Origin of the sequence: Variovorax ginsengisoli (assembly GCF_030486595.1) — a bacterium.
GTDB classification, from domain to species: Bacteria; Pseudomonadota; Gammaproteobacteria; order Burkholderiales; family Burkholderiaceae_C; genus Variovorax; species Variovorax ginsengisoli_B.
The window spans coordinates 1-46205 of record NZ_JAUJZH010000044.1 but is presented as its reverse complement, the minus strand read 5'-3'; the positions used below and the strand labels follow the sequence as shown (position 1 = coordinate 46205).

44 protein-coding genes are annotated in these 46205 nt (G+C 65.3%); 18 read left to right on the top strand and 26 right to left on the bottom strand.

Features of this window, described 5'->3' with window-relative positions:
• Window positions 1–235 precede the first annotated feature (235 nt).
• The 15 genes from QZH52_RS35795 to QZH52_RS35725 all read right to left on the bottom strand — a co-directional run bounded on the left by QZH52_RS35795 (window position 236) and on the right by QZH52_RS35725 (window position 14998).
• Window positions 236–1417: an aminotransferase class V-fold PLP-dependent enzyme gene (locus QZH52_RS35795; protein WP_301816058.1), complete on the bottom strand. Its 1182-nt coding sequence runs from the start codon at window positions 1415–1417 to the stop codon at window positions 236–238.
• A 48-nt stretch (window positions 1418–1465) separates the two neighbouring features.
• Entirely contained in the window at window positions 1466–2818 is a 1353-nt protein-coding gene (locus tag QZH52_RS35790; RefSeq protein ID WP_301816057.1) for an NAD(P)/FAD-dependent oxidoreductase, read from the bottom strand.
• 216 nt (window positions 2819–3034) lie between these two features.
• Window positions 3035–3697 (bottom strand): amino acid ABC transporter permease, encoded by a 663-nt coding sequence (locus QZH52_RS35785; RefSeq protein WP_301816056.1) that lies wholly within the window; start codon window positions 3695–3697, stop codon window positions 3035–3037.
• On the bottom strand, window positions 3694–4356 hold the full coding sequence (locus QZH52_RS35780; RefSeq protein WP_301816055.1) for an amino acid ABC transporter permease: 663 nt from the start codon (window positions 4354–4356) through the stop codon (window positions 3694–3696). The genes QZH52_RS35785 and QZH52_RS35780 overlap by 4 nt, the downstream gene beginning before the upstream one ends.
• 54 nt (window positions 4357–4410) lie before the next feature.
• A complete protein-coding gene (locus QZH52_RS35775) occupies window positions 4411–5286 on the bottom strand; it encodes a transporter substrate-binding domain-containing protein (RefSeq protein WP_301816054.1) in 876 nt (291 codons plus the stop codon).
• A gap of 50 nt (window positions 5287–5336) precedes the next feature.
• Window positions 5337–6101: an amino acid ABC transporter ATP-binding protein gene (locus QZH52_RS35770; protein ID WP_301816061.1), complete on the bottom strand. Its 765-nt coding sequence runs from the start codon at window positions 6099–6101 to the stop codon at window positions 5337–5339.
• A gap of 41 nt (window positions 6102–6142) precedes the next feature.
• Window positions 6143–6919: an amino acid ABC transporter ATP-binding protein gene (locus tag QZH52_RS35765; RefSeq protein WP_301816053.1), complete on the bottom strand. Its 777-nt coding sequence runs from the start codon at window positions 6917–6919 to the stop codon at window positions 6143–6145.
• Between the two features lie 45 nt (window positions 6920–6964).
• Complete coding sequence (locus QZH52_RS35760) at window positions 6965–7606, bottom strand: amino acid ABC transporter permease (RefSeq protein WP_286572169.1); 642 nt, start codon at window positions 7604–7606, stop codon at window positions 6965–6967.
• 7 nt (window positions 7607–7613) lie between these two features.
• On the bottom strand, window positions 7614–8267 hold the full coding sequence (locus QZH52_RS35755) for an amino acid ABC transporter permease (protein ID WP_286572170.1): 654 nt from the start codon (window positions 8265–8267) through the stop codon (window positions 7614–7616).
• Window positions 8268–8298: 31 nt separating this feature from the next.
• On the bottom strand, window positions 8299–9132 hold the full coding sequence (locus QZH52_RS35750) for a transporter substrate-binding domain-containing protein (protein ID WP_301816052.1): 834 nt from the start codon (window positions 9130–9132) through the stop codon (window positions 8299–8301).
• 57 nt (window positions 9133–9189) lie between these two features.
• Window positions 9190–10185 carry a glutamate cyclase domain-containing protein gene (locus tag QZH52_RS35745; protein WP_301816051.1) on the bottom strand — a complete coding sequence of 332 codons (996 nt, stop codon included), beginning with the start codon at window positions 10183–10185 and terminating at the stop codon, window positions 9190–9192.
• Window positions 10182–11465 carry an aminotransferase class I/II-fold pyridoxal phosphate-dependent enzyme gene (locus tag QZH52_RS35740; RefSeq protein ID WP_301816050.1) on the bottom strand — a complete coding sequence of 428 codons (1284 nt, stop codon included), beginning with the start codon at window positions 11463–11465 and terminating at the stop codon, window positions 10182–10184. The genes QZH52_RS35745 and QZH52_RS35740 overlap by 4 nt, the downstream gene beginning before the upstream one ends.
• Window positions 11466–11477: 12 nt before the next feature.
• A complete protein-coding gene (locus QZH52_RS35735; protein ID WP_301816060.1) occupies window positions 11478–12566 on the bottom strand; it encodes a glutamate cyclase domain-containing protein in 1089 nt (362 codons plus the stop codon).
• Between the two features lie 10 nt (window positions 12567–12576).
• Window positions 12577–14076 carry an aldehyde dehydrogenase family protein gene (locus QZH52_RS35730; RefSeq protein ID WP_301816049.1) on the bottom strand — a complete coding sequence of 500 codons (1500 nt, stop codon included), beginning with the start codon at window positions 14074–14076 and terminating at the stop codon, window positions 12577–12579.
• 34 nt (window positions 14077–14110) lie between these two features.
• Window positions 14111–14998: an NAD(P)-dependent oxidoreductase gene (locus QZH52_RS35725; RefSeq protein ID WP_286614776.1), complete on the bottom strand. Its 888-nt coding sequence runs from the start codon at window positions 14996–14998 to the stop codon at window positions 14111–14113.
• 252 nt (window positions 14999–15250) lie between these two features.
• Between QZH52_RS35725 and QZH52_RS35720 the strand changes: the two genes are divergently transcribed.
• The gene (locus QZH52_RS35720; protein ID WP_301816048.1) at window positions 15251–16219 is read left to right on the top strand and encodes a LysR family transcriptional regulator; all 969 of its coding nucleotides are present in this window, start codon (window positions 15251–15253) and stop codon (window positions 16217–16219) included.
• Window positions 16220–17250: 1031 nt separating this feature from the next.
• Window positions 17251–17823, top strand: a complete 573-nt coding sequence (locus QZH52_RS35715; protein ID WP_301816047.1) for a hypothetical protein — start codon at window positions 17251–17253, stop codon at window positions 17821–17823.
• Window positions 17824–17989: 166 nt separating this feature from the next.
• On the opposite strand, the gene QZH52_RS35710 is transcribed toward QZH52_RS35715, so the two are convergent.
• On the bottom strand, window positions 17990–19000 hold the full coding sequence (locus tag QZH52_RS35710; RefSeq protein ID WP_301816046.1) for a ParB/RepB/Spo0J family partition protein: 1011 nt from the start codon (window positions 18998–19000) through the stop codon (window positions 17990–17992).
• Between the two features lie 46 nt (window positions 19001–19046).
• Window positions 19047–20243 carry a ParA family protein gene (locus QZH52_RS35705; RefSeq protein WP_286507121.1) on the bottom strand — a complete coding sequence of 399 codons (1197 nt, stop codon included), beginning with the start codon at window positions 20241–20243 and terminating at the stop codon, window positions 19047–19049.
• A gap of 667 nt (window positions 20244–20910) precedes the next feature.
• On the opposite strand from QZH52_RS35705, the gene QZH52_RS35700 reads away from it, so the two are divergent.
• The 7 genes from QZH52_RS35700 to QZH52_RS35670 all read left to right on the top strand — a co-directional run bounded on the left by QZH52_RS35700 (window position 20911) and on the right by QZH52_RS35670 (window position 27359).
• Entirely contained in the window at window positions 20911–22233 is a 1323-nt protein-coding gene (locus tag QZH52_RS35700) for a replication initiation protein (RefSeq protein ID WP_301816045.1), read from the top strand.
• 142 nt (window positions 22234–22375) lie between these two features.
• A complete protein-coding gene (locus QZH52_RS35695; protein WP_301816044.1) occupies window positions 22376–23254 on the top strand; it encodes a methionine ABC transporter ATP-binding protein in 879 nt (292 codons plus the stop codon).
• Window positions 23247–23909, top strand: coding sequence for a methionine ABC transporter permease (locus tag QZH52_RS35690; RefSeq protein ID WP_286520809.1), 663 nt, complete (start codon window positions 23247–23249; stop codon window positions 23907–23909). The genes QZH52_RS35695 and QZH52_RS35690 overlap by 8 nt, the downstream gene beginning before the upstream one ends.
• 42 nt (window positions 23910–23951) lie before the next feature.
• The gene (locus QZH52_RS35685; protein WP_301816043.1) at window positions 23952–24779 is read left to right on the top strand and encodes a MetQ/NlpA family ABC transporter substrate-binding protein; all 828 of its coding nucleotides are present in this window, start codon (window positions 23952–23954) and stop codon (window positions 24777–24779) included.
• 108 nt (window positions 24780–24887) lie between these two features.
• A complete protein-coding gene (locus tag QZH52_RS35680; protein ID WP_301816042.1) occupies window positions 24888–26051 on the top strand; it encodes an AAA family ATPase in 1164 nt (387 codons plus the stop codon).
• Between the two features lie 18 nt (window positions 26052–26069).
• Window positions 26070–26768 carry an aspartate/glutamate racemase family protein gene (locus tag QZH52_RS35675; RefSeq protein WP_301816041.1) on the top strand — a complete coding sequence of 233 codons (699 nt, stop codon included), beginning with the start codon at window positions 26070–26072 and terminating at the stop codon, window positions 26766–26768.
• 183 nt (window positions 26769–26951) lie between these two features.
• Window positions 26952–27359, top strand: a complete 408-nt coding sequence (locus QZH52_RS35670; protein ID WP_301816040.1) for a YXWGXW repeat-containing protein — start codon at window positions 26952–26954, stop codon at window positions 27357–27359.
• Between the two features lie 9 nt (window positions 27360–27368).
• Here QZH52_RS35670 and QZH52_RS35665 read toward each other — a convergent pair whose 3' ends face one another.
• Together QZH52_RS35665 and QZH52_RS35660 are read right to left on the bottom strand one after the other, a co-directional pair.
• Window positions 27369–28562 carry a M20 family metallopeptidase gene (locus QZH52_RS35665; protein WP_301816039.1) on the bottom strand — a complete coding sequence of 398 codons (1194 nt, stop codon included), beginning with the start codon at window positions 28560–28562 and terminating at the stop codon, window positions 27369–27371.
• 6 nt (window positions 28563–28568) lie between these two features.
• The gene (locus QZH52_RS35660; protein WP_301816038.1) at window positions 28569–29462 is read right to left on the bottom strand and encodes a LysR family transcriptional regulator; all 894 of its coding nucleotides are present in this window, start codon (window positions 29460–29462) and stop codon (window positions 28569–28571) included.
• A 96-nt stretch (window positions 29463–29558) separates the two neighbouring features.
• Here QZH52_RS35660 and QZH52_RS35655 point away from each other — a divergent pair, with 96 nt between their 5' ends.
• Both QZH52_RS35655 and QZH52_RS35650 read left to right on the top strand, forming a co-directional pair.
• Complete coding sequence (locus tag QZH52_RS35655) at window positions 29559–30311, top strand: sulfite exporter TauE/SafE family protein (protein ID WP_301816037.1); 753 nt, start codon at window positions 29559–29561, stop codon at window positions 30309–30311.
• A gap of 76 nt (window positions 30312–30387) precedes the next feature.
• On the top strand, window positions 30388–31092 hold the full coding sequence (locus tag QZH52_RS35650) for a Crp/Fnr family transcriptional regulator (RefSeq protein WP_301816036.1): 705 nt from the start codon (window positions 30388–30390) through the stop codon (window positions 31090–31092).
• 118 nt (window positions 31093–31210) lie between these two features.
• On the opposite strand, the gene QZH52_RS35645 is transcribed toward QZH52_RS35650, so the two are convergent.
• Both QZH52_RS35645 and QZH52_RS35640 read right to left on the bottom strand, forming a co-directional pair.
• Window positions 31211–31864 (bottom strand): peroxiredoxin family protein, encoded by a 654-nt coding sequence (locus QZH52_RS35645; RefSeq protein ID WP_301816035.1) that lies wholly within the window; start codon window positions 31862–31864, stop codon window positions 31211–31213.
• A 22-nt stretch (window positions 31865–31886) separates the two neighbouring features.
• Window positions 31887–35048: an ATP-binding protein gene (locus tag QZH52_RS35640; RefSeq protein ID WP_301816034.1), complete on the bottom strand. Its 3162-nt coding sequence runs from the start codon at window positions 35046–35048 to the stop codon at window positions 31887–31889.
• A 79-nt stretch (window positions 35049–35127) separates the two neighbouring features.
• Here QZH52_RS35640 and QZH52_RS35635 point away from each other — a divergent pair, with 79 nt between their 5' ends.
• Window positions 35128–35799 carry a hypothetical protein gene (locus QZH52_RS35635; RefSeq protein WP_301816033.1) on the top strand — a complete coding sequence of 224 codons (672 nt, stop codon included), beginning with the start codon at window positions 35128–35130 and terminating at the stop codon, window positions 35797–35799.
• Window positions 35800–35823: 24 nt separating this feature from the next.
• On the opposite strand, the gene QZH52_RS35630 is transcribed toward QZH52_RS35635, so the two are convergent.
• Window positions 35824–36597 (bottom strand): SDR family NAD(P)-dependent oxidoreductase, encoded by a 774-nt coding sequence (locus QZH52_RS35630; protein WP_301816032.1) that lies wholly within the window; start codon window positions 36595–36597, stop codon window positions 35824–35826.
• A gap of 114 nt (window positions 36598–36711) precedes the next feature.
• On the opposite strand from QZH52_RS35630, the gene QZH52_RS35625 reads away from it, so the two are divergent.
• Together QZH52_RS35625 and QZH52_RS35620 are read left to right on the top strand one after the other, a co-directional pair.
• Window positions 36712–37647: a LysR family transcriptional regulator gene (locus tag QZH52_RS35625; protein ID WP_301816031.1), complete on the top strand. Its 936-nt coding sequence runs from the start codon at window positions 36712–36714 to the stop codon at window positions 37645–37647.
• Between the two features lie 60 nt (window positions 37648–37707).
• A complete protein-coding gene (locus QZH52_RS35620) occupies window positions 37708–38739 on the top strand; it encodes an AraC family transcriptional regulator ligand-binding domain-containing protein (protein WP_301816030.1) in 1032 nt (343 codons plus the stop codon).
• Between the two features lie 12 nt (window positions 38740–38751).
• On the opposite strand, the gene QZH52_RS35615 is transcribed toward QZH52_RS35620, so the two are convergent.
• From QZH52_RS35615 to QZH52_RS35600, 4 genes are all read right to left on the bottom strand, one after another.
• The gene (locus QZH52_RS35615; protein ID WP_301816029.1) at window positions 38752–39822 is read right to left on the bottom strand and encodes a beta-keto acid cleavage family enzyme; all 1071 of its coding nucleotides are present in this window, start codon (window positions 39820–39822) and stop codon (window positions 38752–38754) included.
• A gap of 68 nt (window positions 39823–39890) precedes the next feature.
• The gene (locus QZH52_RS35610) at window positions 39891–40733 is read right to left on the bottom strand and encodes a TauD/TfdA dioxygenase family protein (RefSeq protein WP_301816028.1); all 843 of its coding nucleotides are present in this window, start codon (window positions 40731–40733) and stop codon (window positions 39891–39893) included.
• A gap of 31 nt (window positions 40734–40764) precedes the next feature.
• On the bottom strand, window positions 40765–41733 hold the full coding sequence (locus QZH52_RS35605) for a Bug family tripartite tricarboxylate transporter substrate binding protein (protein ID WP_301816027.1): 969 nt from the start codon (window positions 41731–41733) through the stop codon (window positions 40765–40767).
• A gap of 217 nt (window positions 41734–41950) precedes the next feature.
• Complete coding sequence (locus QZH52_RS35600) at window positions 41951–43126, bottom strand: Bug family tripartite tricarboxylate transporter substrate binding protein (RefSeq protein ID WP_301816026.1); 1176 nt, start codon at window positions 43124–43126, stop codon at window positions 41951–41953.
• Here QZH52_RS35600 and QZH52_RS35595 point away from each other — a divergent pair.
• The 4 genes from QZH52_RS35595 to QZH52_RS35580 all read left to right on the top strand — a co-directional run.
• Entirely contained in the window at window positions 43113–44081 is a 969-nt protein-coding gene (locus QZH52_RS35595) for a quinone oxidoreductase family protein (RefSeq protein ID WP_301816025.1), read from the top strand. The genes QZH52_RS35600 and QZH52_RS35595 overlap by 14 nt on opposite strands.
• Window positions 44082–44272: 191 nt before the next feature.
• Window positions 44273–45208, top strand: coding sequence for a 3,5-dioxohexanoate:acetyl-CoA acetone transferase (gene kce, locus QZH52_RS35590; protein ID WP_301816024.1), 936 nt, complete (start codon window positions 44273–44275; stop codon window positions 45206–45208).
• Between the two features lie 40 nt (window positions 45209–45248).
• On the top strand, window positions 45249–45995 hold the full coding sequence (locus QZH52_RS35585; protein WP_301816023.1) for an SDR family NAD(P)-dependent oxidoreductase: 747 nt from the start codon (window positions 45249–45251) through the stop codon (window positions 45993–45995).
• 77 nt (window positions 45996–46072) lie between these two features.
• The coding region (locus QZH52_RS35580) for a porin (protein ID WP_301816059.1) at window positions 46073–46205 on the top strand (133 nt) is incomplete at its 3' end.

Genomic DNA, 46205 nt, shown 5'->3' with positions numbered 1-46205 from the left:
GAGAGCGCCGTGATAAGCGGACTCGTCGCCCTCGAATCCAATACAACGCGAACCCGTTCAATGACTGGGTTCAAATGGATAACTTCTATATCTTTGAACGCAAGTTAGTATAAGGCGCCAGTCCGCGTCGGGGCCCTAAGTGGCATCCTCAGCTTGCGGCAAACCGGTATGTTCAGTTCTGATGCCCCTACAGCGGCGGAGCGCCCGCTGGCAGCTTCCAACTCGCACCAGGGTCTCAGTCCATCCCGCCGGACGGGTCGTCGCTGTCGACCCCCTTGCGCATACGCGACGCTATGAGGCCGATGAGCCGGTCTACGTCCTCTGGGGTATTGAAGGCACCAAACGAGATGCGGACCCCACCTCGTTCAGGCGACACCCGGACCAGGTTCTGCGTGAAGTAGCTAACCCACTTTGCAACAGGAAGAGCCAGAACGTAGATGTGGGCCCGTTGGCCTCGCTGCCGCGGCCCGACCAAGCCGATGCCCAGTTCGTCCAACCCCTCAATGAGTCGGTCCCCGAGCATTTGCACGTGCTCTTCAATATTTGCAACGCCGATGCTCTGAATGAACTCAATTGACCTCGTTAGCGCATGCAAGTCTGGGAGATTGAAGTTCCCGAACTCGAATCGGCCGGCATCCCGGCGGGTCGTCATCTCGTCCGGTCTTGCCACATAGTCCTCAGGCGGATTGGCCAGGCTACTCATGGCAAGGTAGACAGGTTGGAGTTCCTGGAGGCTCTGCTTCACGTACAGAATCCCTGTGCCCTGGGGCACCAGAAGCCCCTTATGGCATCCGGCGGCCAAGACGGAAACGCCCAGCCTCTTCACATCAACGGGCAGGACGCCGACGGATTGCATGGCGTCGACTACGAGGTAGATGCTCTTCCTTGCGCAGAGCCGTCCGATGTCCTCGATGTCGTGACGCTGGCCGGCGTGGAACGTCACGTGCGAAAGTGAGATGACACGGGTCGACTCGTCAATATGGTCGGCAAACGTACTTGCGTTCGCCACTTGGTCGTCCGGAAGGCTCACGAATTTGACCTTCACGCCTTTGCGCTTGAGGTGGAGCCAGGCGTAGGCGTTGTTCGGATGGTCCCCTTCGAGCATCAGCACCGTGCTCCCAGGCTGCAATGGCACTGCGTTCGCAGCTATGTTGAGCCCCTCGGACGTGTTCTTTGTGAACGCAATCTCGTCGGACGAGGCATGCAGAAGCTCCGCCACCTTTTCGCGAGCAAGCTCGACCCGGCGCATCCAAACCGGCTTGGGTCCCGCCATCTCGTTGCCCTCAACCAAGAACTCGCTCAACGCGCTTCGAACACAGTTCGGCATGGGCGTCTGATGAGCCGAATCCAGGTAAAGCATCCGTTTCGTCACAGGGAACTCCTGCCGAACGGTGTTGATGTCAAGGGAAGCGCTCATTTCGTCCTTCGTGATTGCTGGAAGTGCCGCCAAAGCCACGGCGTGAAATCAATGCAGCTTGACTCGCGAGCCGCTCGAGGGCTCGAGGCAGCGGGCCAGCGTCTCGAGCGTCACACGCCGCCAGCCGTGCAGTGCGGCTTCGTGCATCTTGTACATAGAGAGGTACATCAACTTCGCGAAGACACCCTCCACGAACATGCTCTTCCCTACCACCCCACCCATCAGGTTTCCGACGGTGCTGTAGGAGCCCAGGGAGACCAGCGAGCCGAAGTCTCGGTACATGTAGTTAGGAAGCGGTCGGCCCTCGACGTGCGTGGGCAGATGTCGCGCCAAGAAGGCCGCCTGCTGGTGCGCCGCCTGGGCACGCGGGGGCACGAAGCCTTGTCCGTCAGGCTTTGCACAGGCCGCGCAATCCCCAATAGCAAACACTCTCGGGTCGTTCGTCGTTTGCAGGGTCGGGCGAACGGCCAGCTGATTGATTCGGTTGGTCTCCAAGCCGGGAAGGCTCCGCAAGAAGTCTGGAGCTCGGACCCCGGCAGCCCAGACCGTGATTTCCGCGGGGAGCAATTCACCGTGGCTCAACTCGACGCCATTTTGGTGAACTCTCGCCACTTTGGCTCCGGCGTGAACCGAGATGCCCTGCTTCGTGAGAAGTTTGTGTGCGGCCGCTGAAAGTCTGGGAGGAAGCGCGGGCAGTATCCGGTCCGCCGCCTCGACAAGATGAATCTCGAGCCCCTTGTTGGTGGTCGAAACTGAAGCGCCGTACGCAAGCACTTCACGCCCGGTCCGAAGCAGTTCGGCCGCCAACTCGACGCCAGTGGCGCCCGCACCGATGATGCAAACCCTCAACTGCGCCGCTGCCAGAACGCTCTCTTGGGCCTGTGCACGAAAGCAAGCATTCATCAATTTCCGATTGAACCGCGCCGCGTCGCTAAGACACTCCAGCTTCAGCGCATGCTCCTTGACGCCTGGAGTGCCGAAGTCATTGCTTTGGCTTCCAACCGCAAGGACCAGCGTGTCGTAGGGAAACGTGCGAGCCGGCGTAATCTGCTCGCCCTCCCCGTCAATGAAGGGCGCAATTGCTACCTCGCGAGACTTTCGGTCAAGGCCAGTCATCTCGCCCATCCGATACACGAAGCCGTGGTCACGTGCATGCGCCAAGTAGCCTACTTCGTGCCGCCCCATGTTCATGCTGCCCGCTGCAATCTCATGCAGCTTCGGCTTCCAGATGTGGGAGCGCGCCTTGTCGACGAGCGTCACCGAGAAGCGCTCGTGCTTGCCGAGTTGAGTAGCGAGTTCGAGCCCGGCTGCGCCGCCCCCAATTATCACGACGCGATGACGCCCGGCGGATTCCGTGGTCTGGTCTCGCTCAGGCAAAGTGGCTGCCGTATGCGTGGTCATGGCAAACCTCAGTTGTAGCCAAGGACCGCTACGTTGCGGAGGTCCACTTCCCGCTCATCATTAGCTGCGGGAATCGACCCACGAGTCCCGATTGCGAGGTGACCGAGGCCCGCGCCGGTCGTTTCATCCCTCCACTCGAGCAAGTGACTCTTCAACGGGTAAAGCGAGCCGGTCTCGGCAACGAGGCGAATTTGCGATTGCATGTTCATGATGGGGTTAGCTGCGCAGCCTGCCTTCGAGGTAGCTAGCAAGCAAGGTAAGGGGATAACAAATCACAAAGAACACCAGCAAGACGCCGCAGTAGATAGGCACTGCATGAGCGTCGGGACTCATGTACGCGAGTCGCTCAATCATTTGGCGCGCGGAGCCGAGCAGGTCCGTCACACCGACCACCGACGTCAAGGCGCTGGCCTGAATGAGGACGGTCAACTGACCGACGTACGGCGGAAGAAACCGACGGATGGCTTGCGGCATGACGGCGAACACCAGTGCCTGAACCTTTCCTAGCCCAAGAGCCCTTGCTGCTTCCGTCTGGCGAGACGAGATGGATTTCATTGCGCCCCTAGCGGTTTCGGCAATATTTGCCCCGCCCCACACCGCCAGTCCCAAAACGGAGGCGGTGATGGGGCCAGTTGAAACGCCGATGTGCGGGAGCGCGAAGAAGACGAAGAGCAGCGTGATAAGAGATGGCACGCCTCGGAAGATGTCGATGTAAAGACGGACGGCAACCTGCACCCACTTCGTCGTACTGGCAGAAAGCGACCCGATGAACAGACCAATCGCTGTCGCCAGCAACGTCGTGAGCAAGGAAACCCACAACGTCACATAGAGGCCACTCAGCATGTGGGACGCAACGGGTCCAATCCAATCTTGGTTCATTTCACAGCTCCCAGACCCGGAACTGCGACTGCACGTTCAAGCCGGCGCGACGCAATGGCGATGATGTTGGAAACAACCAGGTACGCGAGAGCGGCAATGCCGAAAATCTCGAACACCTTGAAGGTATCGGCGACCATTCGGTTCGCCACGTAAGTGAGCTCCTGGTAGCCCACGGCAATCATGAACGACGAGGAGCGGAACTGGGTAATTGCCATCGTCGTAGCCGCCGGAATCGATGCTCGGACACCAAGCGGAAGCGTGACGTCGAGGAACGCTCTCGGCGCAGACATGCCGAGCGCGCGAGCTGCGACTACCTCGTTCGGGTTCACCGAGCCGTATCCGGCTCGAAAAATCTCCGTGTGATACGCAGCGCCCCACAGGCCGAGTGCCAACCACGAGGTATCGAACGGCGTCAGCTTAATTCCAAGGTCTGGCAGCGCGAAATAGAGCATCACCACCTGCACCAGAAGCGGAGTACAGCGAAACAGGTTCGCGTAGCAGGCGATGAGTTGGCTCAACACGGGAACTCGAGCGTGGCGAGCCGCGCCCATCAGCATCCCGAGGACGAGTCCCATCGAGATTCCGATGACGCTTATGAGCAGCGTTCGGCCAAGTCCGCCGAGCAAGACCTGCAGCTCGTTCAGGGTTGATGTAAGCATGCTTTCCTCTTCATCGACGGTACGCACTCAGCAGCAGTGCCTCCGAACTCTTGCTCAGGAGGCTTTCAGACAGTCAAGGGCGCCGCTCTTGGAGTAGTCCACCTTCATGTTCGGGCCCGGGACCAACTGGCGATACTTGGCCGCAAAGGTTGGGTCCTTCACCTCCTGGGAGAACGACTTGTAGAAAGCGTCCTCGGCCCGCATCTCTTCCAGCACAGCATTCACCCAGTCGAGCATCGGCTTGTTGCCCTTCTTCACGCCCACGCCTTGGACGGCGGTAGCTGCGAGGGTCCCGACAACCTTGTAGTTCTTTTGCATCTGGGCGAAGTTGAACCCGTACACGTCGATGTACGCGAAGGCATCCGCCCGGCCTTGAGTCAGCATCGTCGAGCCTTCTGCCGCCGTCTGCGACGTGACCAGGTTCGCCTGGGGATAGCACTTCTGCAGCCACGTTTGATAGGTGCTGCCGGTTGGCGTCACGACGGTCTTGCCGGTCAGGTCGCCATAGTCGGCCACCTTCGATTCCTTCGGAACGATGAGTTGCAGATTGCTCACCCAAATCGGGTTCGAGTAGTCCAGCTGCTCCGCTCGCGCCGGCGTGTATGCAAGCGACGCCAAAATCATGTCAATCTTGCCCGACTGCAGGAACGGGATGCGGTTGCTGTCGTTCACGCACTGTGTCTTCAGGCCGTCGCCGGTACCGAGTGCGAACTCAGCGATGCGCTTCACCATCGCGTACTCATAGCCGGCCGGCTTCCCGTCAAGGCCGACGTAGCCCGCGGGTGGGTACGTGCAATTGATGCCAACGGTGAGAAAGCCCGCGCTCTTCACCTCTGGGGGAAGAGGAACGTTCACCTTCGACGCGGCAGCACTGGCAAACGACATCGATACGATGGCGACGGAAATCGAGGCAAAGAGAATGCGATTCATGGCTTACTTTCAGTGTGATTGAGAAGGGATGGGGAGCCGCTGCTGCGTGCTCAATGCTTTGTCATGCGCGAAAGGAACTGCTTCGTTCGTTCCTGCTTCGGATGGTCGAGAACCTCCGACGGCGGACCTTGCTCAACAATGTTTCCGCCGGCCATCAACACCACACGGTCACCGACCTCGCGAGCGAAGCCCATCTCGTGCGTGACGACAAGCATCGTCATCCCGGATTTGGCAAGGTCCTTCATGACCGCCAGAACCTCGCCGACCAGTTCAGGGTCGAGAGCTGAGGTCGCCTCATCGAAAAGCATCACATGCGGCTGCATCATGAGTGCTCTAGCGATTGCGACGCGCTGCTGCTGTCCGCCGGAGAGTTGGTCTGGGTAGTGGTCGGCCTTTTCGGCCAAGCCAACCTTTCGGAGGTACTCCCGGCCCCTCACCTCTGCGTCGGCGGGCGATTCCTTAAGAACACGGCGCGGGGCCAGCGTCAGGTTCTTCAGCACATTGAGGTGCGGAAAGAGGTAGTAGTGCTGGAAAACCATCCCGACTCGCTGCCGAATCTGGTTCTCGTTCAGCGAACCGGACGACAGGTCTACGCCCTCTAGGAGAATCTGCCCAGAGTCGATGCGCTGCAGAAGATTCGCGCACCGAAGCAGAGAGCTCTTGCCACCACCGCTCGGGCCGACGATGACAACTACCTCACCACGCTGGACCGCGAGGTCAACGCCTTTCAGGACCACGTTGTTCCCGAATGCGAGGTGAATGTCCCTCAACTCGAGAATGGGCTGTTCGGCGGCCCTCGTTGCAGACGAGCTCATCATGGTGGCACCTTCTAGTAGTTTCACGACAGTTCTCCTGTTCAACCCCGGTGGCTGTTTGCCTGGAAGCGCTTCACGAAGGTCTGGAAGCGCTCCGTTTTCGGATTGGCAAAGACCTCAGCGGGGGGACCGTCTTCGATGATTACTCCTTGATAGAAGAACAGAAGCCGGTCGGCGACGTCGCGTGCGAACTGCATCTCGTGCGTTACGATAATCATCGTCATGCCTTCGTTGCTGAGGTCTCGCAGCGTCTTCAAGACCTCGTCAACCAGCTCTGGGTCCAGTGCCGACGTCACCTCGTCGAAGAGCATCACCTTGGGGCGCATGGCGAGCGCCCGGGCGATTGCCACGCGTTGCTGCTGGCCGCCGGACAACTGAGACGGAAAGTGGTCTGCCCGGTCCTTGAGGCCTACCTTGGCCAAGAGCTCCAGACCATGCGCGCGGGCATCCGCCTTCGAGTCTTTGTTCACAAGGACCGGTCCCATCATCACGTTCTCGATGGCCGTCTTGTGCGGAAAGAGGTTGTAGTTCTGGAAGACCATGCCAGCCTTCGTCCTAAGGTTGGCTACGTCTGCTTCAGACTGGCGGCGCCGCGAGGGGCCGCTTGTGCCGCCGCTGTAGCCAACAGCGGCGCCGTCAACCAGAATCTCGCCCGCCTGAAATTCCTCAAGGAAGTTGATGCAGCGAAGCAGGGTCGACTTGCCGGAACCGCTGGGGCCCACCAAGACGACAACTTCTCCCTCTTTCACGTCAAAGGAGATGTCCTTCAGGACCTGGTTGCTTCCAAAGCTCTTGGATACGCCCTTGACCTCAATCATGGTCCGCCGAGATGTTGGGGTGTGCGCTAAGTTCATCGTTTGCCTTCAGGAGGTCTTGAGACGGCGCTGCAGGTACGTTGCGCCGAGCGAGATGGGGTAGCAGATGCAGAAGTAGATGAGCATCACAGCGAAGAAGATTTGGAACGCTGCGAGCGTGCGTTCCACGACTTCACGCGAGGCGTAGGTCAGCTCCCAAACACCCACGATGGATGCGTACGACGTGCTCTTGACAGCAATCGACGCCGTCGTCACGAGGGGTGGCAGCGCCAGACGCATGCCAAGAGGCAGTTGAATTTGCGTCAGGATTTGCGCCTTGCGCAGCCCGATGGACATGCCCGCTTCTACGGTCGTCTTGGGGACGGCGAGAATCGAGCCGCGCACGATGTCGGCCACGAAGGCAGCAAAGTAGATGACCAGGGCGATAGTCGCCGCCACATAGTTCGGGGCATCCAGGCCCATGCGGGGCAAGCCGAAGTAAGCAATGAAGATGAGCACGAGAACGGGCACCCCGCGAACGATGTACACGTACACCGTCAGCACCGAGCGCACCGCCGTGCCACCGAGAGCGGCGAACACGCCCAGTGCCGTCCCCAGCAGGAAGCTGAAGACCACTGTCGCTGCGGCCATCTCAAGCGTCACAATCGCCGCCTTGAGGAGATAACCGAGGTTGAGAATTGCAACGTCCATGTGAACCTCAGCGGCGCTTGCCAGCAGGAATCTCGAGCCAACGGAACAGGGCGCTGGCGATGGTGGTCAGGATGAGGTAGAAGGCGGCGATGACCACGAACACCTCGTAAGAAGAGGCGGTGCGCTCCATAACGAGCTTGCCGCTCAAGGTCAGGTCCACGACGCCGATACCAGCCACAAGTGACGTGTCCTTGATGAGCACCACGACCTGATTGCCAATCGCCGGCACTACCTTGAGCACCGCTTGGGGCAGCACGACGCGGAAGAACACGCCCGCCGGCTTTAGCCCGATTGCACGTCCGGCATCCCACTGGGTCCGGGGCACCGCGGATACGCCCCCTCGGAAGACTTCCGCCAAATACGCTGTGTGCTGCACAGCGATTGCAATGGCGCCGCAGTAAATACCGTCTAGCCTGGAGCCTAGAAGAGGAGCGCCGTAATAGACGACAAGAATGAGAAGGAACGTCGGAACGTTCCGAAGGAACTCAATCACGGCGTAGGTCGGAACCCAGACCACCGCCCTCTCTGAGACGCGCAGAAGGACCAGCAGCACGCCCAGCACCACCGCAACTGGCAGACACATCGCGACGAGCGCGAGCGTCACCAGGAAGCCGTCGAAGAACTCCGGCAGCCATCCTGCGGCTAGATTGAGCCAGTTCATGATTGCTGTCCCTCTGTGCAGCGCCCAACGCTCACTTGGCGTTCACGTAGTACTTGGTGTTCAGCGCGTCTTTGCCGAACCACTTTTTGTAGCTGGCGGAGTAGTCGTTGAACATGGAGCCCGCCCGCATCTCATTGACGTACGTATCCAGGGCCAGCCACCACTTGAAGTCACCTTGCTTCATGTAGATGGCGTTGTTGGTGACCGCAGTCATCCGCTCATCGAGGATTCGTACGTCCTTGTTCTGCGCGGCGTACCAGAGGGCCACCGGCTCGTCCAGCTGGGCCGCATCGACCCGTCCGCCCTTGACCGCAGTGAACTGGGCGCCGATGGAGTCCAGCGTCGTAGTCTTGGCCTTCGGGAAGAACTGCTTGGCACGGTCAGCCTGCACAGGAGTCGACAGGATGGCCGTCGACACCTTGTCGTTGTTGAGGTCCGCGAAGGTCTTGAACTTCGAGTCGGCCTTCACGATGACAACAATCGAAGAGTCGATGTAGCCGCGGGTGAATGCGACACGCGCGATGCGGTCTGGAAGAACCGTTGCCACGTGAATCCCGAAGTCCACCTTGCCGCTGTTGACGTTCTCCCAACGAGCAGCCGAGCTCTGCTTGACGAACTCGATGTGCTTCGGGTCGTCGCTTCCGAACAGCCCCTTCGCGATGAGCTTGGCCACGTCGATGTCGAAGCCAGACAGGTCACCCTTCTCATTCACGAAGCCGAAGGGCGGAGATTCGCTGCTGACGCCCACGATGACTTTGCCGCGGGCGAGCACTTCGTCGAGCCTGGACTTCTCCTGGGCAGCAGAAGTTTGCGAGACGAGCAGACCTGCAAATAGCATGCAGACAGCACCAATAAGTTTGCGCATGGAGAACTCCTCTTGTGGTGGGGGATGGGTTGATAGGAAGGATTGGTGGGCAACCGGTCAGTTGAGCGCCGGCTTGACGACAGCGCGCAGCATTTCGGTGAAGGCGATGTGTGTGTCCAAGTGCATGCCATCGACATTGGCGTCCACGACGTTCTGCACGGAGTTGATGAGGCCGATATCCACGCCGCGCATCAGCAATTGACGCTCCAACTCCGGGGTGTTGAGCAGGCGCGCATCCTTTCGGCGCGCAGCGATTGCCGCGGCGATTGCGTTGCAGCCCCAGTTCGAGCATGCAGCGGTGACCAGCACATCTGCCGGCGTCACTGCGGCGATGGTTGCGCCGAACTTCACGTGGTCGGCGACTGCCTGGGTGATAGCTCCCATACCGATTTCGTTTCCGCCATCGCCGACAGCCACCGTGGGAATGCCTTGAGCAAGCGCTTCGTCGAACAGAACGTCGATGCGCGCCCGGCCCATGCCGTAGTCGATGGCACGCATGCTGTAGTACACGCCATCTCTCGCGCGTCCGACCCGCTCCGTCGAGAAGAAGAGGCTGGGCTTGTAGCTGGCGAGCAAGGCTTTCGCCTCGGCCTTGGCGTCCTCGTCCTTGGTCGTGAACGGCAAGAGCGAGCAAACTGCGAGGCTTCCATCCTTGCATGCGATTTGCGCTTGCTTGAACGGCAGCACTGTCACGCCTGCGCTGGTCAGGATGGCTTTCATGCCCGGAAGCAGCGTCTCTTCTGCGAGCAGCACGCAATGGACGCGCTTTCCGATGGACAGGGCGCGAATCACGATAGCGGCGCCGGCAGGTCCATCGTTTTCGCCGATTTCGGTCGAAATCCAGGCACGCGAGACCGAGCCTGTGGTCACAAAGACGGTTGCGCCGTCCGGCACGCCCAGCAGAGCATCTGCTGCCGTACCGACCAGGGAGCCGCCTTGGCGTGCGCGAGCAGCCACGTAGAGGTGTTCGACGCCGCGGCCGCCGATGTCCAAGCTCACCAACTTGTCGAGCCGCTCGTCGATGGATTCAAGCACCTTGCGGTCGACCGTCATTTCGTGTCCCCCAGGATGAGTTGGGCCAGGCCCTCGGGCTTCGCGACGTAACGGGCAACCTCGCTGAATGAAGTGTCCATCGCCTCGATGACGCGAGCCATGCCGCCGACGCGCTCGATGGCGCCATGAGTCGGCTTGAGCCGCACAGAGACACGGGCGCCTGGTTGACCGTGCGTGTTGACCGTCAAGATGCCGTGGTCACGCAGAAGAACCATGCCCAGGGCAGAAGTCACTTCGGCGGGCGTGACGCCGGCGTTGTCGGTGCTCCTGCCTGCACGGCGGAAGACCTCCTTGAGCGCCAGGTCCTCTTCAATCATCGGTCCGAGGTCGCTGACGGCGACGAGTTCTGCTCCGAGACGCTCCCGCATTGCATGAGCCAGTTTTTGCCCGGCTTGCGCCTCATCGATGAGGTCTTGCGGGGAGAAGCGTTGAATCGAGCGAAGGGCACTTGCCGCAATAGGGGCTCGGGCTTCCATCCCGAACTCCGAGGCCTTGGCAGAGACTCGCGTCACCAACTCAGGACGCCCCACCAGAAGCCCGGAACGTGGACCAGACAGGCCGGCCTTGTCGCAGTTGGTGATTGCCAAGTCGCCGCCAAGCTTGAGGCTGAGAACGCCAGACCGCAGCACGGGCCTCATGCGAGCACCGTAGGCTTCATCGAGAAGCACCTTGGCTCCGCTCGCCTTCGCGACGCCTGCGGCATCCATTGCAACTGCGTCGTCCAGGAACTCGAGGCTGCTGGTCACGGTGGTGATGACGACCAGCGCAGGCTTGTGCTGCTCGATGGCTGCAGCCCAGTCCTTGTCACCTTGCACTTCGTGGAGTTCGACTCGTGCGATGCCGCAACCACGAATGACCGATGCGTGCGAACGACCGCCAGGTGGCACCACGGAAACGACGCTCTGTCCCTCGGCCAGCGCGACGATGGTCGCGATGATGCCGGCGCTCGTGCGGTTCACAGTGGCGACTCCGTCGGTCGGAAGCCCGCCCATGTGAGCGATAGCGGCCTGCCGAAGCTCCTCGGCGAAGAGTCCTGGCCCGACCCATTCTTCACAGTGAGTGTTTAGGTCTTCGACCTTGAGTGGGAACTCACGCTGGTTGCCGGTGAAGACGCCAATCGACTGGGGGCCAAGCTTTCGAACGCGTTCGGCCGCGACCTTTTGGCCCTGGCGAAGACGTCGAGCTTCGTCGACGCTGGATTGAATGATGCGGCCCCTTGCGAATCCAACGATGGGGTCGAGCGGATTTCCGAAGGAGTCGGTGAATTTTTTCTGTTGCATGCGAGTTCCTACTCACGCGGCGGACGAGGTGCGGATGGAGATTCCGGCCACGACCCTCAGAAGGGAGACGAAGGCGAGATGGCCCGAAAAGTCGATGCCATCGACGACCATGCTCTGTTTCGAAGTGGCGCCATCTCGTGCACCTGCGGCGACGGTGACGGCTATGAGCTCGTGCTCGGTGTCGGCGTCATGCAGCAGTTCGGTGTCCGAGAGCAAGACTGCCAAGGCTGCAGCGACCGCACACGCGCCCCAGTTGGAAACAGCGGCGCTCACGGTCACGTCCGTCGGGACGACGGTCACAACGCCGGACGCGTGGCCGGCGAGCGAACGACCGCGCATGGGAAGTACGTCGCGAATTGCCTCGCGGACCGCCCCGAAGCCAACTTCATTGCCGCCATCACCGATACCGATGGTGAGGATTCCGGCTTCGGCGGCGTGGTACGCGAGAAGGTAGACATAGCCAACGGTGAGCGGGTCGCGGCAGTCGCCCCGAACACCATGGAACTGACCTTCGACGTTTGGTCCATCCCGTTCGACGAACACGACGGCGCTGGGACTGAGCCTTTCGATGAGTTCGCGAGAGCGGGTCTGCCCTGCGTTCATTCCGATGGGGAACGACTCGACGGTAATAGGTTCGTAGGTCCGCCCAGGTTGGGATTCGGCCCAAGCGGCGAGCTTGGTGTTGACCAATTCGACAGCGGCGACGACTGGTGGAAGATGCGCATCTTCGGTCACAAAGACGACCTTGGCCTGCAGACCTTTGACGATAGCTGCGGCCAGCGCCGCGGCGCCGACGGGCCCGTCGGTCTCGCCCAAGGGCAGCTTGGGAGCGACGCCGGCGCCAGTCGCGATGACGACGGTGCTGCCAGGGCGGACCTTGGCCTTCAGGGCAGCGGCTGCCGCCATGGAGAGTGGTGCTCCCTGATGGGCGCGACAGACCTCGTACATGGGCACAACGATGCCTGGGGGAAGTCCGCCGCTAAGCGGACGGATTTCCAGGGTCATCAGACGGTCGATTCGGTTGCCCGATTCAACTTGCTCCGATGTCAGGGCGACGCCGGTCGCGGCGCTCGCTGTGGTCGACGAGGTTGTCACGTCCATTTTGGTCACCTCAGATGCCGTACGTCACGCTCTTGCGGCTGGTGTAGCTCTCGAGTGCGCCTTCAATCGAGTACTCAGCGCCGATGCCACTCTGCTTGGCACCGCCGTAGGACATGCCCGGAATCTGACCGCCTGCACGGTTGACCTGAATCCAGCCGGCGTCCAACGTTTCGGTGGCGCGCATTGCGGCGTTGATGTCGTTGGTGAAGACGTACGCAGCCAAGCCGTAGTGGGTGTCATTGGCCATAGCCAGCACTTCGGCTTCGTCCTTCCATGGGATTGCGACCAGGACGGGGCCGAAGACCTCTTCCTTCGCAATGCGCCAGGTGTTGTCCACGCCACTGAAGATGACAGGCGTCGGGAAATAGCCCTTGGCATCCTGAATTGCGGGCGGCAGCTTGCCGGTTTCCACCTTGGCGCCTGCGTCGATGGCTTCCTTGATGAAGCCGCAGACGGCGGTGTACCTTTCCGCGTTGATGACCGCACCGATATCGGAAGATTCGTCAAGAGCGTCTCCGACCTTCAGCGCGTTGACCTTCTCGACGAGGCGCGGCATGACCTTGCCCCAGGCGGATTCGTGGATGAACAAGCGGGAGCCGGCCGTGCACGATTGGCCTTGGCGCGCGAAGCGCATCGCCGCAATGATGTTGTTCACGGTCGTGTCGAGCTGGGAGTCGCCCACCACGTCCGGATAGACAATGCAGGGGCTCTTGCCGCCGAGCTCAAGCGTCAGGTGACCGATGCGGTCGGCGACGGCGTGAGCCACCTTCTGGCCCACTTCATGGGAGCCGGTGAATGAGACCTTCGCGACGTCGGCGTGCTGGCTCAAGGGAGCGCCTGCCTCCAGGCCTTCACCGGTCACGACGTTGAACACGCCAGCCGGGAAGATGTCGGCGGCCAGCTCGGCGATTCGGATGACGGCCAGCGGCGCGTCTTCGGCGGGCTTCAGGACCAACGTGTTGCCCGTACCCAGCGACATGCCAATCTTCACGGCGGCAAGCACCAGCGGCGAGTTCCAGGGAATGATGGCGCCGACCACGCCGAAGGGTTCGCGAGTGGTGTAGCTGAAGAGGCCCGGGCCTAGTGGCAGGGTTTCACCCTTCTGCTCGGCGATGACGCCGCCGTAGTAGCGCAGGACCTCGGCAGTGCTTGCAACTTCTGGGCGGCTTTGGGTGCGCAGGGCATTGCCCGTTTCGGCGGCCAGAATCTTGGCAATTTCCTCGGCGTTGGCCGTGATGCGGTTGCCGAACTCGATGAGCATCGCGCCGCGCTCACGAGCGGCCCTGCGACGCCACTTAGGAAACGCCGCCTTGGCTGCGGCCACTGCAGCGTCCACATCCCGCGCATCAGCCGCTCCGACGTTGGCGATGGTGTCCAGACGGCAGGGATTGATGACCGCCAAGGTCTTTCCACCAATCGGCTTGGACCATTCACCGTTGATGAAGTTGCCAGCCAAACCGACGCTCGGCAGCTTGACGTCGCCGTATTTGGATTGAGTAGAGTTGCTCACGTGAATCTCTCGCAAAAGGGGATGGGTTGAAGACTTAGGCGGCTGCTTGCAGGCGCACGCCCAGCAACTCTTCGTAGATTTCGCAAATGCTGGTGGAGTCCTTGCCGCCGAGGCCCTTGGCGCGTGCGGCGTTGTAGGTCTGCTTGACCAGCTGGCCCAGAGGCATCGGGTAGTTCGAGAACTCGTCGAGGCACAGGCCGATGTCCTTGTGCATCAGGTCGATGGCGAAGAACGCGGGCCGCTCCGCAGTGAACAGCGTCTTGTGGAACCAGTCGAGCATCTTGCTGCCCGCCATGCCAGCGGTCAGAACGTCACACAGCACTTCGAGATTCCCGCCAGCCTTGACACTTGCGGCAAGGACTTCACCGAGTGCAACGGTGTTGATGGCAACGATGAGGTTGTGGCTCAGCTTGGTCAGTTGGCCAGCGCCGATGGGGCCGCAATGAACGATGCGACCGGCCAGGTTGTTCAGCATCGGAGTTGCGCGCTCGAGCACGGCAGCATCGCCGCCGACCATCAGGACGAGCTTGCCGTTTGCCGCACCGGCCACACCGCCGCTGACCGGCGAGTCCAGGAACTCGACGCCCTTCGAGGCAGCAGCCTTGGCAAGTTCCTTCGTGGTTTCAGGGTCAACCGTGCTGAAGTCAACCAGGACAGCGCCCTTGCTAACGGAATTGAGCACGCCTTCGGGGCCGGTCACCGCGGCGCGAAGGATGGCCGGCGTGGGAAGGCTGAACATGACGGCGTCGGCGCCCTCCGCAGCAGCCTTCGGGTTCGAGGCGGCAGCGGCACCCTTCGAAACCAGCGCCTTGACTGCAGCGTCGTTTGGGTCAAATACGGTGACCTTGAAGCCTGCGGCGACCAGGCGGGAAGCCATCTCCGCGCCCATCTTGCCCACGCCAATGAATGCAACGTTCTTCATAACTTTCAATCGCTCCTGTTTGGAATGGAGTGAACTTTATGGAGAAGGGTCTCGAAAGATAAGACCACAGATGCTTACCTAGAGCGTAAGCTTTTCTTTCCTATTGAATCATCACGAGCAAGCAGCCTGAAGACCTGGCGCGCTCCTTGCATGCAATGAATCTTCGCCTATTTTTCCTTGGGGAAAACCCTAGGTAGAGGGTGTCATGCTCTCTTGAGAGGCGTAAAACAACGTTAGTTTTTCTGTCGCCTTATGCTGAATCTCTCCCGGCTTCACCTTCTAAGCGAGCTCGCCGTCCTGGGCACCATCGCCAAGGTCGCTGAAGCCGTAAACCTGACCCGCCCGGCTGTTTCGCAGCAGCTCGCCATCCTCGAACAAGAGACAGGAGCGGTGCTTTTCGAACGGTCGGGCCGCGGCGTCCGGCTAACTCTGGCCGGGGAGAGCCTCGTCGCTCGGTCAGCTAAGGTTTTGGACCTGGTCAACGAAATCGAAGCCGACTTGGCCTCCGCCAAGGGCGCGGTGGCTGGGGAGGTTCGAATTTCCGCGTTCGGGTCCGTTGCGACCACCTTCATCCCCGCGGTATTCGAAGACCTACTGCGTGAGTTCCCGCAACTGGACTTGCGATTCGAAGAGTTAGAGCCTGGCGAAAGCCTGAAAGCAGCGGCAGCAAAACAGGTCGATTTGGCGTTGGTCGACGACTCGATTAGCGCTGAAGCGCTCTCGAGCATGCTGTACTTCCGACCTGTCTATGAAGACCACTTTTCAGTGGTGATGGCCGCAAATCACAGGTTGGCCAAGGAAGCATCGATTCAGGTCTCGGAGTTGTCGTCTGAGAACTGGGCCATCAACAGGAACGCGCAGACCTACAAGGCGCAAATCGTCAATGCATGCCATGAGGCTGGCTACACGCCACGCGTCGTGGCCAGCTGCCGCAACATGGCTGCAACCCTCGAGATGGTTCGCACTGGCTATGTGGTCACTGTTCTCCCTGCCTTGGCGCTCCGGGCAGCGGCAGCCGACCCAGCCTTCGCGGTAGTGCCGGTTGCGCCGCTGATGGTGCGCCGAATCTTTGTGGCGATGGTCCAAGGGACGTTCAGGCGACCAGCAATTGCCGCCGTACTGCGCGCGCTTGACGGCGTTGTTCCTAGGTTCGCGGGGACGACGCAATCGCTCAACTCCGACGCGAGGGCCAAGCGCACCGAAGGCGTGCTCTCAGACTAGCTCGGCACGCTTCAGCGGCGGCGGCTGGCTCGCTACGGCTTCGCACAGGAGACTGATGACCGCCTTCACGTTAGGGCGCTTGTAAGTCCGCTTGGGCGTCGCTATGAGAATGTTTCGCGAGACGGGTGGGTCGAGCGGCGCGACGCACAGGCCGGGAATTCGGCCCATCTCGCGAAATCCGATGGCTGGCACACCCGACACGAGCCCTGCGTTCCGGGTGAGCTCAGCGTCGCGAGCATGTCCGACAGCTGCTGATTTCTCGGGGTGTGAAACCTGCGGAATAACACGCTCGTACCCATTCGGGAGGATAAGGTGGAGCGACGCAACGAACTTCCGCTCCTGGCCGGGTGCGGAAGTCTAGATCGATCGTCCGCCTCGGCGTGGCCGGGTCTTCACGCCCATGGCTCGGTGCCCCACGCCCCAGCCAGCAGCGCCTGGCGCATCGTTCTCTTCCCTGCTCGCCTTCAAGATGCGCCGCTCCGGCTGCTAGCCTGGCCCTGAGAGTTCAGAGTTAGGTGAGAAAAGTTCAGAGGTAGCTGAGAACCGACAACAACTCTGTCGCACGACAACATTGTGTGTGTCCAGCTTTTAATCGCGTCACCCACGCCCTTCCGCCACGCTGTTTCACGACATTTCGAAGCATCTTATTTTTCTCTTCTGTGACAACAAGTTATCGCTGTTTTCTCGACAAAAAGAGGGGAATGTTTCACGAAACAGTGGCCGTCACAGGGCTTTTGAGCGAGCAATGTCGCCCTTCGGACATAATTAGGTTATTGAGTAACCATGAAGACCCAGCGATGCCAGAATTTGTAGCGGACTCGCATTCAGCGGATGCCCCTCGCCAAACAGAAAGCATCCGAGGCGCCAGCTCCCCGAGTTGGTCCATCCCCTCTTCCACTACCAGCCACGGCTGGCCCACCGTCTGCACCTTGGCCGAGCTTGGGCGGATACTCACACTGATCCATGGCGTTCGCGCACCTGCGGATTCGTCCCTCAAGAAATGGAGCGCCGCGGGCATGTTCCGTTCTTGCATGGCCACCCAGGAGGATATCGATGCGAGCGAAGCCCCCTCATCTCTCACGCATGAAGTGCTGCAGCGCCCTCGGAGAGGCGGTCGACCGGGTCTGAGATTGCGCACCGCGGCAGCCATCGGCCGGGTCTACGAACTGTGGCCGTTCCTGGCAGACTCCGATTCTCACGCCATCCTCGAACTGGCAGTCGCCCGGACCGCCGACCACTTCCGGGCTGCTCTCGGGCCCGCCGGCCCTTCACTGGCACTGCCCACGGCTGCCTCCGAGCTTCCTGCTGCGGTGTCCGGGCCCGCACTCCAAGAGGTCCAGGAGCAACTCACGGCGCTGATGCGAGAGATGGCTGCGGTGCGGCGAGAACTGGCCCAGTTTTCGGCGTTGCGCAACAACCTCATCACCAAGCTGGATGACGTGGTGGCGCGCGCCAAGGATGCCTTCGGCGGCAGCGCCCAGACATCGGCTGCCGGATTCGATCCGCTCGCCGAAGCTCGGCGGGACCGCGACATGGGCCTCATGAAATCGACGTTGTCCGAAATTCTTGGGACGCTCGAGCGTATCGAGAGCGGACGGGGCTGAATCGCCAAGGAGGGGGAGTGGTTTCAAACTACCCCCTTGCGCGACGTCGGGCTGAGCGGGAGGGGGGTAGTTTGAAACTACCCCTTCATCTTCCTCTCCACCGGCTGCACATAAAAAAAAGGGGTGGTTTGAAACCACCCCCCTTCGGTCCAGCCTGAATCAGCATTCAAATCGAATCGACAAATCCCTGCACCACCTTGATCAACGCCTTCTGCTGATCATCCGACAGCTTGATCGACAGCCTGATCGAAGGACGTCCGATGGCGTCGAACCTCAGCGAGCCCACCTTTTGCCCGCCCACCTTCAGCGCGTGGCTCGCCTGCACCGGCAACGGGGCGGCCTCGGGCACCACCGACGGAGGTGAAACAAGGCGCGCAAAAACGCTCTTCGCCGGCAAGGCCGTCTTTTCGGTCGATAGCGCCTGCGCCCGTGCCAAGACCCCCGATTCGTCCTCAGTCATGGCCTTGCCTAGGTCGGTCGCCCATGCCAGCTGGATCGACTGCGGCGTGGGAAAGGCCGCGATCACCGCGGCGGGGAGCCTGGCCAACGCGATCGCCTTGCCGAGGTTGCTGATGTCCACCCCGAGCGCGGCCGCCATCTGGCGGTTCGACGGATAGATACCCTTCTCGAGCGCACGCAGGTAGGTCATTCCCTGCTCCCAGGGAGACGGATCCGCCCTGCCCCGATTCTCGCGATCCATTTCCTCGATCAAGGCTCGGTCGTCCAGGTTCTCGACCACCGCCCAGACCGGCAAGCCGATCTGGCGGCAGGCCTCGTAGCGTCGATGTCCGAACACCAGCTCATAGTGCGGACCGTCGCCTGGGTTCGCGATCGCACGAACCTTGATGGGCTGCGAGTTGCGTCCCGCTTCCTGGATCTCGCGCTTGAAATCCTCAAACAGCTTCCCCTCGAACGCGGACGCATGCCGGTTGGCGAACTCGCTGCGCGCGATGTCCGCGGTGTCGATCAGGCGCGCCGGCAAGGCACCGTCCCAGCTGCGCAGTTCGTCGCGAACTTCGCTCAGGCGTCCTTCCAGTTCGTCGACCTGTGCCGCCCGGGCCCGTAGTTCGTCGTTCTGGCGCAGCAGGTCCGAGCGCTGGTCGTTGGCAAAGGCCATCATCGCGCCAGGCGCTGTCTTGGGTTTCGCGAGTTCCGGGTTGGGCTGCGAACTCGGCATGATCGATGCGAAGTCGATCTTGGAGGCTTTGTCTTTCAATCCCATGTCAAACCGCCGTTTCCAGTACTTGACGCTCCGCCACCTGGCGGGCCCAGACCGCTTCGATCTGCTGCTCGATCAACTCGCACATCCTGTCGTAGGCCACCCGCGCCCGTGAAAAGGTCTTGGAATTCACCGAGCCACGCGGCAGGTCGTAGACGGTGCCGAACTCCGCGCTCGCCGTGGCGGCCACCGCCGTCTTTGGAATCTCGATCGGCAGCACCTTGTCGCCGTAGCCCTCGAGCACCCACTGCCGCACCACCGAGCTGGCGGTGTCGGAGGCTTCGACGCGCGACAGCAGCACATCGATGAACTCGAAGCTCTTGTCCTTGCCTCGGCTGCGCACCAACTGATTGCACAGATCTGAGAACAGATCCCAGAACTGCGCCGAACTCGCGAAGTCCAGCGCCGAAGGCGGCAAAGGCATGATCACGCCATCCGCGGCCATCAGGGCGTTGATGGTGACGTAGCTCAGCGAAGGCGGGGTGTCGATCACGATGACGTCGTACTCTTCACGCGGAAGATCGAGACCGCGGTCGAGCACGCGCCAAAACTCGAAGCCCGGGTCTCGCGCCTGACGTGCTGGCAGATGGAATTCCGCTCCGTAGAGCAGGGGCGCGGCGCACACCAGGTCGATATTGGGCCAATAGGTGGGGCGCACGGCGTATTGGAGGTTCTCCTGGTCGCCGGTGAACAGCGACATCGCCGTGTGCTCGGTCTCGACCTCCGCGTCCGGCAGCACGCCGAACAAGGTCGTGGCCGAGCCCTGGGGATCGAGGTCGACCAGCAGCACACGGTGTCCACGCATCGACAGGCCCTGGGCCAGGGTCACCGCCGAGGTCGTCTTGGCCACGCCGCCCTTGAAGTTGGCCACCGTGATGGTGATGCCGGCCGCGCCTTCCGGCCGCAGGTGCTCAGCACGCAGTTCGCGGGCCCAGCTCTGGGCCTCCGCCATGGACCACTCGCGGCTGTTGCCATGGATTTCGCCGGCCGGGAGGTCACCGCGTGTCAGGCGGTAGGAGATCTTCGATTTGTCGACACCGCACAGGTCCGCCAGTTGCACCGCCTTCAGCGTGGGCGCAGACTTCACGGCGGTGGGAGCCAGCATGGCAGACCGAATCCGGTCCATCATGCCGGCGATCTTGTGGGCTTGCTGCTCGATATCCTCCAGGTTTTGACGTCGGATGGTTTGCTTGATGTCCACGGGATCTGCCTTGAAAGTTGGAGTGTCTTGCGATTATGCAGGGCACACGCGAAAAAACGAAGAAACGTCGATCCATCACCTGAAGCGATGGCCCTCTTCTTCGGTTTTTGCCCTTTTCCTAAGCTCTCTCGGGAGATTAAGAAAGGAACTTCAATAAATTCAAGAGATTAAGCCCGTCGAAACTTTGATTTTCTTCAATTAAATCAACAGCTTACGCATGTTCTGACGGTCCGAATGTCCAGACTTTAATCGCTTGCGTCCGGCTCCTGATCGGATCCGTCCAGCCTTCCATCGCCAACTGTCCGGGTCGACATCGGTGCCTTCGTGCACCTTGTCCACAGCCCGATTCGGCCGGTTCCGCACCAGCTTGACGCCAATGTCCAGGTTTTAAGCGCCATTTTGAGGCTCATTCCGGGCCCTTCGAAAGCGCTGGAAGCGCCAATGTCCGGCTTTTAATCGGGGTGCGAAGACGACCCGGGCGGCCCGTTCTCGCCAACCGTCCAGCTTTTAATCGGATCTCCTGCGTCGGCCCCCGGCACAAATGTCCAGGTTTTGCTCGGGCCGCTGTACCTCAATCCGCACGGGGTTGTGTCCAAACGGCGTTGGACATAACATTGACCCCGTTATGAGCCAACAGATCGCGGGAAATCCGGGCGACAAGCCAGTCATGAGCCACGCCGTCGACGACGTGCTGGAGCTCAGGAAGCCGCACGAGATGATCGTGATGATGCCGCGCTCGGCCCGCGTAACCCTGACCGGTCGCCGCATCTACAGCGCGCTGCTGCAGGTGGCGCAGACGCGGCTGGTCGCCTTGCCCGGCATGCCCGCGGCCGACTTCATGTTCGAGGCCCCGCTGGCAGCCATCCTGCGCACCACCGGCTCCAGCGGCAGCGAGCGCACCGCCGCCAAGAAGTACCTGATTGAGATGCGCAGCCTGGAGGTCGACTGGGAGTCGACCGCGCCGGGCGACGGCGTCAAGTGGCGCGGCTTTTCGATGCTGTCCGAAGTCGCGCTGGAGCTCAGGCGTGGCGAGAACTGGGTCAGCTGGTCCTATCCGCCGACCATCATGGCGGCGCTTCGGGATCCGCAGCGCTGGGCCCGCATCGACCTCGACGTGCTGGCCAAGCTGGGCTCCTACACCGCCGTGGCGCTCTACGAGATCTGCGCCCGCTACCGGGAGAATCCGAGCGGGGTCACCAGCCGCAAGCCGGTGACCTGGTGGGTCGACGCGCTCAGCAACGGGCCTGGTCCCGAGCGGCGTGAATGGCGCAAGTTCAAGAACGAGCGGGTCAAGGACGCGGTGGTCGAGATCAACGCCGAGACCGATCTCGAGATCGACCTGATCGAGCACAAGCAGGGCAGGGTGATCACCGAGGTCCAGTTCGCGGTGCGCAAGAAGCGGCAGGCGCCGCTGCAGCGGCCGCTCACCGGCGAGCCGGTCGACGCCACGCTGGTGCTGCGGGCCGAAACGCTGGGCATCCGCGAGATCAAGCTGGAAGGGCTGCTGAAGGAATTCGGCGACGAGCGGGTGCGGGCCCAGATCGAGGTGCTCGAGCGGCGCGCCGCCAACAAATCGCTGCGCACCATCGAGAACGCCTTCTCGTACCTGCGCTCGCTGCTGCGCAACGAGCCCGCCACCGAAGGCGCCGCCGACCCTCGCGCCGCCGTCCCGCCGGTGGTGCTGCAGCCGGTGCCGGAAACCCCCGCGCCGGCGCCCAGTCTCGAAGGCGCGAACTGGCTGCGCGAGCAGATCGAGGCGATGAAGAAGGAGGTCGCGGCGCTCGAGCCGGCGCAGCTAAAGCGCTGGGTCGACCAGGCGCTGCAGGACCTGGCGCGCAAGGGGGCGCTGAACGCTGTGATCAGCCGGCGCGCGGCCCAGGGCGACGTCCTGCACGGCTTGCTGGGTTCGGCCGTGGTGTACGCCTATGCCGACGCCACCTACGGGCCGGACTGGAAAGTCGACCGGCAATTGTTCGACGCGGTGCAGTAGCCCCGCGGGGCGCTTATGCCCAGGGCATATAAGCAGCCTTCTATTGCGTTGTTCCCCTCGGTGCCGCGAGCCGCGATACTTGCGGACTTTGCGGCGCCGCTGCATCCGCCTGCCACGCAGGCCGTGCCGGCCGATCCCGTCCATGACTTTCTCTTCCCCGGCCGAGGCCCAGCCCCGGCCCCCCCTGATCCGACTCGAGTCGGTGCAGAAATCATTCACCTTGCCCGACGGCGCGGTCTTCGATGCCGTGCGATCGCTGTCGCTCGACATCCATGAAGGCGACGTCTTCGGCCTGATCGGCAAGAGCGGCGCCGGCAAGTCGACCCTGCTGCGGCTGATCAACCTGCTCGAACGCCCCGATTCCGGCAAGGTGCTGGTCGGCGGCCGCGACCTGACCACCCTGTCGCGCCGCGAACTGCGCGACACGCGGCAGAACATCGGCATGATCTTCCAGCAGTTCAACCTGATCCAGAACGCGACCGTCTTCGACAACGTCGCCTTCCCGCTGAAGATCCATGGCCGCCATTCGCGCGCCGAGATCGAGGCCCGCGTGCGCGAGTGCCTCGAACTGGTCGGCCTGGGCGAGAAGATCCACAGCTACCCGGCCCAGCTCTCGGGCGGCCAGAAGCAGCGGGTGGCGATCGCGCGTGCGCTGGCGCCGCGGCCGCAGGTGCTGTTGTGCGACGAGCCCACCTCGGCGCTCGACAGCGAGACCACGCGCGCGCTGCTCGAGACGCTGCGCGACATCAACCTGAAACTCGGCGTGACCATCGTCATCGTCACCCACGAGCTGTCGGTGGTCGAGGTGCTGTGCCGCCAGGTTGCGATCCTCGAGCAGGGCCGCCTGGTCGAGCAGTTCGAGGTCGATTCGCCGGCGGCCGAACGCGCCACCGCGCTCGGACGCGAGATCGACGCGCTGGTGCGCCGGCGCGAGCGCGACGCGCGCGAAGCGCTCGCCGCCCAGGCGCTTTCATTCCCCCAACGCCAGCAAGCAGGCACGCAGGAGCTGGCCCATGCCTGAGAACATCGCCGCCATCCTGCCCGAGCTCGGGATCGCCATCGCCCAGACTTTCATGATGCTGGGCATCGGCCTCACGGCCGCGCTCCTGATTGGCGGCCCGCTCGGCGTGCTGCTCTTCCTGCTCGGCCCCGGACAGTCGCTCGAGAACAAGCCCGCCTTCCTGATCCTCAACTGGATCGTGAACACGGTGCGTTCCTTCCCGTTCATCATCCTGCTGGTGGCGCTGGTGCCCTTCACGCGGGTGATCGCGGGCACCTCGATCGGGCCGCTGGCGGCCGCCGTGCCGTTGTCGGTGGCGGCCATCCCCTACCTCGCGCGGCTGGTCGACCAGTGCCTGCGCGAAGTGCCGCGCGGCGTCATCGAGGCCGCCCATGCGATGGGTGCCTCCGAGCTGCAGATCATCTGGCGCGTGCTGATCGTCGAGGCCCGCTCGGGCCTGGTGCTGGCCTTCACCGTGCTCGCCGTGAGCTTCCTGTCCTACTCGGCGATCGCCGGCGTGGTGGGCGGCGGCGGCATCGGCGACCTGGCGATCCGCTACGGCTACTACCGCTTCCAGACCGACGTGATGGTGCTCACCGTGGCGCTGCTCGTGGCGCTGGTGCAGATCATCCAGTTCGTCGGCAACACCGCCGCCCGTCGCCTGGACAAACGCTGACCCTGGCGCAGCCGATTCCGATTTCCAACCGTGACCGTTCCCATGAAAACATCTCTCGTCCGCCGTTCCGTCCTCGCTCTTTCGGTGCTAGCCCTTTCGCTCGGCGGCCTTTCGCTCCAAGCCCACGGCCAGGCCGCCGCCAAGAAGGACCTGGTGATCGGCGGCACTGCCGGCTCCAACGTCGACCAGCTCAAGGCCGGCATCGTGCCCCTGCTCGAAAAGAAGGGCTACAAGGTCAAGCTGGTCGAGTTCAACGACTACGTGCAGCCGAATCTCGCCCTGGCGCAGGGCTCGCTCGATGCCAACTTCTTCCAGCACCGCGTCTATCTGCAGAAGTTCGCGGCCGACCAGAAGCTCGACATCGTCGAGCTGGTGCAGGGCCCGATCGCGCCGCTGGGCGTCTACTCGACCAAGCGCAAGACATTGGCCGAAGTCAAGGACGGCGACCGCTTCACGATCCCCAACGACCCGAGCAACCTGGCGCGCGCGCTGGTGCTGCTGGAGCAGAACAAGCTGATCACGCTGAAGCCGGGCATCGACGCGCTGCGCGCCACCGAGAAGGACATCGCAGAGAACCCGCGCAAGCTGAAGTTCATTCCGCTCGAGGCGGCCCAGCTGCCGCGCTCGCTGGGCGACACCGAGTACGCGATCATCAACGGCAATTTCGCGATGTCCTCTGGGCTGAAGCTGACCGAAGCCGTGGTGCTCGAGAAGACGCCCGACCACTATCTGAACGTGGTCGCCGTGAAGCGTGCCGACAAGGACACGCCGTGGGCCAAGGACATCGTCGAGGCCTATCACTCGAAGGACTTCCGCGCGGTCGTCGACAGCAAGTTCCCGGGGTACGCGAAGCCGGGCTTCCTGCAATAGGGCGGATAGGCCGCGCAGGCCCCCCTGCGCCAACTCGGCAGGGGGCCTCTTATCGGAAATTATCGGATGGATATAATTATTCAGATTCAATAAAACTGGATAATTCCCATGGCGATCTTCCGGCGTCCTGCGCTGGCCGTCCAGATGGCGGGGCAACTGTTGCGGCCCGGCGTCCTGGACGAGGGCCTGCGTTCCGGCTTGTTCCTTTCCGGCCTGCGCCGGACGGGCAAGACGACGTTCCTGCTGAACGATCTGATCCCTGCGCTGGAAGAGGCCGGCGCCCTCGTCATCTACGTCGATCTCTGGGCCGATACCCAGACCAGCCCGGCCGTCCTGGTCCAGGCAGCGATACGGAGGACGCTGGCTGAACTGCAGACGCCCGCGTCCTCGGTGCTGCAGAAGCTCAGGCGAGTCAGCGGCGTCGACCTTGGCGCGTTCAGCTTCAAATTCGGCTTCAAGCTCGACAGTCTCGGCGTCCAGGGCGGGCCAACGCTGGCGCGAGCACTGACGGACGTCGTCGACCAGGTGAAGACGGATGTCGTCCTGATCGTGGACGAGGTCCAGCACGCGATCACCTCCGAGGAGGGCAATCAGATGCTGCTGGCGCTGAAGGCGGCGCGCGACGCCATCAATCCACGCCCCGGCACGCCCGGCCACTTCCTGTTCATCGGAACGGGCTCGCACCGCGCGCTGGTCAACGAGTTGACGGCGCGGCGCAACCAGGCATTCGCGGGCGCCACGTCAGTGGCGTATCCCGTGCTGGAGACCGACTACGTCGAGCACTTGCTGCAGCGGCTCGCCGGGGAAGGCGCGGGCGCACTGCCTTCCCTGGCGATCGCCAACCAGAGCTTCAAGACCCTGGGAAACCGCCCGGAAGAAATGATCAAGGCCCTGGGCCAGCTGCGCCGGCACTTGCCGCCCGGCGGCGATCCGGATGCCTACCTGCCGGTGATCGCCGCAACCCTCCGGTCCACCGCCGCCGACATCGAACTGGCGAAAGTGGAGCAGCTCGGCGGACTCGCCACGGCCATCTTCGAGCGCATCGCCTCGACCCATGGAGATGCCCGGGGCGTGTTCTCGGCCGAGGCCGCCGCCGCGTATTCGAAGGCCGTGGGACGCGAGGTGCGGGTTGAGGAAACGCAGCCCGTGGTCAACGAGCTCCTCGCGGCGAACCTGATCATGCGCAAGGGCCATGGCCTGTACGGCGTGACGGATCCCTTCGTGCAGCAGATCTGGCGCGAGAAGCAGGCGTTCGAGGCCAAGCTCGGGTAGCGAGTCATGATGGCGACCATGCGCACCATCGGCCTCATCGGCGGCATGAGCTGGGAATCCAGCGCCGAGTACTACCGCCTCGTCAACCAGCGGGTGCGCGAGCGCCTGGGGCCGCTGCGCTCGGCGCAGTTGCTGATGCACAGCGTCGACTTCGGGCCGATCGAGCGGGCCCAGCACGAGGGCCGATGGGACGATGCCAGCGCGATCCTCGAAGACGCCGCGCGCCGGCTCCACGCCGGCGGGGCGGACCGCATCGTGCTGTGCACCAACACCATGCACAAGCTGGCCGATCGCATCGAGGCGGCGACGCCGCTGCCCTTTCTCCATATCGCCGATCCGGTCGGCCGCGCGGCGGCCCGTGCGAGCGTGCACCGCGTGGGCCTGCTCGGCACCGCGTTCACGATGGAGCAGGGTTTCATGAAGGACCGGCTCGCGCACCGGCATGGCCTGGAGGTGCTGGTCCCGGCCGCCGACGATCGTGCCGAGGTGCACCGGATCATCTACGACGAACTGTGCGTAGGCATCGTCGACGGCGCCTCGCGCGAGCGCTACTGCCGCGTGATCGCCGCTTTGCAGGCCCGCGGCGCCGAGGCCATCGTACTCGGATGCACCGAGATCTCGCTGCTCGTCAAGGACGAGGACAGCGCGCTGCCGCTGCTCGACAGCACGGCGTTGCACGCCGCGGCTGCGGTCGACTTCGCGCTCGCGGAATCGTAGCCCTGCGCCCCCTCGGTCGTGCGCGACCTGGTGCGCGCTGAAGTCGCGAGGCTGGCCGCGGTCGGCGTGTTCAGCTTCGGCGCCGGCGTGGCCTGACCGGGCCGGCATCGAAGTGCATTGCGTTTCGATACAGGCGAGGTCCCTAGAATCGGCGGCCACGAGTCGATTGAACGGAGCTTCCCTTTGCGCATTGCCACCTTCGCCCTTGCAGCCCTCGCGGCCGCAACCACCCTGCCGGCGTTCGCGCAGGTCAACATCAACATCAACGTCCCCGGGCTGGTGCAGGTGGCACCGCCGCCGCCGCGCTACGAAGTCATGCCCGGCCCGCGTCCGGGCCAAGTCTGGGTTCCGGGCCGCTGGGTCTGGAACGAGCGCGACTATGTGTGGCATGGGGGGCGTTGGGAGCGCGACCGGCCCGATTACGTCTACGCGCCGGGCCGCTGGGTCCAGGCGGGCGGCGGCTGGCGCTGGGTCGATGACCAGTGGAAGCCCGGCAAGCCGCCGAAGCACGGCAAGCACGATCGCGGCCATGACCATGACGACGACGGCTACCACTGTCCCCCGGGCCAGGCCAAGAAGGGCCGCTGCTAGCCAGGGGCTTCAGCCGCGCTGCAATCGCTTGAGCGCGGCGCGATAGATCCGGTAGACGGGCCCGATGCTGTCGAGCGCGATGCGCTCGTCGGTGGCGTGGATGTTCTCGCCGCGCAGGCCGAAGCCGCACAGGGCGGGCACGCCCAGGCCATGCAGGTAGTTCCCGATGTTCGACGGTCCGGCCACGCTGGTGGGCAGGTCGATGCCCAACTCGGCGCGGCCCGCTTCGCGCAGCGCCGAGACCATCGGGTCGGCATCGGCCACGCGGTAGGCGGGCCAGCCGGCGAACCACTCGATGGCGGTGGCGGCCGCGCCGGCATGGTCCGCGTCCTGCCGTTCGATCGTGGCCCGCACCAGCGCGCGCGCCCGCGCGTCGGTGAAGCCGGGCGTCAGGCGCAGGTCGATCCGCAATTCGCAGCGATCGGGCACCTGGGTGTAGCCGCCGTCGCCGGCCTGGATGCCGGTCAGGGTGAGCCGGGGCGCGAGGCCGAAGGCCGGATCGGCCGGCGGCAGCGGCGCGGATTCGAGGGCGCGCGCCAGCGCCATGGCCCGCGTGATGGCGTTCAGGCCGCGCCGGCGGGTGGCGCCGGCGTGGGCGGCGATGCCGCGCACCACCAGCCTGGCGCGCAGGAAGCCGCGGCCGCCGGTGACGATCCTGTCCATCCCTGGGTACCCGACGATGACGCCGTCCGGCCTCGGCGCGGGCCCGTCTCCCAGAGGATGATCGAAGAAGGCGCGGGCGCCCCCGAAGCGCCCGGAATGCTCGTCGAGATCGAGCAGCAGGCCGAGCCGGCCGGCGAAGCCTTCGCGCGCAGCACCGAATTCCGCCAGCAGGTGCGCGAACAGGGCCGCGCCGCCCTTGGAGTCGGCGGTGCCGCGGCCGTGCAGCCAGCCGCCCTCGATGCGGGGATCGGTCGGCGGCCAGGTCCAGCTGGCGGCGTCACCGAAGCCCGCGGTGTCGAGCGTGGCGTCGAGCACGGTCCAGGGGCCGCCCGGCCGGGCCCCGGCGATCTCGGCATAGAGGCCCAGCGGCTCGCCGCCGGCACCCTGCAGCCGGCGACAGGCCAGCCCCCGGCTGCCGAGCCAGTCTTCCATGCAGCGCAGCACCGGCGCCGGCGCGTCGGTGCCGGCGCGGCTCGGCGTGCGCACCAGCGACTGGAGCAGGGCGACGATCGAGTCGGTGGGAGCGGGCGGGCTTGCCATGCGCGGCTATTGTGGCGCCGGCGTCAGCAGGTGCTGCAGCATGCGGCGCGCCGGCAGCGGCAGCGCGTCGGCATCGCGCACGCAGGCCAGCAGGTGGCGGGCGGCCCAGGCCTCCGTGATCGGGATGGCCCGGATGCGCGGCAGCGAAGGCGAGCGGTCGGCCGCGGCCTTCGGCACGATGCCCACGCCGATGCCCTGCTCGACCATGCGGCAGACCGCCTCGAAGCTGCGCACGCGCACCCGGTAGGCCAGCCGCTTGCCGAGCCGGCGGGCGTGCAGGGCCACGTGGTCCTGCAGCGGGCTGCTTTCGGCCAGGCCGACGAAGCGGCAGTCGACCACCTCGGCCAGGACGACGCGCCGGCGCCGCGCCAGCGCATGACCGCGCGGCACCACCAGCACCAGGTCGTCGCGCCGGAACACGAAGTGCTGCAGGCCTTCGACGTCGACCACGTCGGAGACGATGCCGATGTCGCACAGCCCGGCGCGCAGCGCATCGACGATGTCGCTGCTGCCCTGTTCCTCGAGGTCGACCGAGATCTGCGGATGCTGCGCGAGGAAGGCGCCGAGCGCCTCGGGCAGGTGCTCGGTCATCGCCGAGCTGTTGCACGACAGCCGCACGTGCCCGCGCAGGCCGCCGCCGTACTCGCCGAGCTCGCCGCGCAGGCGCTCCATCTGCTGCAGCACCAGCCGGGCGTGGTGGGCCAGGGTGCGCCCCGCCTCGGTCGGCTGCGCGCCCAGGCGGGAGCGAAGCAACAGCGGCGTGCCGAGGTCGGCCTCCATGCCGAGCACGCGCTGGCTGGCGGAGGCCAGCGTCATGTGCGTGCGGGCCGCGCCGCCGGTGATGCTGCCGGTCTCGACGATGTGCTCGAACAGCCGCAGGTCGGTGAGGTCGAATCGCATGCCGGCAAGGTAGCACGCCGAGCCTCAGGCCGGGCCTGAGGCCGGCTGTGAAAGTTCCGCATTTGCAGGCCGCGCCCGGACCGCGACACTGGCCCGATGCTGGATTCCGATCTTTCCCTTTGGGCCCTGGTCTCGGCTGTCTTCGTGCTGGCGGGCCTCGTCAAGGGCGTGATCGGCCTGGGGCTGCCGACCTTGTCGATGGCGCTGCTGGCCATCTGGATGCCGCCGGCTGCCGCCGCCGCGCTGCTGATCGCGCCCTCGCTCGTGACCAACCTGTGGCAGCTCCAGCCCTGGTCCGGCGTCATGGTCATGCTGCGCCGCCTGGCCGGCATGCAGCTCGGCATCGTCGCCGGCACGCTGCTGGGCGCCTGGTGCTTCGGCGCCCCGGCCGGCTCGGGGGCGATGCTCGCGCTGGGGCTGGCGCTGGCCGGCTATGCGGCCTGGGGCCTGCTGGGGCGCTCGCTCGCCCTGCCCGCGCGGCACGAGGCATGGCTCGGCCCGGTGGTCGGCGCGCTCACCGGCGCCATCACGGCGCTGACCGGCGTCTTCGTGCTGCCGGCGGTGGTCTACCTGCAGGCGCTGCGGCTGCCGCGCGACGCGCTGATCCAGGCGATGGGGCTCTCGTTCACCAGTTCGACCTTGGCGCTCGGCTTGGCGCTGGCAGGGCAGGGCGGCTACTCGATGCCTGGGGCCGGCGCCTCGCTGGCGATGCTGGTGCCGGCGCTGGCGGGCATGGCGCTGGGCCAGCGGCTGCGCCAGCGGATCTCGGTGGCGGTGTTCAGGCGGTGCTTCTTCATCGGCCTGGCGCTACTGGGGCTCTACATGGCGGGACGTGAATTGCTGCGTTGAGAATCCGGCGCGCCGACGCACAATCTAGCGCGCGGCGATGGGCCGCCGCCCGCGTGTGGGGCTAACAGGAGTACGCATGTCAATGGCACTGTTGTGGGACACCGCGGTCGCGACCCTGACATCGTCGCTCGCCACCCCGGCGGGCATCGTGGCCGCCTGTTCGGCGGCGGTGGCCGGGGCGCTGGTGGTGGTGAGCTCGTTCGTGAAGACCATGATTCCCCTGCGCTGCCTGGCGGTCGGCGGCAACCTCGGCTTTCTGCTCTACGGTGCGCTCCATCCCTCGCTGATCATGATGCTGCTGCACGGTGCGCTGCTGCCGATCAACATCTGGCGGACCGCCGAGATGGTTCGCCTGACGCGGCGCGTGACCGCGGCGGCGGCCGAGAACGACCTGTCGGGGGTCTGGCTGCGGCCCTACATGCGCAGCGCCCGGATGAAGGCAGGCCGCGTGCTGTTCCGCAAGGGCGATGCGGCCAGGCACCTGTATTTCCTGGCTTCGGGCCAGATCGAGTTCGTCGAGATCGGCGAGATGATGGAGGCCGGGCGCCTGTTCGGCGAGATCGCCTTCTTCGCCCCCGACAAGCGCCGCACGCTGACCGCGCGCTGCGCGACCGACTGCACCGTGCTGCGCATCGACGAGACCACCTTCAAGCAGCTCTATTTCCAGAATCCGGCCTTCGGCTTCCAGGTCGTCAATCTGGTGACCTCGCGCCTGATCGCCGACCGCCAACGGCTCGAATCGCTCATGGCTTCCAGCCGGCCGGCGCCTTTGGGAAGCTAGGGCCCAGGCCGACGCCGGGCCGCCAGCGCGGCGAAGTCCGCGCTTCGCGCTGACGGGCGGCCTGCTGACGCCCCCTCGGGGGGCAGCGACGACACGAAGTGCGGAGCGTGGGGCCCCGTCAAACCACGCAGGCGCGGGCGGCGTCGAGGATCATGGCTTCTGAAGGCAGCTTGCCGATGCCGGCCAGCCCTTCACGGGCGCATTCGATGTCGTGCCAGCGCACGATGCCCTCGCGGTCGATCATGAACATCGCCTTCAGCTGCGGCCACTGCCGTTCGACGTCGCCGAGGTCGGTGGGCGTGCAGACGTAGCTGTCGAGCGCCTCGATGGCCTTGGCGGCCTGCGGGATTGGCAGCGGCTCGGGCAGCTCGCCCGTGGGATTGACGCGGGTTTCCTGCAAGGCCTGCATGAGTTCGGGCGTCGGTTCGGGCTTGGGCACGCGGTAGGCGCGGTGGGTCGACAGGGCGGGGTCGGAAGCCAGCCGCAGCTGCGTCGGCCGGAACTTGAAGTAGAGCCGGGCGTTTTCGGGGTCGGTCGCTACCACCACGAGGCTTTCGACCCCGAGCGCCTTCAGCTTGACCTCGAATTTGCCGATCTGGACCAGCTGGCGGCGGCAGAACGGGCACCACAGGCCGACCATCAGCGCCAGGAACAGCGGGGCACGCCCTCGGTAGTCGGCCAGCGACACCGTCTCGGGGCCGGCCACCGCCGGCAGCGCGAAGTCGGGGGCGGCTTCGCCGGGTGCCACGGGGGGATTCATCGAGGAGGTCATGGAGGGACTCCTTCCGGCAGGTTCAGCAGAGGAACGGAAGCACCATCAGGGCGTCGGGCTCGAGGCCGGCGCGCTCGCAGACGGTCTGTGCTTTGGCCAGGTAGGCCTCGGCCTGCGCGATGCGCCCGGCGTCGAGATACAACGTCGCCAAACCATCGTAGCAGGGAAAGAGCAGCTGGGGTTCGTCGATCTGCTCGGCCAGTTGCAACGCCTCGTTGTAGGAATCGAAGGCCCGGGCGTGGTCGCCGTGGCACTGGTAGATCTGGCCCAGGACGATCAGCGGCACCGCCAGGTGATCGAGCAGCCCGAGCCGGCGGTCCAGGCTGGCGGCGGCGCGCGCGGCCTCGATGCCTTCGTCCTCGCAGCGGTTGGTCAGGGCGCAGTAGGCGACCGCGAGGTTCGCGTACAGCCGCGACTGGAAGCCCAGGTCGCCGACCTTGCGCGCGGTCTCGAGCCCGCGCAGGCAGGTCTCGATGCTGCGTTGCGGATCGAGCGTCGCATACAGAACGCCCAGGTTCGTGTAGCCCCGGCAGGCCGCCTGCAGCAGCTGGTGCGCCTCGGCCTGGGCGACGCTGCTCTCGATCTGCGCCACCGCCTCGGACGGGCGGCCCAGGCGCGCCAGCGCGACGCCGAGCGTGTTGCAGGCCTCGGCCCGCACCACGGTGGCCTCGCGCGCGCGTCCCTGGGCGTCGGCGGGCAGCTCGCCCAGTGCGCGTTCGGCCAGTGCCAGCGCGGCGGCGCTGTCGCCGGCGCGGAAGGCGAGCCGGCCCATCTCCTGGAACAGGTGGGCGCGCTCGATCGGGTCGCCCTGTTCGCCCAGGCCCGCCAGCCCGGCGTCGAAGCAGGCGCCGGCGCGCTCGCGGTCGCCGGCCTCCCAGTGCAGTCCGCCGGTCTTGCGCAGGGCGCGCGCCAGGCGCACCGGTTCGTGCCGCTGTTCGGCCGCCTGCCGGACCTGCTCGTACTGGGCCAGCGCTTCGGCGCGACGCCCCTGCAGGCCGAACAGGTCGGCCAGCCGCTCGCGGGCGTCGAGCGCCATGGGCTCGACCTCGGCGGCGGCCGCCGGAGCTTCGGCCAGCGTGCGCAGCGCGCGCTCGTAGTGGCGGATGGCGTCGTCGTTGGCGTAGACGGCGCGGGCCCGGTCGCCCGCGGCCAGCAGGTAGCGGGCGCCGCGCGCCTTGTCGGTCGACAGGCTCCAGTGGTGCCCGAGCGCCTCCAGTTCGGCTAGGCGGCGCGGGTTCGCGCCCTCGCCATCGACCGCCGCCTGCCGGCCCGGGGCCGACATGTCCTCGAGGGCCTGGCCGGCCCGCTGATGCAGCTCGGTACGCCGGGCCAGCAGCAGGTTCTGGTAGGCGACCTCGTGCAGCAGCGCGTGCGTGAAGCGCCAGCGGGGTCCGCCCGCCGGCTCCGCGCGCACCGGGCGCACCAGGTCGGCGGCCGCCAGGCGGCCCAGCGCCGACCCAGTCGAGGGCGGGTCGCTGGCCACGCGCTGCAGCAGCGAGGCGTCGAACTCGGCGCCGAGCACGGCCGCCTCCTGCAGCAGGCGGCGATCTTCCGCCTCCAGCCGGTCGATGCGCGACAGCAGCAGGCCGTACAGCGTCGACGGCACGGTCGCCGCCTCGTGGGTGGGCTTGCAGTGCCAGCGCTCGCCCTGGCGCACCAACAGGCCGGACCCGGCCAGGCTGCGGACGATCTCCTCGACGAACAGCGGATTGCCGCCGGCCCGCGCGGCGACCAGTTCGCGCACCGGCGCCAGGGCGTCGCCGTCGGCGCCGCCCAGCAGGTGGCCCACCAGCGCGCCGGCCTGCCGGTCGTCGAGCGGTTCCAGCGCGATGGTGGAATGCGCTGCTCGCAGCGGTCGGAGCGCGCGGGCGTCGGGGCGCTGCGCGGCCAGCAGCATCAGCGGCCGGTCGGCGAGCTGGTCGATCACTTCGCGCAGCAGGTCGGCCGAGGCGGCGTCGGCCCACTGCATGTCGTCGATCACGATGACCACCGGCTGGCGCGCCAGCCGGCGTTCGAGCATCGCCCGGGCCGCCAGCGTGATCTGGCGCTGCAGCTGTTCCGGCTCGATGTCCTGCGGCCGGGCTTCTTCGATGCCGAGCAGGTGGCCCACCACCCGGGCGACCGCTTCGACCTCGGCGGCATCGGCGCCCAGGGCCTGCAGGCCGTCGTGCAGCTTGCGCCGCGCCACCTCCAGCGAGTCGTCGGCACGGATCTGGTAGACCTCGCGGAACAGGGCCCCGAAGGTGCCATAGGTCGGCTCGCCGTGCGACGAGCAGGTGGTGCGGCGCACGCCGGTCGAGACCAGGCGGCCCTGGGCTTCGAGCCGCGCGAACAGCTCGGCCAGCAGGCGCGACTTGCCGGCGCCGGCCTCGCCGACGACGCTGACCAGCTGCGCCTCGCTGCCCTGCATGCGATCGAAGGCGGCCAGCAGGCGCTCGATGGCGTCGTCGCGACCGACCAGCGGCGCCGCCAGCCCGAGTTCGGCGAGGCCGCGCGCGGAGACCGCATCGGCGCGGGCGCCGCGCAGCACATGGACCCGCATCGGCTGCGTCTTGCCGCGCAGCGCCAGTTCGGTGGCGGGTTCGAAGTCGAAGCGGTGGCGCACCAGCGCCCAGGTGGCGTCCGACACCAGCACCGTGCCCGGCTGCGCGGCCGAGAGCAGGCGCGATGCGGTGTTGACCGTGTCGCCAGTGACCGCATAGGCGCCGCCGGCACCGCTGCCCAGGCTGCCGGCGACCACCGGCCCGGTGTGGACGCCGATGTGCAGCGTGACCCCGCGGCCGAGGCGCGGGCCCCATTGCCGGCTCAGTCGCTCGACGCGCTGCATCATGTCCTGCGCCGCTTCCAGGGCGCGCAGGGGGTCGTCCTCATGCGCGCGCGGCGCACCGAACACCGCCATCACGGCGTCGCCGACGAACTTCTCGACGAAGCCGTCGCCTTGGGCGATGGCCTGGGCCATGGTCTCGAACAGGGCGTTCTGGAACGCGCGCACCGTCTCGGGATCGAGCTCCTCGGACAGCGCCGTGAAGCCGGTGAGGTCGGCGAACAGCACCGTGACCTGGCGCCGGTCGGCGTTGGGCTCGGGGTCGGGCGGCCGCGGGCTGTCCAGCCGGCGCCCGCAGCGCTGGCAGAACGATGACGAGGGCAGCACTTCGGCGCCGCAGCCGGCACAGGTCGTGGTCATGGGTCGTCCCGAGCCGCATGCTGCGCCAGTTCGGGCCTGCGCGCCACCGAAGAAATCCGCGATGATCCGGCCACCGGCCATGGAATTCCTCAAATTCATCCGCTCGCTCGAAGAACTTCTCTACGAGGTGATGACCTGGATGCTGTTCTATCCGCGCACGCTGTGGCGGGTGCTGCGCCATCCGCTGGCGCTGGCGGCGCAGGCAGAGGCCGAGATGAGCGAGCGTGAGGAGGACCAGTTCATCGACCTGGTCAGTCCGCCGCTGTTCCTGATGCTGTCGATCCTGCTGGCCCACGCGCTCGAGGTCGGCCTGCATGCCAACCTCGCGCCCTTCACCTCCAGCGTGGCGAAGGAGGTGCTGACTTCCGACACCAACCTGCTGATCTTCCGTGCCATCACCTTCAGCCTGTTCCCGCTGCTGATGGCGACCGGCCTGCTGCATCGGCTGCGGCGCGACATCGACCGCAAGACGCTGCGCCGTCCGTTCTTCCTGCAGTGCTTCTTCGCCTCGCCTTTCGTGGTGACGCTGTCGGTGGCCTCGGTCTTTGCACGGCTCGGGTTCTCGCTGGTGGCGACCGGGTTGACCATCGGCGCGGTCCTCTGGTATCTCGGTGTCGAGACGGAATGGTTTCGCACCCGCCTGGGGATCGGGCGCCTGCATGCCTTCGCGATCGCGCTCAAGCTGATCGCGATCGCCTTCCTGCTGGCTTTCGGATTCGCCTTCCTGCTGCTCGGACCGGCGTCGCCATGAGCGGCGCCGCCGGGCGCCGGTGGCTCAGAGCAGCATCCCGCCCGACACCTCGATGCGCTGGCCGGTGAGCCAGCGGTTGCCGTCGGACAGCAGCGCCGCGACCGCGCCGCCGATGTCGTCGGGCTGGCCGACCCGGCCCAGCGCCGTGATGCCGGCGATCTGCGCATTGGCCTGGGGGTCGTCGCGCACCGCGCCGTCTCGGAAATCGGTCTCGATGGCGCCCGGCGCGATGGTGTTGACCGTGATGCCGCGCGGGGCCAGTTCCTTCGCCATGTAGCGGGTCAGCACCTCGATGCCGCCCTTCATCGCCGCATAGGCGGCGTAGCCCGGGAAGGTGAACCGGGCCAGGCCGGTCGAGGTGTTGACGATGCGCCCGCCGTCCGCGATAAGCGGCAGCAGTTTCTGGGTCAGGAAAAAGGTGCCCTTGAGGTGGATGTTGGCGAGCAGGTCGAACTGCGCCTCGGTCGTCTCCGCGAAGGGCGCCGCCACGCCGATGCCGGCGTTGTTGACCAGGTGGTCGAAGTGCTCGCGCTGCCAGGTGCCAGCCAGCGCGGCCTTCACGCGTTCGGCGAAGCCGCCGAAGCTGCCGCTGTCGGCCACGTCGAGCTGGAGCGCGACCGCGCGGCGGCCGAGCGCCTCGATCTGCCGCACCACGGCGTGGGCCTCGGCCTCGTTGGCCTTGTAGGTGAGGATCAGGTCGCTGCCTTGTTCGGCCAGCTTCAGGGCGGTGCTGCGGCCGAGGCCGCGGCTGGCGCCGGTGACGAGGGCGATGCGGGGGGTGGTGGTGGTGGCGTTCATGGGTGAGTTCCTGAGTCTGGAAGGGTTGGGATGGCCTGACTTTAGGAGTTCACCGGAAAACGATAAATGGTCGAGAATCGTCCAAACTGTTCTTCCAGAAAGGACAATCAAAAAATGGATCTCGACCAGCTCCGCATCTTCGCCCGGGTCGCCGAACTCGGCAGCTTCACCCAGGCCGCCGACCAGCTCGGGATCGCGAAGGGCCGCGTCTCACAGGTGGTGCAGCGGCTCGAGGCCCAGGTCGGCGCGCGGCTGCTGCAGCGGACCACGCGGCGCGTACGGCTGACGCCCGATGGCGAACAGTTCCTCGAACGCGGCCAGGAGCTGATCGCCGACGCCGACCAGCTGCAGGCCATGTTCCAGCCGGCGGCCAGCGGCTTGCGGGGCCGGCTGCGCATCGACCTGCCCAACTCGCTGGCGCGCGACCTGGTCATTCCGCGGCTGCCGGAATTCCTGGCGGCGCATCCGCTGCTGGAGCTGGGCATCAGCACCACCGACCGCCGCGTCGACCTGGTGCAGGAAGGCTTCGACTGCGTGCTGCGCGTCGGGCCGCTGGTCGACGCGGAACTGGTGGCGCGGCCGCTGGGGATGATGAAGATGCGCAACGTGGCGAGTCCGGCCTACCTGCGTGCCAACGGCACGCCGAAGACGCTGGCCGACCTGGCCCGGCACCGCATCGTGCACTACGCGCCCAAGCTCGGCGTGCAAGGCGCGGGCTGGGAGTACCAGGAGGAGGGTGGCGCGGTCCGCGTGCATCCGATGCGCAGCGCGATCGTGGTCAACGGCACCGATGCCTACCAGGCCGCGTGCCTGGCAGGCCTGGGGCTGATCCAGGCGCCGGCGCATGGCACGCAGCGGCTGGTCGATGCCGGCCTGCTGGTGGACGTGATGCCTCACCTCACGGCGGCGCCGATGCCGGTCTCGCTGCTCTACCCGCACCGGCGCCAGCTGGCGCCGCGCGTGAAGGCGGTGCTGAACTGGCTCACGCAGGTGGTCGAGCCGTACCTCGGCGAGCCAGGCCCGGCGACGGTCGAGAGCCGGCCGACGTGAGGGCGCCGCGGCCGCCGCGCCGATGGCCGTCCATGCGACATTGGGGCAAACTCGCCACCCATGAGACACATCGCTCGACTGATGCGCAGCGCGAGCCTGAACGGCTACGTCGAACTGGTGAAATCGCTGGGCCGGGATCCCTATGCGTTCCTGCGAGCCGTGGGGCTGCAGGCGAGATTCCTGGATGACCCCGAGACACTGATCCCGAGGGACGCCGCGCGCGAGTTGCTGGAGATCACCGCGCGTGCCACCAAGACGGAAGACCTGGCGCTGCGTCTCGCGGCCCAGCGCAAGCTCTCCGCCCTCGGACCCATCAGCCTCGTGCTGAGGGAAGAGCCCACGCCCAGGGATGCCCTCGACACGCTGTGCCGCTACCTGAAGCTGGTGAACCCCTCGCTGATGATTCGGGTCGAAGACGCCGACAGCGTGGTCATCATCAGGGAGGACCTGCTGCCGAGCCCGGGCTTGCCGATGCGGCAGTCGGTGGAACTCGCCGTGGGCAGCTTGTTCCGGATGCTGAGCGAATTGATCGGACCGCATTGGCGACCGCTCGAAGTCTGCTTCACGCATCGTCCGCCGACGGACGTCTCCGCCCATCGGGCATTCTTCGGACGCAGCGTCAAGTTCAACCAGGAATTCAACGGCCTGGTCTGCATGGCGATCGACTTGTCCAAGCCGCGCGAGCTCGGAGACCAGGTGGCCGCCAGCTTCGCGCGCAAGTTCCTGGAGGCGGAGCTCAAGGATCGCAGTGAAAGCGTCCAGGAAACCTGCCGCCAGCTCATCCTGGCACTGCTGCCGGGCGGCGCCTGCACCGCGCGGGAGGTTGCTCGGCACTTGCGCGTCGATCGCCGCACGCTGCACCGTCGACTCGACGCCGAGGGCCTCACTTTCAGCGGCCTGCTGGACCAGGTGCGCTCGGACCTGGTCAAGAGCCATTTGCGCGAGGGTGACCTGCCGCTCAGCGAGGTGGCCGAGCTGCTGGGCTTCTCCAGCCCCAGCAGCTTCAGCCATTGGTTCCACAGTCTGTTCGGCTGCAGCGCCTCGCAATGGAGCAAGCAGTCGGCCGAAGCCGCGGCGACCCAGGAAGCCTAGGCCGGTCCGGGCTCAGCGGCCGAGATCGGCGTCCGGCTTGCGCAGGAAGCCCTGGTTGCCCCCGTTGCGATTGGGTGCGAAGCCATTGCGCTGAAGAGTCTCTTCGGCCGTGTCGTAGAAGACCCCGATCTGCATGATCTCGCGCGCCTGTTGCGCGGTCGCGATCGGACGGCCGAATTCACCCGAGATGCGCACCAGCTGCTTGATCTGGTCGACCGTGCTGGCCTTGCCGGTGCGGGTCTGGTTCCAGAGCACGTCCTCGATGCCGCAGCGCACATGCAGGCCCAGGGCGATGCCGATCATGTTGATGGGCAGCACGTTGAGCACCGAGCTTTCCACCGTGACCACCGCGCCGTCGGGCACCGCACGCAGCATGTTGGCCAGGTTGTAGATGTTGGCTTGGTCCATGCCGCCGCTGATCGCCACCCAGTTCATCACCAGCGGCCCCTTGTAGACGCCGCGGCGGATCATCCGCTCGATGGTCTCGAAGCTGTTGATGTTGTAGACCTGGAACTCGCTCTGGATCCCGGCGGCCGTCAGACGCCGGATGTGCTCCTCGGCCCAGCTGGGGTTCGAGGGCACGACCATGTCCTTGTAGGTTGCATAGAGGTGCGGGAAGCCCCGTGACACGCCCTTGAAGTCGTCCAGGCCGGCATGCTCCGTCACGTTCATCTGCGAGGTGTTGACGGTCACCGTGACCTGGTCGGGCCTCGGCTGGAGTTCGGCCAGCATGTGCCGCGTGTCGTCGCTGAGCCACTTGGCGCCCTGGCCTTCTTCAGGTGCGAAGCTGATGGAGCCGCCGACCTGGATGATCATCTCCGGCACGCGGGCGCGCACCCCGGCGATCAACTCGTTGAACTTGGACAGGCGCTTGCTGCCCTTGCCGTCTTCTTCGCGAACATGCAGGTGCAGCACGGTGGCGCCGGCTTCGTAGCAATCCACCGCCTTCTGGATCTGGTCCTCCATCCTGACCGGAATGTCTTCCGGGAAGTCCGAGGGAATCCAGCCCGGGGCATAGGGAGCGGCCGTGATGATCAGGGGCTGCTGGTTTTCGGGATACAGGTGGCCGTCGAGGAAGTTCATGGTGAGGGGTCTCCGGGTTGAAATGCAGAAATCGGGAATGTCGAACGTGATGGAAAGGCTTCGGAAGCTCAGTACGGAACGTCGCCCACGATGCCGGCGCGCTCCATCTTTCGCGGTGCCGGCCAGTAGTCGTTCACGGCGTAGTGCTGTGTGCTGCGGTTGTCCCAGACAGCGATGTCCCCAGGCTGCCAGGACCAGCGCACCTGGTACTCCGGAATGGTGGCGCGGCTGAGCAGGTAGTTCAGCAGCAGCGATGCGCCGGGCGTCTTGTCGATGCCGTGGCGAATGTTCTCCGGCGTGTTGTGGTTGACGAAGTGCGTGGTGAAGCTGCCGACGTACAAGATCTTCTCGCCGGTTTCCGGATGCGTGCGCACCACGGGATGCTCTGCCGGCGGGTTGTCCTGGTTCAGCTTCCTGCGGGCTTCATCGGTCATCACCGCGCCGAACGATTGCTCGATGCTGGACCGGGCGCGCAATTTCAGGATCTTCTGCTGGATGTCCTCCGGCAGCTCTTCGTACGCCTGGACCATGTTGACCCAGATGGTGTCGCCGCCGATCTCGGGGCATTCGATGCAGCGCAGCACGGCGCCCATCGAAGGATTCGGGCGCCACAGGCCGTCAGAGTGATATGCGTTCTCGTAGCTGTGCCTGCTTTCGCTGCGATAGATGAGCGCCAGGCCCGGGTGCTCGGGATCGCTGTTGAGCACGGGGTGGTCTTCCAGCTCGCCGAAGCAGCGCGCAAAGGCTTCGTGGTCGGCGCGAGTGATCTCCTGGCCGCGGAAGAAAAGCACCTTGTGCTTCAGCAGTGCGGACTTGATCTGGGCAAAGAGTTCGGGGTCGCGCGATGCTTCGCCGAGGTGGACGTCCGTGACTCTGGCGCCGATGGCGGGCGTGATTCGGCTGATCTTCATGTCTCGTCTCCGTAGGGTTGCGTGTCGCCGTTCAGTTCGGCTGGATGTTGAATTTCTTGACGATCGCGGCGTTGCGCTGGAACAGCGCCTTGCTTTCAGCCAGCATCGCGGGCGTGTCGACGTTCACGTCGGGCTCCAGGCCCAGGTCGATCAGCTTCTGCTGCACCGCAGGGGCTTCCGCCGCCTTCTTGATGGCCGCCTGAAGCTTCGCCAGCACGTCGGCGGGCAGCTTGCTGGACCCGTAGAAGCTGACCTCTCCCGGGAACTGGATCTCCGGATAGCCGAGCTCGGTCATGGTCGGCACCTCGGGGAAATACCTGGACCGGCTTTTCCCGGCAATGGCATAGGCGCGCAGCTTGCCGCCCTTGATCAGCGGCAGGGAGGTCAGCAGGCTGTCGAACATGATGTCGACCTGGCCGCCCAGCAAGTCCTGCAGCGCGGGCGGCGCGCCGGGGTAGCCCACGTGCTGCATGCCCAGTCCAGCCTGGTCGCTCAGGATCAGTCCCGCGTAGTGCGACGACGTGCCGGTACCGAAACTGGCGAAGCTGGTCTGGCCCTTGCGCGTCTTCAGCTGCGCGACAAGACCCTGGAAGTCCTTGGCCGGATTGGTGGCGGCGCTCACCAGCACGCGGCTGGTCTGGGCCACCCTTGCGATCGGCACGATGTCCTTCAGCGGGTCGTACGGCACCTTCATCACCAGCGGTGCTTCAACCAGCAGGTTGATCGCGCCCATGGCGATCGTGTCGCCGTCGGGGGCCGCGTGCAGCATGGCGCTGAGTCCGATCGAGCCGGTCGCGCCGGCGCGGTTTTCGACGATCACGGGGCGGCCGATGTCCGCGGAAATCTGCTGCCCGACCACGCGAGCGGCGACGTCGATGGTTCCACCCGGCGGTGCCGGAACGATCACCTTCAAGGGCTTGTCGCCAATCGCCCAGGCGCTGAGCGCCAATGACCATCCGATCAACACCATGGCGGGGCGCGCCAATTGCTGCAGTTTCATCTTTGTCTCCAGTTCATCTCGTGTCGGACTGAGGTGCCGACGTGATGAAAGTATCTGGCGCACGGGCGTTTGGTTCTTGCTTATCGGGGACTGAGATTTGCCAATGTGGGTCATAGTCAGTCGCGCTGCAGTTCTGTGCTGCCAGAAGGCCGGCGGCCCCGCCAAGCCACCTTGTCGGTGGCCTGGCGGGGCCGGTCTGCCCGAATCCCGGGGCGATTCAGTTCAACTGGATGTTGAACTTCTTGACGATGGCCGCGTTGCGTTGGAACAGCGACTTGTCTTCGGCGAGCATCGCCGGCGTGTCGACGCTCACATCGGGCTCCAGGCCCACGTCGAACAGCTTCTGTTGCACCGCCGGCGCATCCGCCGCCTTCTTGATGATCGCCTGCAGCTTCGCCAGCACGTCGGGCGGCAGCCTGCTGGAGCCATAGAAACGGATCTGTCCCTGGAACTGGATCTCCGGATAGCCGAGCTCGGTCATGGTCGGCACCTCGGGGAAATACCGCGATCGGCTCTTGCCGGAAACGGCATAGAGGCGCAGCTTGCCGCCCTTGATCAGCGGCAAGGAAGTCGCCATGCCATCGAACATGATGTCGACTTGGCCGCCGATCACGTCCTGCAGCGCGGGCGGCGATCCGGGGTAGCCCACGTTCTGCATCCCAAGGTCGGCCTGGTCGCTGAAGATCAGTCCCGAGTAGTGCGAGGTCGTGCCGTTGCCATAGTTGGCGAAGCTGGATTTGCCTTTGCGCGTCTTCAACTGGGCCAGAAGACCCTGGAAGTCCTTGGCGGGGTAGCTGGCACCCGTCACGAGCACATAGCTCGTCTTGGCCACTCTCGCGATGCTGACGACGTCTTTCAGCGGGTCGTAAGGCACCTTCATCACCTGCGGCGATTCCACCAGCAAGTTGTTCGGCCCGACCAGGATCGTGTCTCCGTCGGGCGCCGCCTGCAGCATGGCGTGGAGGCCGATCGACCCGCTGGCGCCGGGGCGGTTCTCGACGATCACGGGCCGGCCGATATCGACGGAAATCTGTTGTCCGACCACACGAGCGGCGATGTCCGTCGTGCCGCCCGCCGGTGCGGGAACGATGACCTTCAAGGGTTTGTCGCCAAGCGCCCAGGCGCTGAGCGCCAGCGAGCATCCGATCAACACCAGGGCAGGGCGTGCCAATTGCTTCAGTTTCATCTTTGTCTCCGATTCGTCCCCGTGTCGCACGGGAAGGGTACCAATCCCATCAGTATCTGGCCCATCGACGATTGGTATTTGCTTATCGGGGACGTCAACTTGTCTATTTGGGCCATAGCTGGCGACCCGCTTCCCGTCCCGGGAGCGTCCCGCAAGAATCGCGTCCTCACATGCATTCACAAGGAGACGCAGCATGACCAAGGCCATTCGCTTTCATGAGACCGGGGGCGCCGACGTCCTGAAATTCGAGGACGTCGAAGTCGGCGAACCCGGACCCGGTCAGGCTCGCGTGCGCCACAGCTTCATCGCCGTCAACTTCGCCGACATCTACTTCCGCACCGGCTTCTACCCGCTGGACCTGCCCAATGGCCTGGGCACCGATGCGGTGGGCGTGGTCGAGGCCGTCGGGGCCGGCGTGACCGACATCCGCGTGGGCGACCGCGTGGGCTACCTGGTCGGACCGCCGGGCGCCTATTCGCAGGCCCGCGTGATGCCTGCCGACGTCCTGATCCCGCTGCCCGACGGCATCTCGGATCGCACCGCCTCCTCGCTCATCATGAAGGGCATGACCGCCCAGTATCTGTTTCGCCAGGTCCATCCGCTCCAGGGCGGCGAGACGATCCTCTACCACGCGGCCGCCGGTGGCGTGGGCCTGATCGCCTGCCAGTGGGCGCGTGCCATGGGCGTGACCATGATCGGTACCGTCAGCACGGACGAGAAGGCCGCCGCGGCGAAGGCCAACGGCTGCGCCCACACCATCGTGACCTCGCGCGAAGACATCGCCCAGCGGGTGCACGAGATCACCGAAGGGAAGGGCGTTCCGGTGGTCTATGACTCGGTCGGCAAGGACACGCTGGAGGCTTCGCTCGCCTGTCTTCAGACGCGCGGAACGCTGGTGAGCAACGGCACCTCGTCGGGCCCGGTGATCCTCAACGTCAAGGTGCTGGGATCGAAGTCGATCTGGATCACGCGGCCGGCCATGCGGGACTACATCGCGCCCCGCGCCCACATGCTCGACATGGCGCGGGAGCTGTTCGATCACGTGCTCGCCGGGCGCATCGTCAGCGAGCCGAAGCAGAGCTTCGCGCTGGCCGACGCGGCCGAGGCGCACCGCGCGCTCGAAGGACGCAAGACCATCGGCTCCACCGTCCTCGTGCCCTGAGCGGCAAGTGAAGGCGGTGCGCACGCCGGATGACTGCTGCCGTCGCGGTGGTGTCCCCAAGCAGCAAGTTTCCGTCCCCGAAAGACAAGTAGAGACGCCCACGGCGCCAGATACTGCCCTCGCGAATTCAGGCGATGCCGAGCGCCTGATTCATTCCAACGTGATCAAGATACCGAACGGAGACATCTGAGATGGCAGCACCCCAAAGCAAGGTAATCGTGACCTGCGCGGTCACCGGTGCGATTCACACGCCGACCATGTCGCCGTACCTGCCGATCACCGCCGACGAGATCGCCCGGGAGGCGATCGCGGCCGCGGAAGCCGGCGCGTCGATCGTCCATCTGCATGCGCGCAATCCCGAGACCGGCCAGCCGTCGCAGGCGCCGGCGCTGTTCCGCGCCTTTCTGCCGGTCATCGCCGAGCGCTCGGATGTGGTTGTCAATCTCACCACCGGCGGCGCTCCGAACATGCTGGTGGAAGAGCGGCTGCAGCCTGCCTTGCAGCTCAAGCCGGAAGTGGCGTCGCTGAACATGGGCTCGATGAATTTCGGCCTGTACCCGATGCTGGGCCGCTACAAGGAATTCAAGTACGACTGGGAGCGCCCCTACCTGGAAGGCTCGGAGGACCGCGTGTTCCGCAACACCTTCCACGAGATCCGCTACATCCTCGAATCCTGTGCCGACAACGGCACGCGCTTCGAGATCGAGTGCTATGACACCAGCCACCTCTACACCGCGGCGCATTTCATCGACCGCGGCATCCTGAAGCCGCCCTTCTTCATCCAGACGGTCTTCGGCCTGCTCGGCGGGATCGGCTCGCACCCCGACGACGTGATGCACATGCGAAGGACAGCGGAGCGCCTGTTCGGCAAGGACTACTACTGGTCGGTGCTCGGCGCCGGCCGCAGCCAGATCCCGCTCGCCGCCATGGCCGCCTCGACGGGCGGCAACGTCCGGGTGGGACTCGAGGACTCGCTCTGGGACGGGCCGGGCCGGCTGGCGACGAGCAACGCCCAGCAGGTGCAGCGCATCGTCTCGACCCTGCGATCGCTGAACCTGGAGATCGCGACGCCCACCGACACGCGCGAGATGCTGCAGCTGAAAGGCAGGCATGCGGTCGCCTTCTGATCCGCTGCCTGCGCCCGACCACCCCACCAGGAAACTCGTGATGACCGAACCTGTCGTCTTGATCACCGGCGCCACCGCCGGGATCGGCCGCGCCACCGCGCTCGCATTCGCTCGCGAAGGCGCCCGGCTGGTGTGCTCCGGCCGCAATGCCACGGCCGGCGCCGCGCTGGTGGCCGAACTCCGTGAACTGGGAGTGGAGGCCGAGTTCGTGGCCGCCGACGTCAGCAACGAAGCGCAAGTCGGCGCGCTGGTCGAGCGCACCGTCGCGCGCTTCGGACGGCTCGACGTTGCCGTGAACAGTGCGGGAACGGAAGGAACGCCCGGCTCGATCGTGGACCAGACCGTCGAATCCTATTCGGCGACCTTCGACGCCAATGTGCTGGGGACCTTTCTTGGCATGAAGCACCAGTTGCGCGTGATGCTCCGGCAGCGGCAGGGTACGGTCGTCAACCTCTCCTCGACGATGGGAAGCCGCGGAAATCCGCAGAACCCGATGTACGCGGCCAGCAAGCACGCGATCGAGGGCCTGACCAAGTCGGCCGCCCTGGAGGCCGGGCGGTCGAACGTGCGGGTGAACGCGGTGGCCCCCGGCCCGATCGACACCGGGATGCTCGAACGCATCGCGGGCGGGGCCGAGAAGATCGCGGCGGTCGCCGCGGCGATCCCGGCCGGTCGCATCGGCACGCCGGAGGAGGTCGCCGATGCGATCGTGTTCCTGGCCTCCGATCGCGCCAGGTACATCTCGGGCCAGATCCTCGCCGTCAATGGCGGCAAGACCGCCATGTAGGTCCCGTTCGAGGGACTTGGCTCGAGGGTGCACGACTTTTTCGCTCCCGCATTTTTTCCAGAACCAAAGAGACTCCAATGAAAAGAACCCTGGTCGCCTTGACCGTCCTCGCCGCCGGCGGCGCTTCCGCCCAGTCCTCCGTCACGTTGTTCGGCGTCGTCGACGCCACGGTCAGCGGCTATTCGAACAAGGCCGAGACGCCGTTCGGCG

Excerpts from the sequence above, each read along its gene's own strand:
- QZH52_RS35650 (WP_301816036.1), top strand. The coding sequence starts at position 30,388 with ATGTCAATGGCACTGTTGTGGGACACCGCGGTCGCGACCCTGACATCG.
- QZH52_RS35665 (WP_301816039.1), bottom strand. The coding sequence starts at position 28,562 with ATGGCAAGCCCGCCCGCTCCCACCGACTCGATCGTCGCCCTGCTCCAG.
- QZH52_RS35600 (WP_301816026.1), bottom strand. The coding sequence starts at position 43,126 with ATGGCCTTGGTCATGCTGCGTCTCCTTGTGAATGCATGTGAGGACGCG.
- QZH52_RS35775 (WP_301816054.1), bottom strand. The coding sequence starts at position 5,286 with ATGAATCGCATTCTCTTTGCCTCGATTTCCGTCGCCATCGTATCGATG.
- QZH52_RS35755 (WP_286572170.1), bottom strand. The coding sequence starts at position 8,267 with ATGAACTGGCTCAATCTAGCCGCAGGATGGCTGCCGGAGTTCTTCGAC.
- QZH52_RS35760 (WP_286572169.1), bottom strand. The coding sequence starts at position 7,606 with ATGGACGTTGCAATTCTCAACCTCGGTTATCTCCTCAAGGCGGCGATT.
- QZH52_RS35635 (WP_301816033.1), top strand. The coding sequence starts at position 35,128 with ATGGAATTCCTCAAATTCATCCGCTCGCTCGAAGAACTTCTCTACGAG.
- QZH52_RS35765 (WP_301816053.1), bottom strand. The coding sequence starts at position 6,919 with ATGATTGAGGTCAAGGGCGTATCCAAGAGCTTTGGAAGCAACCAGGTC.
- QZH52_RS35615 (WP_301816029.1), bottom strand. The coding sequence starts at position 39,822 with ATGAACTTCCTCGACGGCCACCTGTATCCCGAAAACCAGCAGCCCCTG.
- QZH52_RS35745 (WP_301816051.1), bottom strand. The coding sequence starts at position 10,185 with ATGACGGTCGACCGCAAGGTGCTTGAATCCATCGACGAGCGGCTCGAC.
- QZH52_RS35790 (WP_301816057.1), bottom strand. The coding sequence starts at position 2,818 with ATGACCACGCATACGGCAGCCACTTTGCCTGAGCGAGACCAGACCACG.
- kce (WP_301816024.1), top strand. The coding sequence starts at position 44,273 with ATGGCAGCACCCCAAAGCAAGGTAATCGTGACCTGCGCGGTCACCGGT.
- QZH52_RS35770 (WP_301816061.1), bottom strand. The coding sequence starts at position 6,101 with ATGAGCTCGTCTGCAACGAGGGCCGCCGAACAGCCCATTCTCGAGTTG.
- QZH52_RS35690 (WP_286520809.1), top strand. The coding sequence starts at position 23,247 with ATGCCTGAGAACATCGCCGCCATCCTGCCCGAGCTCGGGATCGCCATC.
- QZH52_RS35700 (WP_301816045.1), top strand. The coding sequence starts at position 20,911 with ATGAGCCACGCCGTCGACGACGTGCTGGAGCTCAGGAAGCCGCACGAG.
- QZH52_RS35625 (WP_301816031.1), top strand. The coding sequence starts at position 36,712 with ATGGATCTCGACCAGCTCCGCATCTTCGCCCGGGTCGCCGAACTCGGC.
- QZH52_RS35620 (WP_301816030.1), top strand. The coding sequence starts at position 37,708 with ATGAGACACATCGCTCGACTGATGCGCAGCGCGAGCCTGAACGGCTAC.
- QZH52_RS35735 (WP_301816060.1), bottom strand. The coding sequence starts at position 12,566 with ATGGACGTGACAACCTCGTCGACCACAGCGAGCGCCGCGACCGGCGTC.
- QZH52_RS35710 (WP_301816046.1), bottom strand. The coding sequence starts at position 19,000 with ATGCCGAGTTCGCAGCCCAACCCGGAACTCGCGAAACCCAAGACAGCG.
- QZH52_RS35780 (WP_301816055.1), bottom strand. The coding sequence starts at position 4,356 with ATGCTTACATCAACCCTGAACGAGCTGCAGGTCTTGCTCGGCGGACTT.
- QZH52_RS35655 (WP_301816037.1), top strand. The coding sequence starts at position 29,559 with ATGCTGGATTCCGATCTTTCCCTTTGGGCCCTGGTCTCGGCTGTCTTC.
- QZH52_RS35695 (WP_301816044.1), top strand. The coding sequence starts at position 22,376 with ATGACTTTCTCTTCCCCGGCCGAGGCCCAGCCCCGGCCCCCCCTGATC.
- QZH52_RS35645 (WP_301816035.1), bottom strand. The coding sequence starts at position 31,864 with ATGACCTCCTCGATGAATCCCCCCGTGGCACCCGGCGAAGCCGCCCCC.
- QZH52_RS35750 (WP_301816052.1), bottom strand. The coding sequence starts at position 9,132 with ATGCGCAAACTTATTGGTGCTGTCTGCATGCTATTTGCAGGTCTGCTC.
- QZH52_RS35630 (WP_301816032.1), bottom strand. The coding sequence starts at position 36,597 with ATGAACGCCACCACCACCACCCCCCGCATCGCCCTCGTCACCGGCGCC.
- QZH52_RS35675 (WP_301816041.1), top strand. The coding sequence starts at position 26,070 with ATGCGCACCATCGGCCTCATCGGCGGCATGAGCTGGGAATCCAGCGCC.
- QZH52_RS35605 (WP_301816027.1), bottom strand. The coding sequence starts at position 41,733 with ATGAAACTGCAGCAATTGGCGCGCCCCGCCATGGTGTTGATCGGATGG.
- QZH52_RS35720 (WP_301816048.1), top strand. The coding sequence starts at position 15,251 with ATGCTGAATCTCTCCCGGCTTCACCTTCTAAGCGAGCTCGCCGTCCTG.
- QZH52_RS35685 (WP_301816043.1), top strand. The coding sequence starts at position 23,952 with ATGAAAACATCTCTCGTCCGCCGTTCCGTCCTCGCTCTTTCGGTGCTA.
- QZH52_RS35680 (WP_301816042.1), top strand. The coding sequence starts at position 24,888 with ATGGCGATCTTCCGGCGTCCTGCGCTGGCCGTCCAGATGGCGGGGCAA.
- QZH52_RS35585 (WP_301816023.1), top strand. The coding sequence starts at position 45,249 with ATGACCGAACCTGTCGTCTTGATCACCGGCGCCACCGCCGGGATCGGC.
- QZH52_RS35785 (WP_301816056.1), bottom strand. The coding sequence starts at position 3,697 with ATGAACCAAGATTGGATTGGACCCGTTGCGTCCCACATGCTGAGTGGC.
- QZH52_RS35595 (WP_301816025.1), top strand. The coding sequence starts at position 43,113 with ATGACCAAGGCCATTCGCTTTCATGAGACCGGGGGCGCCGACGTCCTG.
- QZH52_RS35725 (WP_286614776.1), bottom strand. The coding sequence starts at position 14,998 with ATGAAGAACGTTGCATTCATTGGCGTGGGCAAGATGGGCGCGGAGATG.
- QZH52_RS35640 (WP_301816034.1), bottom strand. The coding sequence starts at position 35,048 with ATGACCACGACCTGTGCCGGCTGCGGCGCCGAAGTGCTGCCCTCGTCA.
- QZH52_RS35715 (WP_301816047.1), top strand. The coding sequence starts at position 17,251 with ATGGCCACCCAGGAGGATATCGATGCGAGCGAAGCCCCCTCATCTCTC.
- QZH52_RS35660 (WP_301816038.1), bottom strand. The coding sequence starts at position 29,462 with ATGCGATTCGACCTCACCGACCTGCGGCTGTTCGAGCACATCGTCGAG.
- QZH52_RS35795 (WP_301816058.1), bottom strand. The coding sequence starts at position 1,417 with ATGAGCGCTTCCCTTGACATCAACACCGTTCGGCAGGAGTTCCCTGTG.
- QZH52_RS35740 (WP_301816050.1), bottom strand. The coding sequence starts at position 11,465 with ATGCAACAGAAAAAATTCACCGACTCCTTCGGAAATCCGCTCGACCCC.
- QZH52_RS35610 (WP_301816028.1), bottom strand. The coding sequence starts at position 40,733 with ATGAAGATCAGCCGAATCACGCCCGCCATCGGCGCCAGAGTCACGGAC.